The sequence below is a fragment of the Achromobacter veterisilvae genome (assembly GCF_900496975.1).
In the GTDB taxonomy this organism is placed as follows: Bacteria; Pseudomonadota; Gammaproteobacteria; order Burkholderiales; family Burkholderiaceae_B; genus Achromobacter; species Achromobacter veterisilvae.
The window spans coordinates 1-43,318 of record NZ_UFQC01000048.1 but is presented as its reverse complement, the minus strand read 5'-3'; the positions used below and the strand labels follow the sequence as shown (position 1 = coordinate 43,318).

Sequence of the window (43,318 nt, the reverse complement as noted above, 5' to 3'; positions counted from 1 at the left end):
CGGGCGGCCTGGCCGCCGCCGTGGCGGCCTGCGGCCCCGCGGCCGGCCCGGCCAGCCGCAGCAGGTCGGGCCGCAAGGTCGTGACCACGAATAGAATACCCAGGCAGACCGTGACGGCCTGAGCGAATATCAGCCAATATCGGCGCATGTTTCTGATAGGACGAGCAATGAGTAAAGTGGACTCCCGCGTCCTGGCCAACTGGCTGGACGACACCCTGCAAGCGGCGCGCTTCAAGGACTACTGCCCCAATGGGCTGCAGGTGGAAGGCCGATCCGAAATCGGACACATTATCGCCGGAGTTACCGCCAGCGAAGCCTTGTTGCGCGTGGCGGTCGAACGCGGCGCGGATGCGGTGCTGGTGCACCACGGCTGGATGTGGCGCAACGAAGACCGCCGCGTCATCGGCACGCGCCGCGCGCGCATGGCCCTGGCCCTGAAGAACGACCTGAACCTGTACGCCTACCACCTGCCCCTGGACGCGCACCCCACGCTGGGCAACAACGCGCAACTGGCCCGCGTGCTGGGCCTGGCTCCGGCGCTGCGCGATGACGGTTCGCCGCAGACCTGTGGGCCGGACAATCTGGTATGGCTGGGCGACGCCCCCGGACTGCAAACGCTGGGCCAACTGGGCGAACGCGTCGCCCAGCGCCTGGGGCGGCAGCCGCTGGTCGTGGGCGATCCCGGCCAGCCGCTGGCGCGGGTCGCCTGGTGCACCGGCGGCGCCCAGGGCATGCTGGCCGATGCCGCGGACGCGGGCGCCAGCGCCTACATCACGGGCGAAGTGTCCGAATCCACGGTGCACCTGGCGCGCGAGACCGGCGTGGGCTTCATCGCCGCGGGCCACCACGCCACCGAACGCTACGGCGTAGAGGCGCTGGGGCAGGCGGTGGCCGAGCGCTTCGGCATCAAGGTCGAATTCGTCGACATCGACAATCCGGCATAACAGGCATCGCGCGCCACCCGTCATCCGCCCCCCGCAAGGGGGCGTTTGCATTTCATGGCGCCAACGGCGGCCCCGCGCGCCGGCAGGCTCTGAATCGGCCGAACTTGGCTACGGGAAAACCAGGGGGCGCGATCAAAGCGGCGCCTACGCGTCGCATCTGGTCAATCGCGGTTCTCTCTCCGTCAATTCTGGCCGGCGCCCGCAGCCCTAGCATTCCATGCAGCCGCCCACCGCCGGACCTTTCCCGGCCGGGCCTCCTACACGCGGAGCCACTGCATGCTGACCCTTTACGACCACCCGCGCTCCGGCAACTGCTACAAGGTCCGCCTCTTTCTTGCGCTCATCGGCCGGGACTACCAAAGCACGTTCGTCGACGTGCTGGCCCGCAAGAACCAGACCGCGGAGTTCGAGCGCGTCAGCGCCTTCCAGCAGATCCCCGCGCTGACCGATGGCGACACCGCCATCTGGGACAGCCACGCCATCCTGCTGCACCTGGCGCACCATTACGCCCCCCAGTGGCTGGCCCCGCCGCCCCGCATGGGCGCCATGCACGCCTGGATATCGGTGTCCGCCAACGAGATCGCCAACAGCCTGCAGCCGCTGCGGCTGACGCATGTGGTGAGCAACGCCGAAGCGGCGCACCACCTGGGCGTGAGCGAGGCCCTGCTCGACGTGCCCGGCATGCAGGCCCGCACGGACCGCGTGCTGCAACGCATGGACAAGCGCCTTGCGGAAAACGAATGGCTGGCCGGCGGCGATGCGCCGACCGTGGCCGACATCGCCTGCTACGGCTACCTGGCGCTGGCCGAGGAAGCCGCCATCGACATCGCCGCCTATCCCGCCATTGCAGCGTGGCGCGAGCGCATACGGCAGTTGCCGGGATACGTGCCGCCAGGCCCCTGAGCCCCGCACGCAACGACAAACCATTACTACAAGACAAGAGGGAACGACATGGACGCCATACAGGCCGCGCAGCCCATTGCCCAATCACACAAGAAACCGAACCTGTTCCGGGTCGCCGTCGCGACGGTCATCGGCACCGCCGTGGAAGCCTTCGACTTCCTCGCCTACGGCACCGCCGCCGCCCTGGTGTTCAACAAGATCTTCTTCCCGCAGTTCGATCCGGTCACCGGCACGCTGGCGGCCTTCGGCGCGTTCGCCAGCGGCATGCTGGCGCGGCCCATCGGCGGCATTCTGTTCGGCCACTTCGGCGACCGCATTGGCCGCAAGTCCATGCTGACGCTGAGCCTGCTGCTGATGGGCATATGCACCGTGCTCATCGGGCTGCTGCCGACCTATGAACAGATCGGCATCTCGGCGGCGGTGCTGCTTGTGGTGCTGCGCATCGGCCAGGGCCTGTCGTTCGGCGGCGAGATGGGCGGCGCCATGCTGATGGCGGTCGAGCACGCGCCGCCGAAATGGAAGGCGTTCTTCGGCAGCCTGCCGCTGGTGGGCGCGCCCTTGGGCATCCTGCTGTCGGTGGGCTCCTTCGCGTTGGTGACGCGGCTGCCGGAAGAGGACTTCCTGTCCTGGGGCTGGCGCCTGCCGTTCCTGGCCAGCGCCGTGCTCATCGTCGTCGGCCTGTTCATCCGCCACGGTATCGACGAGTCGCCGGAGTTCGAGCGGGTCAAGCGCGAGAAGGCGCAGGCCAGCCAGCCGTTGGACGACAAGATGCCCCTGGGCGAACTGCTGCGCGCGCATGGCAAATCGCTGTTGCTGTGCATAGGCTGCAAGATCGCCGAGGTCACCCTGATCTATACCTTCCTGGTGTTCTCGGTGTCCTACGCCGTGTCCAAGCTGGGTTTCAGCCGCGCCGACGCGCTGCATGCCTTGCTCTACGGCGCGGGCGTGCTGATGTTCACCATTCCGCTGTTCGGCATGCTGGCCGACCGCATCGGCGCGCGCCGCGTCTGTGGCTGGGGCGGCATGTTCCTCGGGCTCATGGCCATCCCGATCTTTCTCGCGGTGGGCAGCGGCTCGCTGATGGCATACAGCCTTGCCGTCTTCGTCGCCATGGCCTTCAACTACGCGATCATGATCGCGCCCCAATCCAGCCTCTACAGCGCCCAGTTCCCCGCCGAGTTGCGCTATTCCGGGCTGTCCATCGGGGTCCAGTTCTCGGCGGCCATCGGCGGCGGCCTGGCGCCCCTGATCTCGGCGACGCTGGTCCAGAAGTTCGACAGCATTCTTCCCGTCGGTGTCTATCTGGCGTTCCTCGGCATCGTCGCCGGCACCTCGGCGTTTCTCATGAAGCCCACGTTGCAGGACTTGCGCCGCGGCTGACGCGCGAAGCCATCCACGCACAGGCGGCGCGGACCTACGCGCCGCCGCTGCCGCTTCTGGCCGTCTTGCGGTACAAGGCGGGAGACATGCCGAAGCGTTCATGGAAGCGGCGGATGAAATGGCTCGCATGCTGGAATCCGCAAGAGGCGGCGATCTCCTTGATCTCGACGTGCGAGCGGCGCGGATCCTCCAGCGCTTCTCGGGCCAGTTGCAGGCGGCGTTCGCGCACATAGCTGGTGTATTGCAGTGCGCGCGTCTTGAACAGCCGGTGCACCCAGCGCGTGGTGACGCGCAGCACGTCCGCCACCGCCTGCACCGACAGTTCAGGATCGGTGATGTGGGCATCGATGTAGCTGGCCAGCACCTGCCAGTTGTCGGCGGGCGCGCGCGCATCGCCCGGGATCTTCTCCAGCGCCTGGCTGGTGTAGATCGAGGCCAGCAGCGCAAGCAGCGCCTGCTCGGCAAACAGCGACGAGGTGGGATTGGATTCCGCCTTGTCGAAGAACACATGATGCAGGCAGCGATGGGCGGTTTGCACCATCGGCAAGCCGGCCACCCCGCGCTGCGCGGTGAACTGGGACATCGCCAGGCTGTGCGCGCCAAGCAGGCGCGAAAGCGGCCCCTTCACCACCACGATGCGCGAATCGGTGTACATCCGGATCTCGGACGGCAGCGCGGTCGTGCGGAAGATGACGTCCCCCGGCTCCAGCGGCAGCGTGGCCTCATTCTGGACGATGACGCCGTGCCCCGCGATCACGAAGCTCGCCAGAAACTCCGCGTGCTCCAGATCGGCCGCGTGATCCGCCCGGTGATGCACGCTGATCGGCGTGGACTCCAGGCTCACCACCAGCCCGCCCGCGCGCAGGCGACAGGCCTGCAATTGCAGTCTGGGCCGTTCCGTCAACGCCCTGAATTCCCCCGGCAGGACCAGCTTGTCCAGCTCGCGCTCGTAGCCGGCGATCTCCTGTGCGTAGAAGGGACGGAACCGGGGTGCGAAATTGAGATCCGCCTCGGAACAGGCGGGCCGGGCGGGTTGATTCACTGTCTGGCTGGCGCGTGGCATGCTCGGAACACTCTGTCGGATCGGCCGTCGGCGGCCGGGAGGCGCCTGCGTTCCTGTCGCAATGAGTCAACCCGCGTTCGTGATCGGTCAATTGCAGGCAGCTTCGGTCGGCGTGTAATTGAGCCATTATCCCCAAGGAGACCCCATGCTGGAAAAACAAGCCCATGCCGACGCCTTCTTTGCACGCTCCGCGAACAAGCTCGACTTCGGGAACTGGGGCGAGAAGGAAAAGGTGGCCTTGAGTTGCCGCATTCTCGCCAGCGAAGGCCATTCGGAAACCCTGGCGGGCCAGATCACCGTGCGCAAGGAAGACGGCACGTTCCTGACGACCCCCATGGCCCAGGCCTTCGACGAAATCGTCCCGGCCTCGGTCATCCGCATCAACGAGGACATGGAAGTGCTCGACGGCCCGGGCACGCCCAACCCCGCCGTGCGCTTCCACTTCTGGGTCTACCGCCAGCGCCCCGACGTGCAGTGCATCATCCACACGCACCCGCCCCACGTTTCGACGCTGTCCATGACGGGCCGGCCGCTGGTCGTCGCGCACATGGATGCGACGCCGTTCCATAACGACTGTGCCCATCTGAAGGAATGGCCCGGCCTGCCCATCGCCGACCAGGAAGGCGAGATCATTTCGGCGGCGCTGGGCGACAAACGCTGCATCCTGCTGGCCAACCATGGTTTCCTGGCCGCCGGATCCTGCGTCGAGGAAGCGCTGTACCTGTCGGTGCTGATCGAGCGCGCGGCGCGCAATCAGTTGCAGGCGGCGGCCGCATATGGCGAGGTGAAGCCGGTCAATGACGCGCTGGCAGCCGAGTCGCACGACTTCCTGTTGAAGCCCAGTATCGTGCGCGCGAGCTTCGCCATGTTTGCGCGCCGCGTCGAACGCCAAATGGCCGCGGAATAGGGCTAGCGGGGGAAAACCGGCCGCGGATCGTTCAGCGGGGGCCGGCATGCGCCGGCGGGAACGTCCGCCAGCCGCGGCCCGGACCCGCTCTTGCGCGGCTCCCGGGCCTGCGGCAGTGTCGGATCAGGGCTTCTTGAGCAGATCGCGGATTTCGCGCAGCAGGGCCACGTCCTCGGGCGTCGCGGCGGGGGCGGCCGGCGCCTCCTCGGCCTTGGTGCGGGCCTTGTAGATGGCCTTGACCATCCAGAAGATCACGAAGGCCAGCAGCACGAAGTTGATGATGATCGTGACGAAATTGCCCCAGGCGAACACGTTGGCGCCCGCCTTGGTGAGGTCGGCGTAGGTCATGGGGCCGCTATAGCCGTCCGGCATCGACAGAATCAGGAACTTGTTTGAAAAATCGACCGAACCGCCAAGCACGAAATTGACCAGCGGCATGACGATGTCTTTCACCAGCGAATCGACGATCCTGCCGAAAGCCGCGCCGATGATGACACCGACCGCGAGGTCCACCGCGTTGCCTTTTACAGCGAAATCTCGAAATTCTTTGACGAAACCAGTCGCTTTGCTCATAAAAGCACTCCCTTCGTGATACGCCCGCCAGTGGGCTGGCGCTATAATACGCGGTTGCTATGTTGTTACATATTCCCGCGAAGCCGATGCCGCAGAAGTGATGCTACTCGTAGAGCGGGCGCATCAACAAGGATAGGAAGATGAGTCAGGATACGCTGGTGCATGATGATGACGGTGCGGTTGATCCAAACCTGCCGCCCGATCCTTCGCGACGTTTCTGGGTAACCACCGCCTGTGCTGTGGGTGGCGTAGCAGGTGTCGCAACGGCAATACCGTTAGTGAGCACGTTTTCCCCCTCTGAAAAGGCCCGCGCGGCCGGGGCACCCGTGGAAGTGGATATCGGCGACATTCCCGTCGGCGCCATGAAAACGGTCGAATGGCGCGGCAAACCGGTATGGATCATCCACCGGTCGCCCGAACAGCTCGCCGGCCTCAAGACCCAGGACGCCCTGCTGGCCGATCCTGACTCCAAGCGGCCCGGCTTCACTCCCGCTTATGCCGAAAACGAAGGCCGCTCGCGCAAGCCCGAGATCTTCGTCTGCGTCGGCATCTGTACCCATCTGGGCTGCTCGCCCACCGCGCACTTCGAAACCGGTGGCGGTGGCGGCATGGGCGCCAGTTGGCAAGGCGGATTCCTCTGCCCCTGCCACGGCTCCACGTTCGACCTGGCCGGCCGGGTCTACAAGAACAAGCCCGCTCCCGACAACCTCGAAGTTCCGCCGTACCAATATCTCAGCGATACCCGCATCATCGTGGGCGTCGATGAAGACAACAAGGCCTGACGCTCGCGTCGCGCTTTTTCCCGAAATTACGTAAGTAAATCCGCATTACGCCACGTGAGAGAAGGAGCCGTTACATGGCTGGCGAGAAAACCGTCGAGACGACAGGCCTGTTGGGCTGGCTGGACCGGCGCTTTCCGGTGACCTCCACCTGGAAAGCCCATTTGTCCGAGTACTACGCACCGAAGAACTTCAACTTCTGGTATTTCTTTGGTTCACTGGCCCTGCTGGTGCTGGTGTTGCAAATCGTGACCGGCATTTTCCTGGTCATGCATTACAAGCCGGATGCCGAACGCGCGTTCCAATCCGTCGAATACATCATGCGCGAAGTCCCCTGGGGCTGGCTGGTGCGCTACATGCACTCCACCGGCGCGTCGATGTTCTTCGTCGTCGTGTACCTGCACATGCTGCGCGGGCTGCTTTACGGTTCCTACCGCAAGCCGCGCGAACTCGTGTGGATCTTCGGCGTCGCGATTTTCCTCTGTCTGATGGCCGAAGCTTTCTTCGGCTACCTGCTGCCCTGGGGCCAGATGTCGTATTGGGGCGCCCAGGTGATCGTGAACCTGTTCGCGGCCATTCCGTTCATCGGCCCTGAACTGTCGATCTGGATCCGCGGCGACTACGTCGTGTCGGACGCCACGCTGAACCGCTTCTTCGCCTTCCACGTCATCGCCATCCCGCTGGTGCTGGTGGGCCTGGTCGCGGCCCACCTGGTCGCGCTGCACGAAGTCGGCTCGAACAACCCGGACGGCATCGAAATCAAACAGGGCCCGAAGGACAAGTACGGACGTCCCAAGGACGGCATCCCGTTCCACCCGTTCTACTCGGTGCATGACCTGATGGGCGTGGCGGGCTTCCTGCTGGTGTTCGCCTTCATCGTGTTCTTCGCGCCGGAAATGGGCGGCTACTTCCTCGAGTTCAACAACTTCATCCCCGCCGACTCGCTGAAGACGCCTCCGCACATCGCCCCGGTCTGGTACTTCACGCCGTTCTACTCGATGCTTCGCGCCACCACCGACGAATTCACGTGGGTGCTGGCGGGCGCGTCCGTGCTGGGCGCCATCGCGCTGCTCGTCAAGAGCAACCTGAAGGGCATCATGCGCGTCGCCATCCCCGGCATCCTGATCGTCGTGGCCGTGCTGCTGCGCGCCATCGACGCCAAGTTCTGGGGCGTGGTCGCCATGGGCGGCACCGTAGTCATCCTATTCTTCCTGCCGTGGCTGGACCATTCCCCGGTCAAGTCGATCCGCTACCGCCCCACGTGGCACAAGTGGATCTACGGCATCTTCATGGTCAACTTCCTGGTGCTCGGCTACATCGGTACGCAGCCGCCCAGTCCGCCGTTGAACATCACGTCGCAAATCGGCACGCTGCTGTACCTGGCATTTTTCTTCCTGATGCCGGTCTGGAGCCGCCTGGGCACCTTCAAGAAAGTGCCCGAGCGCGTTACGTTCCACGCCCACTGAGCCCACCAGATAACGGATTAACCATGATCAAGAAGCTGATTGGTGCCGTGGCCTTGATGCTCGCGTGCACCTCCACTTTCGCCGCTGAAGGCGGATTCCCGCTGGACAAGGCCCCGTACCGCGTGAACGACATGTCGTCGCTGCAGAACGGAGCCAAGCTGTTCGTCAACTACTGCCTGAACTGTCACAGCGCGTCCTCGATGCGCTACAACAAGCTCAAGGACATCGGGCTGACCGACCAGCAAATCAAGGAAAGCCTGCTGTTCACCGGCGAAAAGGTCGGCGACATGATGCACGTCGCCATGACCCCGAAGGACGCCAAGCAGTGGTTTGGCACGACGCCCCCGGACCTGTCCGTGATCGCCCGCGCCAAGTCCGTGAACGCCGGCCCCTCGGGTTCCGACTACATCTACACCTACCTGCGCACCTTCTACCGCGACACGTCGCGCGCCACGGGCTGGAACAACCTGGTCTTCCCGGCCGTGGGCATGCCCCACGCCCTCTGGGAACGCCAGGGTCCGCGCGAGCTCACGACCGTCGCCATGCACGAGGTGGAAGGCAAGGAAGGCGCGCCCAAAACCTGGGAACGCGTCACCACGGTGTACGATGCACAAGGTTTTTCCACGGTCAAGGCCGAACCGGTAGCCAACTACCACGGCCATGCCACCTTCGATGCCAAATTCAAGGCCGGCAACCCGGCCCAAGTCGCAACATACGACAACGACATCGCCGATCTGACCGCGTTCATGTCCTGGATGGCCGAACCCGTCCAGACGTTCCGCGTCCGTCTCGGTGTCGGCGTCATGTTGTTCCTGCTGTTGTTCTTCCTGGTTACTTGGCGCCTGAATGCCTCGTACTGGAAACACGTGCGCTAACCGCAACGCCCCGCCAGGTTTTCCGCCGTCCCCGGCTGCAAATGGGGACGGAATCGGCGGATAGGGCCGTACGCCTATCCAGCCTGGCAATTGGGGCCAGCGCCTGCTAGATTAAGGCGCTGGCCTTTCGTTTTTCATAAAGGACTTACCGCCATGATGGTGCTCTATTCCGGAACCACGTGTCCGTTTTCGCAACGCTGCCGTTTCGTGTTGTTCGAAAAAGGCATGGATTTCGAGATCCGCGACATCGACCTGTACAACAAGCCCGAAGACATCTCGGTGATGAACCCGTACGGTCAAGTGCCCATTCTGGTCGAACGCGACCTGGTCCTGTACGAGTCGAACATCATCAACGAGTACATCGACGAGCGCTTCCCGCACCCGCAGCTCATGCCCGCCGACCCGGTCATGCGCGCCCGCACCCGCCTGTTCCTCTACAACTTCGAGAAGGAACTGTTCGTCCACGTCTCGACGCTGGAAGACCGCAGCGCCAAGCCCGACGAAAAGAAGCTGGCCAACGCGCGCCAGAACATCCGCGACCGCCTGGCCCAGTTGGCCCCCATGCTGCTGAAGAACAAGTACATGCTGGGCGAGGAATTCTCCATGCTGGACGTGGCCGTGGCCCCGCTGCTGTGGCGCCTGGACCACTACGGCATCGAACTGCCCAAGAACGCGGCTCCGCTGCAAAAGTACGCCGAACGCATCTTCTCGCGTCCGGCCTATATCGAAGCGCTGACGCCTTCGGAAAAAGTGATGCGTCGTTGAGGCTGGCTGCGTGATGGGTGAAACTTCGACCAAACCGTATCTGATCCGCGCGCTGCATGAATGGTGCACCGACAACGGCTACACGCCGTACATCACCGTGCAGGTCGACGAGCACACCATGGTGCCCGTCGCCCACGTGCGTGACGGACAGATCACACTGAACGTCGGCACGCTGGCCACCAACCGCCTGGTGCTGGGCAATGAGTTCATCGAATTCCAGGCCCGCTTCAGCGGCGTGACCGAGAACGTCTACGTTCCCGTGGGGGCCGTCAGCGCCATCTACGCGCGCGAAACCGGCGCGGGCATGGGCTTCGAAGTGCAGCCCTACGAACCGCCGGCCGCCGGCGCCCAGGGCACGGCCGCGACCGCCGCGCCTGAAGGCTCCGATGCCGCCACCGCCCCCGACGACGACGGCGGAGACGACGACGAACCCAAGCGTCCGCGCCTGACCATCGTCAAATAGCGCCTGCCTGCGGCCAGTCCAACGCGGCAACCGCATTTTTTCATTACAATGCGGTCCCTGCGCGTGCCCCCGGCACGCAACGCCGGTGTAGCTCAGTTGGTAGAGCAGCTCACTTGTAATGAGAAGGTCGAGGGTTCGATTCCTTTCACCGGCACCAATAGAATCAACGAGTTAGGCCGTTTCCTTCGGGGGCGGCCTTTTTCGTTTGTGTAGTTTCGGTGTAATCGTGTCGGAGATACGGCCTTCCAGCTTGCTCATTGCGGCCTGGATGTGATCCCCGTCCTGGTGGGCATAGCGGGCCACCATGGCCAGGGTTTTGTGACCGCTCACACGCTGCACGGTGGGCAGATCGACGCCTGCCTGCACAAGGTGGGACACGGCGGTGTGCCGGAGGGTATGCCGGACCACTTGCGCGACGTTCAGGCCAGCCCGCGCCACGGCGAGCCTGAAGGCCTTTTCAATAGCCACCGTGTGGCCTGATTTGGAGCCTCTAGAGGACGGAAAGAGCCAGTGGGTATCCGCGGGTACCGACTCCTTCAGATAAACGTCCAGAAAAGCCGCCAATGCCGCTGTGATTGGTTGCTCCCGCGCTCCGGCCTTTGCCTTGGGAAGATAGATCATGCGGCGCGCCAGGTCGATATCCTGCTTGCGGATGCTCAGCACCTCACCCTTGCGCATCGACGTGCTAACCGCGATCAGCACGAAGGGATAGAGTTGCGGGTTGTCGGATCCCTTGGCTGCATCCAAGAACTTCTGCACCTGGGCCGTGGTCAAGTAGACGATTCGGCCGCTATCGTCCGTCAGCTTCTCAATCTTGGGCTTGGCAGTGGTGATCCATCCCTTCTCAAGCGCGATGGTGTATAGGTGACTGAGCGTCGCCAGCTCGCGGTTTATCGTGCCGGGGGATGTGGTACGGCCTGTCTCCCGCGGCTTCCGGTCCTTGCTGCGCTGGTCGCCACCAGCCTGTACAACCTGATTGAGGCGATGCACCTTGTAGCGCCCGATATCTTCCTTGGTGATCTTGGATAGGGGGCGCTCCCCAAAAAAAGGGCTCAAGTGCTGGGTCAATACTTGCTCTTTAGCGCGAATGTCTTTGCCGCCTGAGGCCTTCAGCGTCTCGATGTACTTCTCTGCGGCACTGCGGAACGAAAGGGCCACTTTGCGGCCCTTGGGCAGCGTCAGGCGGTCATGGCGGGCATCCGTGCGCACCTTCTCGATGAACTGCTCTGCCTGCGTCCTGGTGACGCCTTCCGATTCCTTGCCCAGCACGCGGTGGACCCGCTGGCCGTCGACCATGACATTGACGCTGTAAACGCCATCGCCAGATACCAGGCGCTCAAACACAATGCCATGCTCCTGCACCGTCCGGCCGGGCGCCAGATCCCGCAGCTTGCGCCGATCGAGCTTGGCGAAAGTCTTAGCCATTCTTCTTGGCGGCCTCCAGCTCGGCCTTTAGCTTCTGCAGGTTTTCAACGATCTCCTGGAACTTGGCAATGCGGCGCTCCACATTGGCAACCGTGGGAGGGTGGTCGAGGAAAAGGGAAACAACCATATCCGAATCAATGTCTTCCTCAATGGCCTTATTGAGAAGAACCCAGTTCTCTTCTACGAAATCGCTTTGCTGGCCGTTCTGCTTGGCGGTGTGTGTAGCCAACCCGGCAGCCGCCAACACCTTGTTGATAAGCGCTATCAACCGTTGCTCATCGAACGTGAGAAGACTGGGGTAGGTCGCGTTCAGCAACGCCAAGCGGTCACCGGGCCGCACATGCCACAGCAATGGGGCTTGATCCTCGACCGAATACCCGGGGGCGAGTTCCACATGCTTGAAAGCATCTTCAACTGCCCATTCAATGAAGTTCGCCATTGATCGGCGTTGCACACGGGACGCTAGATCTAGCAGGTACTTAGTTTTCGGGTCGAAGCGCACAGCCACCAGCTCGGATCGCGCTGATCCCTTGCTTCCTTTTTTCCGTTCTGTCGCCATGGGCTCTCCTGGTCGTTGCCGAATAGTAACGCAGATTCAATTTCCTTTGTCGTTATTGCTTGATTAACGATTACGCAGCATGTAGACTTTAATCGTTGTCTATTGATTAACGATTCGGAGACCTCATGGTTACCACCCCTGAAATCACAGTGTTGCCCGACGGACGCATGGATCGAGCCAATGCGGCGCGCTATCTCGGCCGCACCGCCGGCACGCTCGCCTCTTGGGCGACGCATGGAAAAGGCCCCAAGTTCATCAAACGAGGGCGTGTCTGGTATCGCAAGGAAGAGTTGGACCGCTGGCTCGCAGAGGGCGAAGTGTCCAGTACGGCGCAAGGCCGGTTGCTCACGGAAGGAGCTTGATATGACGCACGAAAAACTAAGCCCCGCAAGCGTTGCAGCGCTTAACGGGGCCGAGAACAGTGCTTGCTTGGCGGCAGGGCACGAACGAAATCATACAACGGGTTGCGCGGCTGGTCTAGCCGCGGGCCGGGCCTGGTTCGCCCAGATCCGCAAAACGATGGGCGACTACCGCGACACTGAACGCAGTGCCTTCGTCCGTGGCCTGGGGGCGGAAGATTCCGACGCCGCCTTGGCTTCCCTGGAGTTCGACCAAGGCTTTGCTAGGGCCGTGGCCGAGGCTTTCTCGGGGGCGCGTCATGGCTAAGCAAATGATCGACTCCCAAGCGCTGGTAGCCCTACAGGTGGGCATCGGGCGGGCTCTCATCCTCTCGAAGCTGTGCCAATGCTCCCGCGACGATCTGGAGGATAGCGAACAGGACGAGCTTTCCTGGATGCTCATTGACGTCTTGAGCAAGGTGGACACCGACCTCAGCGCCGTACTCTCTACTGACATGGTTCCGGTACAGAAGGTGCGTCATGGCTGAGATCCAATCCACGAACCTGGCCGGTCCCACCAACCTCGAGCGGCGCGCCGCACAACTCGCCAGTCTGACGCTGATGCTCTACGGTCGCGGGCGTGAAGCGTTCAACGACCTTTTCGAACATGACCGCGACAATATTCTCTGGCTGGTGAATGACCTGGCCGTCGAAGTCCGGGACATTGTGAATGGTGACTCCCAATGAAGGCCCAGCAACTGAACGGCCTTCAGGCCCAGCTCAAGCCCTGCCCGTACTGCGGCGGCAAAGGCCAGCTCAAGCCCATGCCCGGCGCGCCGATGTGGTTCCGTGTGCGCTGCGAAGCGTACGACTGCGGCGGCACCACGTGGGCGCTGATGGGCGCGCCGGACGCTGCGGCGGCTTGGAATCGGAGGGCCAATGGCTAAACGCGATCATCGCAAGGGCGCGCTGCAGTTCCGGTTCGTGGCCATCCCCGTGCCGGTGCTGGAAAGCGCCGAGTACCGGGCACTACCGGATTCTGCGCGCTCCTTGCTGATCGACCTACTCATGCAATTCAGCGGCAAGAACAACGGGCGTCTGTGCACGTCGTTTGTGGCTATGCAGCGCTATGGCTGGACGAGTAAGTCCAAGCTGGAGCGAGCCAAGGCGGCGTTGCTACAGACCCCGTTCATTCTCATCACGCGTAGGGGCCGACCGCCCAACACTTCGGAATGGGTGGGCGTCACGTGGTTCCAATTGGACTACGACAGGTCCATGGATTTGGTGCCGCGGGACTGGCCGCTTAATAACTTCCAGACCATAGAGTCCGGTTCCATCGACCCGAACCAGGGCCGGGAAAAACAGTTTCATCACCCCCGAATCAGGGGCGATAGAACTGCGCTCCCTGGGGCAATCACCCCCGAATCAGGGGCGATTGCATGACGGATAGAACGCTTATCACCCCCGAATCAGGGGCGATTGTCATAGAGGGCTGCTCAATTTTTAATCACCCCCGAATCAGGGGAAGGTATAGAAGTAGCCATCTGTGCCGCCTATCCCCGGCTCTCTACGCGCTCACCTGGCTACCTATCCGTGACCACTCAGAAGGCCCGGTGCTGGATGTGACTGCGTACGACTATGCCCGCAGTCACCGGGGCGCTTATATCCGCTGGGTGCCACCCGAGGTAAAGCAGCTAAGAGGCAAGGCGCGTCAGGCCCCTGAAAAACGCTCAACCATATCCGCCCGGCGGAGTGCGAAACAAGGATATAGCACCGCCCGGCGGAGTACACACCCATCGGAAATGGGGTTTGTCACTCCGCCCGGCGGAGCTATTAGGGAGAAATCTGCACAATTCCGTACTCCGCCCGGCGGATACAACCTAGGTAATACCACCTCCAAGGGGGTGTCATGAGGGAATCACGAGTCTATCTGCTGGTCGCTTTCGTCTACATGGCGCCGCACACATCCCCAAACGTCGCGTTGGGGATTGCTCTGCCGTTCTTGCTGGTCGGCTTCGTCCTATGGATGCGGGGCAAGTGATGGAACGCCATGAAACGCCACGAACGGAGACGGCAGGCTCAAACGCCATTTCTGGCGTTAGCTCTGCATGGTCGAGAAAACCGGATTTCCGGTTATCTCACCACCACTCGGCACAAGCAGCCCTGCCTGCGGTGCGGTCGAGAAAGACGGGAATCCGTATAACCAGCAACGCTCCTGCAACGTTGCATACCGGTGCCGTCACGGTGAAGTCACGCAACATCACGCAAAGCCGCTCGGTGCGCATTCCGGCGATCCATCGGGGGCGGCCAGCACCAGCCATGCCAAGGCCCACTGACGGCTCCATGAGGGCTCAGGGAACGCCTCTGACCGGGGGGGGTGGTCAGCAAAAAAATCGGCATCTCGACCACGACCGGCCGCTCAACTGGCTTTTCATAAACGTCCAGAAAAAAAGCGAGGGGTTCGCACAAAAAGCCCGGCAGAAACCCGCGCATAACCCACTGGGTTTCCATGGTGGCTCCCATGGTTGACCGGACGCGCAACGCCTTTGATCGGCTGATCGTAGACCCGGACAAGCTGCAGCACCGGGAGAAGCTGCACGCTGTCTCCCAGCTCGTCGCTCAACTGTTGGAAGGCCATCCCGACATGCGCACGTGTCAGTGGCTCGGGCGCAAGTTGCAGGACTGGATGATCCGTGGCGGCAGGATTGAACAGCACCTCGGCTTGGCTCCCCCGCCAGGCTCTCACGCGACGGTACGCAACATCGCCACCAAGAGGCGCAGGGACGATGCGTTGCTGCGCTTCGCCAATACGGTAGGCAATGACCGAGTTGCGCGGCTCGTTTTGCGCGGCGATATTCCATGCCCGCCAAAAGCTGCCGAAGCCCTGCTAGCACTGCAGAATTTCGGCCGAGTGCCCACCTCTCACGACGCTATCAGTCGGGCACGTCGCGCCTCTCGCATCTCATAGTCGAGGACACGCGAATTTCTACCATGCCTTCACATTCACTACACAGAGGGACATGATGACTACCGATCACAAAGGCCGCTTGGCCGCACGCTTTATCAAGGCAATGGCCATCTCGAAGGGCATGGGGTCCGTTGCCAAGGGCTACATCGAAAGCACCAATTGGCTTGACCAGGCCCAGCTCAAGGCGGCGGTTGAAGCGATGACGACCGGCAACAGCAGCTCGTTGGCGCGAGACGTGGGCGCAGACTTTATCGCGTTGGTGCGTCCTGAGACGATTCTGGGACGGCTCGCGAACATTCGCCGGGTTCCCTTCCTGACTCGATTGATGCGCCAGACCGCGGGCCCGAAGGGGCACTGGGTGGCCGAGGGGAATCCCAAGCCCGTCGCCGCTTCGACGTTTGCGAAGGATGAAGGCCTGCCGCCGCGTAAGGTCGTAGCGTTGTCCGCTATGACCGATGAACTGGCTCAAGCCTCGAACGCTGAGGACATCATTTCCCGTGACCTGGCCGCCGCCACGGTCGAGGCAATGGACTTGGCCTTTATCGACCCTGCAAACGCTGGCGAACCCGACGAGCGGCCAGCCAGCGTCATCTATGGGGCTGATTCGATCCCGGCAACCAGCGATCCCGCTGCAGACCTGAAGAAAGCCACTGCGGCCCTCGTCGCTAACGGCGGCAACCTCCGCACGGCGTCCTGGATCTTGCACCCGGATATGGCCGTGGCCTTGAACATGCGTGGAGGCGCTTTTGAGACCGTAGGGGCGCTTGGCGGCACGATTGCTGGCCTACCTGCCATCACCAGCAGCGCGGTTCCCCTGGGTTCGTCTGGCAGCCCCATCGCGCTCGTCGACGCCAACGGTATCCAGGTCGGCGGCAACACGGATGCCTCGCTGCGCACCTCTACCGAAGCGTCGATCCTGATGGAGACAGACCCCGAAAGCGGCGCTAGCCAACTGATCTCCCTCTGGCAGACGGACAGCCTCGCGATGATGGCTGAGATCTATGTGAACTGGCGTGTTGGCCGTCCGGGCAGCACCGTGTACATCGACGGGGCGGACTACTGATGAACTTCGCCGAACTTTGCTCACCCGAAGTGAGCGAGCGCATTTCTAAGCGCGTGAAGGAAATATCCGAGGGCGGTGCGAACCAGCCTAACGCCTTTTCCATTGCGCTTGCCGTTGAACTGGTGAAGGCGGTGGATAAGGAACTCGCCAGCCGAGATGAGCGCCTGCGCAAACAGGCATCCCGCATCGCCAAATTGGAACGCCAACTAGGAGTGACTCATGACTGAAGGCAATCAGGCAACGAAGCTACCCGCCGATCATCTCAAAGCTGAACTGCGCAAGATCGGCCGGAATGTTGAACGGGCAAACTTCGCGATGGACGGCTGGGACGGCGACGAGCTGATGGTCCTGGTGGCCTGGCCGGACGGTTTTTCCGCTCGCATCAGCATGGGGCCGGTTGCGAGCGCAATGATTGAACGGAGGGTGTCGCAATGCACGACCTTGCACTGAACGAAATCGAAGGCGAAGCAGGAATTCCTGCTCTGGTGTCGCTCTTAAACCCTTTGCGCTCCGATCAGAAAGACCTCTCGTACGCGCCCTTCTTGCCAGGTGAAACACTCGGCCGGTACATTGAACGAACCGGGGTACGGGTGGCCTCCCGCCGCACGAATGTTTGGCACAACGGTCGCCGCGTGCCGTCAGAGCTTTGGGAGCGCCTGATTCCCAGGCATGGCGATCATGTCCTCTTGGTCCCGAAGATGGAGGGTGGTGGGGGCGGTGGAAAGGTCCTGCGCACCGTGGCCATAATCGCTGTGATTGCTGTTTCTATCATGGCTCCCTACATGGCCCCCGCATCTTGGGGAATGATTGGTGCGGAGGGTGCCGTTACGATGGGCGGTGCCTTGTTGTCCGGCGCAGTCATGATCGGTGGTGGTTTGATTGTTTCCCCCTTGATCCCGGAGATTTCCCATTGAGCCTAGCCAACATCGTCATCAGACATGACCGTGCGCTAATTAGCGTCGATACCCTTGCCGGGTTTATGGAGGAGGCGGGGCAGTTGATGAGCGAGAACGAGCGCACTGGCCGACACACCGGCAAGTTGTGGCTGTTTCCGCACATAAATATGGCCATGACGCAGCGGGGAGATGGTTTGCTTACCGGCACGGCCAGGGCGATGCTGGAGAGTTCATTCCCCTCCAGCTTTGATGATGCAGTCCGCATGATGCCCAGTGTGCTCGATCAGGCGTTTGCTCACACTTTGGCGTTCCGCAATGAAAAGTTTGGGATTGATTCGTTTCCCGGTGCCGAGGTCGTTTTGGTCGGCTGGTCGCTCTGCAACCTGAGCTTTCAGGCCATGCGGTGGCGTCGCTACCCTACCGACTCCGGCTTTACCCAGAGCCGCGTGGACAAGATGCTATTACTGCCCGAGATTGACCGCCTTGAACCGGTCGACCTCCCGGACACTGCCGAGAAGATGGAAGCGGTGGCGCGCCGCCAAGTGGAATGGGCGCGCCGCGAGCATCCGTCGCTAGCTTGTGGTGGTCGCCTGCTGCTGGCCGAACTGACGCGGGATGCTGTGACGGTGCGCACCATTGCCGACCTGGAGGCGGAATGTCCATGATTGAGAAGAAAATCCTGGCCATGGTCGCCCAACTGCGCGCCGATGGCGGCCAGCCTACCGAAGAGAACATCGTGAAACTCGCCGTCGCGGCCTTTGACGAGCTGATGGCCGAAGAGCTGGCTAGGAGCCTGCAACAGATCGAGGGGAAGCCTGAATCCGTCAAGTCTGCCTATACGGCCGACTTCCAACAAGCCTACGAAGATGCGCGCTCCAAGTGGCTGCCGGGCATCATCGCCGCGGCGCGCAGTTTGGCGGCCAATTCGCCGAGTTCCATCGAGGTCGGGGCGCGCATCGCCACCGGCCCAACTATTCACTGAGGGGGGATGCCATGGCTACGGCAGGAAGCATAACGATCGATTTGCTCATGCGCACGGGCAGCTTCGAAACGGACGCCAAGCGGGCAGAGAAGCGCATGAAGGAGATGGACGCCACCATCAAGAAGTGGGGCGTGGGCATCGGCGCTGCTGTGGGCGCCAGTACGGCGGCATTCACTGCTATGGTGGTGAAGGCCGCCGAGACTGGCGCGGAGCTGCAGCGCATGGCCGCACTGTCCGCCTCGTCTACGACCGCCTTTCAGGAATGGGCCTACGGTGCGAAGTCGGTGGGCATCGAGCAGGACAAGCTGGCCGACATCCTGAAGGACACCCAGGACAAGCTGGGTGAGTTCCTGCAAACTGGCGGCGGCCCGTTAAAGGACTTCTTCGAGAATATCGCGCCGAAGGTCGGAGCGACTGCCGAAGAGTTCCGCAAGCTGTCAGGCCCCCAGGCTCTGGAGCTTTACTTCCAGTCTCTGGAAAAGGCCAAGCTCAATCAGGCTGAGATGACGTTTTACATGGAGGCGTTGGCGTCGGACAGTTCCAAGCTGGCACCGCTGCTACGCAACAACGGCACAGGTCTGAAAGCCATGGCGGACCAAGCCCACAGCCTGGGCATTATTCTGAAAGAGGATGCGGTCGCCAACGCGGCGGCGTTCAACAAGACCCTTGAATCCATGGGCCAGGTTGCGAAAGGTGCATTCTTTGAACTTTCGTCTGGGGCTATTTCGGCTCTGAACTCCTACACGGACCACGTGCTGAAGGCCAAGACGGCGACGGATAGCTGGCTGAGCGCCATGAAGGCGGCGGCCTATTACGAGGTATTCGGCGACAAAGACCCGACCAAGGAGCTGGCCAATGCCATCAAGATGGCAACTGAAGCCGAACAGACCCTGGTGAACTTCCGCAGCGGCATGGGCAGCATCCTTTCAGATAGCCAGCGCGAAGTGGCTGAGGCTCCCATAAAGGACCAGATTAAAGCCGCGAACGAGTACCTGGCCCTGATCCAGCGCATGTCAGCGCACTCTGCTGCTACGCCGATGCTCCCCGCAATTGAGGTTGCCGCCGGCAATGGAAAAGGGAAGCCGAAAGACACCAAAACCCGGACGGACGAAGGCCAGAAGCTTATCGACCAGATGAACGAGCGCATCGCCCTATTCGGCAAGGAAACCGAGTACGAGAAGTTGCTTGCCCAAATCAGCATGGGTTCCATGCAATTCCGCACCCAAGCCCAACAGGAAGAGGCGCTTGGGTCCGCTCAAACCCTGGACTTTCTGGAGAAGGAAGCAGCGGCCTACAAGGAGAACCAGGAGCACTTAGAGGCCCTGGCAAAGGTCAGCCAGGACACCAGCGAGCAGATGAGCGAGTTTGCAGTACAGGCCGCCCGCAACATTCAAACGTCGCTGGGCGATGGCCTGTATGACCTGCTGACGGGCAACTTCGACAATATCGGCGCGCGTTTTGGTGAAATGGTCTTGCGCATGGCGTCTGATGCAGCAGCGGCTAACTTGGCGGGTGCGCTGTTTGGAGACTACGGCAAGACCGGTCAGATTGGGGGCCTGCTGGGCGGCCTCGCTGCTAGCGTGCTTGGCAGCACCATTTCTGCGTCCTGCTCGTACGTCAGCGCTGGCCCGGCCATGGGAAGCTGGGAAGGCCTGTCCCACTTCGCCGCCGGCGGCTATACCGGTGCGGGCGGCAAATACGACCCTGCTGGAATCGTCCACGCCGGGGAGTACGTTATCCCTGCCGACGCTACCAAACGCCTTGGCGTGGGCTTTCTGGACCGCCTGAAAGGATATGCAGATGGCGGCTATGTCGGGGCGTCAGGTATGCCCGCTTCGGCTGGAGGCTCGACCCGGGTGGAGATCATCAACAACGGAACACCGCAGCAGGTCACAGGCGTGCGGCAGAGCATGGACTTGCGAGGCGAGATCATCAGTATCTTCGTGGATGACATGCGGAAGAATGGCCGCTCTGCCCGAGCCGTGCAAGGTGTGGTTGGCCGCTGAGGGTTGTAGCTTCTACAACAGAGGGTTGTAAGGGTTACAACCCCTCTACCTCAGGGGGCGCGGAAGCATCAATCGCCCCTCGCCGACCAAGACCGGCCTCTCAGATTCCCTGGCATAAACCCGTAGAAAAAAGCTGGTGACCCTGTGCAATTCCTGTGTAATCCGGCGTGCAAAACTACACAGAAACCGGCATCAATCCCAATTCCGGGAATCTCCGGAATCGGCCGGAAAGCCTCGCCGTCACAGTGTTTCCCATAAAAATACATCAATCGAAATATCCAGGGAGGCTCACTTGTAATGAGAAGGTCGAGGGTTCGATTCCTTTCACCGGCACCAATTCGAAGCAGACGTCCGAAAACCCGCATCAGCCCAGGCGATGCGGGTTTTTTTCATCGTTATACAGCCGCGGCAGCCGGGATGGATGAGAGATACTCGGCCTCGACGTGGCCCTCCGTCTGATTTGCCGCTTCCCGGTAACAAGGCCTGATTCCTCCACTGTAACGTTCGCCTACAATCGTACCCACTCTTGGCTCGAAGGGCTCGACGGCATGAATGCAAATCATCTTCCGGGAGCACAGCAAAAGCGTTTCTGGCAAAAGAAATGGCCTAGGGAGGTCTTGTTCAACGGCCCTCCCATCATCGTTGCCGGTTCGGCGGCAGTGAAAAGCTGGCGGGACCCTCTCTTTGATCAATGGATGTTCGGACTTGCCGCCACCGCGTGCATTTGGCTAATCGTTGCGACCATGGTCCGCGTTGCAACCGCTCGCTCCGAGGATCAGAAGGATGGCCCCGACGTCATCCATGAGGGGCTCTACGCGGCGGTTTCCACGGTGCATACCATGCTTTCCGAATGGTGCAATAAGCGCGGATGCGGAAGTGACATCCGTGCCACCTTCCACCGAGTCGTCCCTCCCATCCACGAACCGCGAGAGATCGAGCAGATCATTAACTACGCCGGCTCCAATGGTGAGGGTGTCGGCCGGACGTTCCCGATCCATACCGGCATAACGGGAAGAGCCATCCGAAACAAGAAGCCCCTGGTCATGTCCAGCCAAAACGGAACGGAAGAAGAACTGCGCACCGAGTTGGTTCAGGAATGGGGATACACCGAAGCGGAAGCTCGCAAGCTTGGCCCCGGACGCTATTCTGCAATGGCCGTGCCCGTGCTGGACCGCTCTAGACAGCACCCGATCGGCGTGATCTACTTGGATTCAAGTGACCGCGCTCTCTTTGAACGCGACGATGTTGTGGAAATTGTTGGTGCTGGCACCAAGGCCATTAGCGACTTTGTCACGAAGAGGTATTGATATGAACACTGTCACCAAGAAGCCGTCTGAGACTTTCGTCAAAGAGTACAAGCTCATTTCGAAGCCGGGTGCAGTGATCAAAGTCCGCGAACTGACGCTTACGGAATTCGGGATGCGCGCAATCACGAGTGGCAGCGCAGGCATCAGGCAAGGCGCGCTTGAAGAAGCCGGCCCACCGTCGCCATTTAAGAAGATGGCCCCGGCTTGAGCCCGCAAGAAGTCCGCGGATTTTTTTTACGCTCAATGGAATGAAAATGGCCGGCTCCCACAGCCGGCCTTTTCTCGTCCGCGTATCGCTCAATCCGGCTTGATCCCGGCCGCCTTGATGATTGCCACGTTGCGCTCCAGTTCGGTTTCCACCTTGCGGCGGAAGGCCGCGGGATCCGAGTAGGTGGCGTCGAATCCCAGTTGCTCGAGCTTGGCACGCGTGTCCGGTTCGGCCATCACTGCTTCGATCTCCTTGGACAGGCGGGCCACGACGGGCGCGGGAGTGCCCTTGGGCACCACCACGCCGAACCAGGTCTCGAAGTCGTAGCCCGCCACGCCGCTTTCCGCGACGGTGGGCACGTCGGGCACCAGGTTCGAGCGCGCGCCGCCCGTCAGGGCCACGGCGCGGGCCTTGCCTGCCTTGATCTGCGGCAGGCCGGCGACCAGCGTGTCGATGGACAGCGGGATCTGGTTGCCCAGCAGGTCCGCCATGGCGGGCGCGCTGCCGCGGTAGGGCACGTGCAGCAGCTTGGCGCCGGTGCGCTGGGCCAGCGACTCGCCGGCGATGTGGGGCGTGGAGCCGTTGCCGAAAGAACCGAAGCTCAGCGGCTGCGCGGCGGATTTGCTGGCGATGTCGGCGACCGAGCCGATGCCGGTCTGCGGATTCGTCAGGATCACGAAGGGCGTGCTGCCGGCGATCGCCACGTACTCGTAGCTCTTGATCGGGTCGTAGTTCAGGTTCGGATACAGCAGCGGATTCAGCGTGAAGGTCGGCGCGCCGGTGATCATGAAGGTATAGCCGTCCGGCGCGGCGCGCGCGACGGCCGCCGCGCCGATGCCGGTGTTGGCGCCGGGCTTGTTCTCGACCACGACGGTCTGCCCCATCCGCGCGCCCAGCTTGGCGGCGAACAGCCGGCCGATCACGTCGGTGGAGCCGCCGGGCGGAAACGGAACGACCATGGTGATGGACTTGCTCGGATAGTCCTGGGCCGGCGCCAGCGCCGGCGCGGCGGCCAGGATGCACAGGATCGCGGCTTTGGCGATGTGCTTGCTCATGCGGAATTCCCCTTGTGTTGGTCTGTGGCGGTCAGTTGGGCAGGGCCGGCGCGCGGCGCCAGCATTGCGTAGCTTGTTCGAAGGCGTGGGCCAGTTGCAGAAGCGCATGCTCCCGCCGGTAACGGCCCACGATCTGGATGCCGACGGGCAGGCCCTCGGCGGTGAAGCCGCAAGGCACGGAAATGGCGGGGTGCCCCGTCAGGGACAGGTAATAGCCCGAGCGCATCCAATCGATGTAGTTGTGCATGGGCGTGTCGCCGATGCGGCTCACGGTCTCCTGTTCCACCGGGAACGGCAGCACTTGGCTGACCGGGCCGATCATGAATTCGTAGGTCTGCATAAAGGCATGCATGCGCGCGAACAATGCCGCACGGTCCCGTTCGGCCTGCACGACGGCCGTCGCCGGTTGCCGCAGCCCCAGCTCGATGTTCCAGATCACCGTGTCCTTCAGTTGGTGCCGATGCTCGCGCAGCACAGCCTCGTAGCCCACCGCGAAGGTCTGGCCGCGCAGGGCCTGGAACGCGGCGTCCGCGCCGGTGAAATCGGGGCAGGCAGGCTCCACGTGCGCACCCAGGTCCGCGAACACCGGCAGGCATTGTTCCAGGGCGTGCACCACGGCGGGCTCGGTGGGCAGGCCGCCCCAGGTGGGCGCGCAAGCGATACGCGCCCCGTGGAAATCGCGTTCAAGGCCGTTCAGGAATCGGGTGGGATCCTGTTCGATGGCAAGCGGATCGCGCGCGTCGGATCCGGCTGTGGCGGCCAGCAGCAGCGCCACGTCGGCCACCGTGCGCGCCATCGGGCCGGCGACGGTCAGCATGTTGTAGGGGCTGGCGCTCGGCCATTGCGGCACGCGGCCGGGCGAGGGCCGCAGGCCCACCACGTTGCAGAACGACGCCGGGTTGCGCAGCGACCCGCCCATGTCCGTGCCGTCGGCCAGGGGCGCCATGCCGGTGGCCAGCGCGGCGGCCGCGCCCCCGCTGCTGCCTCCCGCGGTCAGACGCAGGTCATAGGGATTGCGGGTGGCGCCGAATACTGTGTTGAAGGTCTGCGAGCCGGCGCCGAACTCGGGCAGGTTGGTCTTGCCCAGCGTGATGGCCCCGGCCGCGCGCTCGCGGCTGACGATCAGGCTGTCGCGCTCCGGCACGAAATCGCGGTACAGGGACGAACCGTAGGTGGTACGCATGCCGGCCGTCAGGAACGAGTCCTTGTGGACGATGGGCAGCCCGTGCAGCAGGTCCAGAGGATGCCCGCCAGCCTGGCGCTCGTCGGCTCGGGCCGCGGCAGCCAGCGCGCCCTCGGCGTCCAGCGTCACCACCGCGTTCACGTGGGGGTTCCAGGCGTCGATGCGCGCCAGATGCGCCAACACCACCTCGCGGGCGCTCAGGTGTCCCGCGGCGATTTCCGCACGCATTGCGGTTGCGGTCATCTCGCACACGGTTGATTCGATAGTCATGTTCTGCTCAAGATGTATTGCCATACAATACAAAGTATTGAATAATTGACTTTATAGTGGGTATTCCGCTACCGGACAATTCGGGGAAACTAGCGCCCACGGCATTCCGGCCACCTTGACCGCACTCCAGAAAACGCCATGACGACGCGCTCCTCACCCGCTTCCGAAGCCGCCTCGCCGCCCGCCGCCGACGCGGACGATCCGCTCTTCGTCGCATCGCTGGAGAAAGGCGTGCGGGTGCTGGAGGCGTTTCGCGACGCCGGCGACTCGCTGGGCCTGACCGACATCGCCACGCTCACCGGCCTGGGCAAGAGCGCGGCCCAGCGCTTCGTGCACACCTGGGAGCGGCTGGGCTACCTGGTCAAGGACGCGCTCTCGCGCCGCTACCGGCTGGGCCCGCGCGTCGTGGAGCTGGGCTATTTCTTCCTGCGCAGCGACCGCCTCGTTTCCATGGCCGCGCCGCATCTGGTCGCGCTGCGCGACCGTTGCGGGCTGGCGGTGCACATGAGCGTGCTGGCGGGCGGCGACATGATCTACCTGCTGCGCCTGCCAAGCCGGCAAATGACGCTGGCGGAAATGCTGCCGGGCCGCCGCATGCCAGCCTGGTGCAATAGCGCGGGGCGCATGCTGCTTGCGCAGTTGGACGACGCGGCGCTGCGGCTGGCGCTCGAACGCTCGCCGCCCCGCGCCTTTACGTCGCGCACCGTCGTGGAAACGGACGCGTTGCTCGCGCTGATCGGGCAGGCCCGCGAGGACGGCTATGCCTTGACCGAAGACCAGGTGCTGCAGAACCAGATCGGCGCGGCCGTGCTGCTGTGCGACGCCCGCGATCTGCCGCTGGCGGCCATCAGCATCAGCGCGCCGCGCCACGACTACCCGGTCGAGCGCCTGTTGCGCGACATCGTGCCTCAGCTCTTTCGCACGGCGCAGGCCATCCAGCACGCCTGAAGCGCCGGCCGCGGACCCGTTTTGCATTCCTTCTATTTTTTGTGCATAATTCGGCCCCTCTACCTGTTCCCCGATAGCTCAGTCGGTAGAGCGACGGACTGTTAATCCGCAGGTCGCTGGTTCGAGCCCAGCTCGGGGAGCCAAAGAATGCAGTACTGAAAGGCCCGCAATCCGTTGCGGGCCTTTTGCATTTCGGAAACGGCCTGGGCGCCCGTTTGCCTTGCCCGCCCGCGCAGTACGATGATGCGCATTCCCCCACCACGATTCCGCCCGCCCCATGCGTTCCGCGCGATCCCTGCCCGCCCTGGTTTCCCTGCGCGCCTTCGAAGCAGCCGCGCGGCGCCTGAGCTTTTCCCAGGCCGCGCAGGAGCTGTTCGTGACGCAAAGCGCCGTCAGCCACCATATCCAGCGCCTGGAAACGGAGCTGGGCGTGGCGCTGTTCGAACGCCGTACCCGCGCCGTGGCCCTGACCGCCGCGGGCCAGGCCTACTACGGACGCGTGCACGCCGCATTCGAGTTGCTGCGCCAGGGCACCGACGAGATCCGCGCGCCCGCGGCGGCGCGCGGCAAGCTGCGGGTCGGGCTGCTGGCCTCGTTCGCCACGCGCTGGCTGGCGCCGCGCCTGGCGGGGTTCGCCGCGGCCCATCCGGACATCGACCTGCAACTGCTGCCGGACATCGCGCTGGCGGACGTCGCGGGCGGCGAGGTCGACGTCGCGATACGGTATGGACGCGGCGCCTGGCCCGGCGTGCGGGCGCGGCTGCTCATGACGGAGCGCCTGTCCGTCGTCTGCGCCCCCGCGCTCATCGCGGGCAGGAAGCGCCCGCGCAGTCCCGAAGACCTGCTGCGCTATCCCCTGCTGGCTTCCCACGCCCGGCATCCGTTCGAATGGGACGCCTGGGCGCAACGCTACGGCCTGGACCTGGGCCGCGCGCGGCCCGTGCGCCTGCACGACTACAACATCGTGGTGGAAGCCGCCTTGGCGGGGCAGGGGCTGGCGATGGGGCGGCACCGCCTGATCGGGGCCCAGTTGGCCAGCGGCGCGCTGGTCGAGGCCCTGCCGGGCGCCACGCTGGAAGCCCCCCGCATAGGCTGGTGGTTCGTGACCCCGCGCGGCGCGCTCGGCGACGCCGCGCAGCGGTTCCATTCCTGGCTGGAGCAGGCGGCCGCGGCGCCGGACGAAACGCATTAGTTTTACTCATGTGTACAGCGCAAGAATTGATTGGTCACGGCGCACCGCGGCCGATAGCATGGGGACTACCCCTTCGATCCCGATTCAGGAGTCCCTCATGACCCGCTCGATCTCCGGCCGCGTGGCTGAACTTGGCCTGGCCCTGGAAGCCGCCGCCGCCCCCGCCGCCAATTACGTTTCCTGCGTGCAGGAAGGCAACCTGCTCTACATCTCCGGCCAGATCTCCCGCAAAGACGGCAAGGCCGCCTTCCTGGGGCGGCTGGGCGACCAGGTTTCCGACGCCGACGGCGTGGAGGCGGCGCGCCTGTCCGCGCTGGGCGTCCTGTCGCAGATCGCCGCCGCCACCGGTGATCGCCTGGACCGCGTGGCGCGCGTCGTGCGCCTGGGCGTGTTCGTGGCCAGCACGCCGGACTTCAACCGCCAGAGCGCCATCGCCAACGGCGCCTCCGACTTGATGGTGGAGGTGTTCGGCGACGCCGGCCGCCACGCGCGCAGCGCCGTCGGCGTCGCGTCCCTGCCGCAGGGCGTGGCCGTGGAAGTCGAGGCCGTCGTCGCGCTCGCGCAGGCCTGAACCCGCCCATTCCGGAGCCGCCATGTCCGCCCCCTTGACCCCTGCCGCCATCGAGGCGCTGCGCGCCCTGACCCCGGGCGCCCGAACCACCGTCCATTTCAACCATGCGGGCGCGTCGCTGCCCTCGGCCGCCACGCTGCAAGCGATCCATGCGCATCTGCAGCGCGAAGCCACGCGGGGGCCGATGGAGGCGGGCGTGGCTTCGCGGGAACAGACGGAACAGGCCCGCCTGCTGGCGGCCCGGCTGCTCAACGCGGATCCCGGCGAAATCGCGCTGACCGGCGGCAATTCGCCCGGCTGGGGCGCGGCCTTCGCCGCGCTGCCTCCCTGGCGGTCCGGCGACCGCATCCTGGTCGGCCGCCACGAATGGGGCGGCAACCTGGCGGCCCTGCGGCTCGCGGCCCAGCGCGCCGGCGCCACGCTGGAAACCATTCCTTCGGATGAAAGCGGCTGCGTGGACGCGCAGGCGCTGGAAGCCATGCTGGACGAACGGGTGCGCCTGATCGCGCTGACCTGGCTGCCCGCCAACGGCGGCCTGATCAATCCCGCCGCCGCCGTCGGCCAAGTGGCGCGGCGGCACGGCATCGCGTACTTCGTGGATGGGGCGCAAGCCGTCGGCCAGTTGCCGGTGGACGTGGCGCAGATCGGCTGCGACGTGCTGAGCGGAGCCGGGCGCAAGGCCTTGCGCGGCCCGCGCGGCACCGGCCTGCTGTATGTGCGGCGCGGCTTTCTCGACACGCTGACCCCGGCGCTCGTGGACACGCACTCGGCGCCGCTGGGCGCGGACGGCCGGCCCGTGCTGCGCCAGGACGCCGCGCGCCTGGAGTCCGCGGAGAATTCGCTCGCGCTGCGCTGCGGCCTGGCCAACGCCTTGCAGGAAGCCCTGGACATCGGCCTGGAAGCCATCCGCGCGCGCATCGACACCGTCGCCCAGGCCCTGCGCGCCGAACTGGCCGCCATCCCCGGGATCGCGGTGCTGGACCAGGGCCGCGAGCGTTCCGGCCTGGTGGCCTTCAACCTGGAGGGCCGCGACGCCGTGTCGGTACAGCGCGCCATGGCCGCGCAGGGCGTGACCATCGGCAGCAACGGCGTGCCCTACACGCCGCTGGACATGCAGGCCCGCGGCCTGGCGCAGATCGCGCGGGCGTCGGTCAGCTACCTGACGAGCGACGCGGAAATCGACCGGCTGCTGGAAGGGCTGCGCGGCCTGGCGCGCAGTTAGCCCGCAGCCTCGGCGCGGCGCGAAAAGGGCGACCACTTCGTGAAGACGAGCAGGTTGCCCAGCATCACCAGGCCCAGGCCCAGCAGCGCGGACGGCGTCCACTGGTAGCCTTCGGCGTACGTGGACACGCTCAGCGCCACGACCGGGAACAGCACCGTGCAATACGCGGCGCGCGCCGGCCCCATGCGTCCGACCAGCGTCAGGTAGGCGGTGAAACCGATCACCGAACCGGGAATGGCCAGGTAGAGCAGGGCGCCCATATAGGTGGCCGACCCATCGAACTCGAAGGGCAGGCCCGCCGCCAGGCAGCCCGCCAACAGGATGGCCGCGCCATAGAGCATGCTGTAGGCGTTGCCGGTCAAGGGCCGGATGCCCGCCCGCTGCTGCAGCGAAGACAGCATGTTCCCGGTGGAAAAGCAGAAGGTCCCCAGCAGCGCGAAGCCCAGGCCCAGCAGCGTTTCATGGCTGGCCTCCTGGCTGGCCAGTTCCGGCCAGAACAGCAGCACCAGGCCCGAAAAACCGAAGACGCCGGCCACCATCACGCGGGACGCGATGCGCGTGCCGAACCACAGGCGGGCGTTCAGCGCGTTCCACAAGGTGGCCGCCGAGAACACCACCGACACCAGGCCGCTGGGTATCCACTGCGTCGCGGTGTAGAAGCACAGGAAGTTCAGGCAGAACAGGCACAGCCCCTGGCCGACGCACAGCCAATGCCCGCGCCGGTCCAGCCGTTGCAGCTTGCGGGCCAGCAGCAGCGCCGCGAACAGGATCAGGCCCGCCAGCGCGAAGCGGTAGAAGATCGACACCGGAATGGCGACCACGCCCAGTTGGAGCTTGATGGCGATCCAGGTGGTGCCCCAGATGACGACGGTAAGGAAGTACAGGAAAAGGTTCACGTTGCGGCTTGTGGCGAGGCGGAAACAGGGACATGGGGCCGGCGGCTCGACGGCCGCCGGGAACACCAGTGTGCGCCTGCCGGCTTGCGTCGGATTGCCGTTTCTTGCGGTTTTTGCCCTCGCGCGCGCGCCACGCGCGCAAGATCGCAGTAGCATTTCAATCCTATGGCTCTCGTTGCTTCGGCCCCGGCCGATTTCTCCGTCTTCCGCACGCTGTCGCGCTCCACCGCGACGTTGCAGCGCGCCGCTCCGCTGGGCGAAGGCCTCGCGATCTCGCAATGGTCGCGCAGCGCCCGCGAAACCCTGGGCTACGAAACGCCGGGCCACCATACGCTGTCGCTTTACCTGCATGGCGGCGACAAATCCTTCCGCGTGGGCAACCACACGCTGCACGGCGGCGCCGGCAAGTTCTGCGTCCTGCCGGCCGAACACCATTCGCGCTGGAGCATGAACGACACGGTGCATTTCCTGCATCTGTACATCGCACCGGAACGCCTGGCCCGCGAGGCCGTCATGCGGCTGGACTGCGAGCCCCGCGCGCTGGAACTGCGCGACCGCACCTACATCCACGACGATTCGCTGATCGACGTCTGCCGGCAACTGATGGGCACCGACTGGGCGCAGCCCGCCGACCGTCTGGCGGCCAGCAGCGCGGCCGAAACGGTGCTGCACCACCTGCTAAACCAGGGCGTCGCGCGCAAGGCCAACGCGCCGGCCAAGGGCGGGCTTGCGCCCGGCGTGCGCCGACGCGTCATGGACTACGTGGACGCGCACCTGGCCGAGCCGCTCACGCTGGACCGGCTTGCGGGCGTGGCCGCGCTGTCCACCTATCACTTCGCCCGCATGTTCCACGCCTCTTTCGGCGAACCGCCGCACGCCTGGGTCCGGGCCAGGCGCCTGGCGCGCGCCCGCGGCCTGCTGGCGGCCGGCAAAGGCGACCTGGCCGGGATCGCCCAGGCCAGCGGCTTCGGCAACGCCTCCCATCTGGCGCGCGTCTTTCGCGACGCGGTTGGCGTCACGCCCGGGCAGTACCGCAGCGCTTGCGGCAAACACTAGGCGCGGGCCCGGCCAGGCCCCGTCCGGCCCCGTTTCCCGAGCCGCCCGGTCTACAATGGCGCACCGCCCCTAGGGCCTGTCCACGCCCCTGCCCGACGCGATGCCGTCCCCGCCCCCTCGCGACTTCGGCCCCTCGGCCGAATCCGCCAGCCCGAGCCGCCTGCGCGCCCATTGGCTGGCGGAACTCGTCCGCCTGCGCGAAGCGCATTGGGGGCCGCTGGAAGACGCGGACGCCGTGCGGCGCACGCGCCAACTGGATGCCGACCTGCCCGCGCGCATCCTGGCCCGCGCGGCACTGCTGGCGCAACGCGAACAGCTCGCCCCGCTGGTCGACGCCTGGCGCCGCAGCGCGCTGGGCATCCTGGCCGCGCTGCTGGTGCTGGCCGCGATCTCCGGCGCGGCCGCCGCCCTGGGCGCCCTGGGCGACGGATCGCGGCCGGTCAACGTGCTGTGGGCGCTGGGCGCCTTGCTGGGCCTGCATGCGCTGACGTTCCTGCTGTGGCTGGCCAGCTTCCTGCTCAAGGCCTCGGCCGCGACGGGGCTGGGGCGCCTCTGGCTCTGGGCCACGCGCAAGCTCGCCCGCGGGCCCGACGGCGCGCTCGTTCCCCAGGCATTCCTGAACCTGCTGGCCCGCGCGGGCGCCCTGCGCTGGCTGTTCGGCGGCATCAGCCACCTGCTGTGGCTGACGGCCCTGTGCGCCGCGCTGGCCGCCCTGCTGGCCGTGCTGTCCACCGCCAGCTACCGCTTCATCTGGGCCACCACCTTGCTGGCGCCCGACACCTTCGTCGCGTTCACGCAGGCCATCGGCTGGCTGCCGGCCCACCTGGGCTTCCCCATGCCGGACGCCGCCATGGTCCGCGCCAGCGACGGCACGCAGGCCCTGTCCGCGGACGCGCAGGTGCAGTGGTCGGTCTGGCTGATCGGCGTGCTGGTCGTCTACGGCGTCCTGCCCCGCCTGCTGGCCGGCGCCCTGTGCGCGGCCGGCACGCTGCGCGCGCTGCGCCGCCTGCGCGTCGATCCCGCGCTGCCCGGCTTCTCGTCCTTGCGCGACCGGCTGGAGCCGCCCGCCCTGTCCACCGGCATAGACCGCCCCGTCGATCCCCTGCACGAGCCGCGCGTGCGCACGGCATCCGCGGCGGCCCTGGACGGGCGGCCCGTGGTGCTGGGGCTGGAACTGCCCGCGGACCTGGCATGGCCGCCCCCGGACGTGCCCACGGCGGTGCAGCAGGCCGGCAACCTGGACACCCGCGAAGAACGCAACCGCGTGCTGGACGCGCTGGCGCGCACCGCCGCCACACGCCTGCTGATCGCCTGCGATGCCCGCCAGACGCCCGACCGGGGCACGCTCTCCCTGATCGCGGAGCTTGCGGCCCACGCGGCGCAGACCCGCGTCTGGCTCATCCCGCCCGGCGGCGATGCCGCGACCCGCGCTCCCCTCTGGCGCGAACGCCTGCTCGCGCTGGGGCTGTCCGCCGACGCCATCGTGCAGGCCCCCGCCGCCCCGTTCGCGTGGCTGGAGTCCGGCCATGCCTGAAGACCTCATCAAGATCGCGCTGGTCGGCCACACCAACACCGGCAAGACCTCGCTCCTGCGCACGCTGACCCGCGACACCGGCTTCGGCGAAGTCGCCGACAGCCCCGGCACCACGCGCCACGTCGAAGGCGCGCGCCTGCGGCTCGAGGGGCGGGCGGTGCTGGAGTGGTTCGACACGCCGGGCATGGAAGACAGCATTTCCCTGCTGGAGTACCTGGAGCGCCTGGACCGCCCGGGCGAACGCCTGGACGGACCCGCGCGGATCCGCCGCTTCCTGGAAACGCCCGAGGCGCACGGCCGCTACGAACAGGAAGCCCGGGTGCTGGCCAAGATGCTGGACTGCGACGCCGCCCTGTACGTCATCGACGCGCGCGACCCGGTGCTGGGCAAGCATCGCGACGAACTCGCCATCCTGGCCGCTTGCGGCCGCCCCCTGCTGCCGGTGCTGAACTTCGTGAACGCGCCCGCGCACCGGGCGGACGAATGGCGCGGCGCCATGGCCCGCCTGGGCCTGCATGCGGTGGTGGAATTCGATACCGTCGCGCCGCCGCTGGACGGCGAGCAGCAGCTCTACGCCAAGCTCGGCGTGCTGCTGGACCGCCATGCCGCCGCGCTGGCGCGGCTGTCCGGCAGCCTGGCCGCGCAGCGCGGCGCCCGCCGCGGCGCCGCCTATGAAATGCTGGCGGACCTGCTGATCGACGCGGCCGCGCTGCACGTGTCCAGCGCCAGCGACGAAGCCGCGCTCACGGCCGCCTCGAACCGGCTGCGGGAACAGGTGCGGCAGCGCGAACAGGCCTGCGTCGACGCCCTGCTGGCGCTCTACAACTTCCGCCGATCCGATTTCGCCGACGATGCGCTGCCGCTGCAAGGCGAACGCTGGGGCATGGACCTGTTCCATCCCCAGGCCTTGAAGGACATGGGCGTGCAGGTCGGCATGGGCGCGGCCGCCGGCGCGATGGCGGGCGCCGCGGTGGACCTGTTCAGCGCCGGCCTGAGCCTCGGCACCGGCATGCTGATCGGGGCCGCCGCCGGCGGCCTCTGGCAAGGCGTCGAGAAGCTGGGCAAGCGCATGGCCGGCAAGCTGCGCGGCTGGCGCGAGATCAGCGTCGACGACGCCGTGCTGCGCCTGCTGGCGCTGCGCCAGCGGCAACTGATCGAAGCCCTGGAACGCCGCGGCCACGCCGCTCGCGAACCGCTGAAACTGGATCGCCCGGATGACGAGGCCTGGCGCAACGGCCCCTTGCCCGAAGCCCTGAAGGAAGCGCGCAGCCGGCCCGAATGGTCGGCCCTCGGCGAACGCTACGAAGACAGCGACCGCCGCAAGCGCGTCGTGGGCGAATTGGCGAAAACCCTTGCCGACGCCCCGCTGCCCGCCGCTTGACCCGCTGTGCCCGCGGGCGCTGCGGCACGCACCATTCAAGGCCGCCCGCAAGCGCGTACTAACCCCAATCCAAACCGATTGACGCTTAAACGAATGCGTCTATAAGATTCGTTTTGCATCGGCGCGGGCCCGTCCCCGTCATGACAAGCACAAGGGGTTGGGTCGATCGTGAAGTCGAAGTCCTACGCAGTGATTCCCGGCAGCGCCATTATCGGCCCGCGCGCGCTTGGCGCCGCGTCCCGCTCGACCCCAATCCGCCTTTCGTCGTAAGCAGCAACGCCATGCCCCCGCCCTGGATGGGGCTGGGGCCCTGTCACTTCTGTCGCGCTACCCGCGCACTACACGGAGCATGAGGGCTATGCGTACTTTTCCCCACCTGAAGCAAGCGGCGCTGGCAGCGGCCGTCGCGGCTTCGCTGGCGTTCAGCGCCGGCGCGGCCGCCAAGACCTTCCATTGGTCGTACCAGGGCGATGCCACGTCCATGGACCCGATGGCCCTGAACGAAACGTTCACGCTGGGCTTCCAGGGCAACATCTACGAAACCCTGGCCGGCTACGACGGCAACCTGAAACTGACTCCTCTGCTCGCGGAAAGCTGGGAAAACCCCGAGCCCACCAAATGGGTGTTCAAGCTGCGCAAGGGCGTGAAGTTCCATGACGGCTCGCCGTTCACGGCGGACGACGTCATCTTCTCCTGGAAGCGCAGCCTGACCCCGGGCTCCGACATGAAGGGCTATGGCGCCAAGGCGTCCGACATCAAGAAGGTGGACGACTACACCATCGAGGTCACCACCCCCACGCCCAACCCCATCCTGCCGCGCGAATGGGTGTTCCTGTACATCATGAGCAAGTCGTGGTCCGAAAAGAACAAGACCACCGAGGCCACCAACGTCAAGGGCGACAACCAGGGCAACTACGCCAACCTCAACGCCAACGGCACCGGCCCGTTCATGCTGGTCTCGCGCCAGCCCGACGTAAAGACGGTGCTCAAGCGCTATGACGGCTATTGGGACAAGAACATCAAGACCAACGTGGACGAGGTCATCTTCCAGCCGATCACGCAGGAAGCCACCCGCGTCGCGGCGCTGATCTCCGGCGAAATGGACCTGGTGCAGCCCGTGCCCGTGCAGGACTGGAAGCGCCTGGAAGACGCCAAGGGCGTGAAGCCCCTGACCGCGCCCGAAGCCCGCGCCATCTTCATCGGCATGGACCAGGACCGCGACGAGCTGCTGTTCTCGGACGTGAAGGGCAAGAACCCCTTCAAGGATCCCAAGGTGCGCGAAGCCGTCGTGCTGGCCGTGGACACCAAGGCCATCAACGAGAAGATCATGCGCGGCGCGGCCAAGCCGCTGGGCTCGCTCATCGCCACCGCGATCAACGGCTATGACGATTCCTTCGGCGCGCCGTACAAGCCGGATCCCGAACGCGCCAAGAAGCTGCTGGCCGAAGCGGGCTATCCAAAGGGCTTCACGGTCACCATGGACTGCCCGAACGACCGCTACGTCAACGACGAAAAGGTCTGCCAGGCGGTCGCGGGCATGCTGGCGCGCGTGGGCATCAAGATCAACCTGCTGGCGCAGACCAAGTCGAAGTACTTCGGCAAGATCCTGCTGCAGGCCGGCAACCAGACCAGCATGTACATGCTGGGCTGGACGCCCAGCTCGACCGACGCGCACAACACGCTGCTGAACCTCACGTCCTGCCGCAACGCCAAGACGGCCGCCGGGCAGTTCAACCTGGGCGGCTATTGCAACAAGAAGGTCGATGAACTCACCGACAAAATCGGCGTGGAAACCGACCAGACCAAGCGCAACGCCATGATCAAGGAAGCCTTCGGCATCGTGCGCAGCGACTTCGGCTACCTGCCGCTGCACCAGCAGCCCATGTCCTGGGGCGTGAAGGACAACATCAAGGTCATCCAGCGCGCCGACGACGTGCTCGACCTGCGCGACGTCGTGCTGCCGTAATCCCCTGACGATGTCAGCCCCGGGCGGCGCGAGCCGTCCGGGCGCGCCCGGCCCAGCCCCGCTTCCGGCCTCCGCCGGAAACGCGGCCCGGCGTTATCTGCAAACGAGGGCACCCGATAATGCTTTCCTTTATTGCGCAACGGCTTATCCAGTCGGTGCTGGTGATGTTGACGGTGGCGCTGATCGCGTTCTCCATGTTCCGCTATGTAGGCGACCCGATAGCCAGCATGGTCGGCCAGGACACCACGCCTGAACAACGCGCGCAGTTGCGCGGCGAACTCGGCCTGGACGATCCCTTCGTCGTGCAGTTCGCACGCTTCGTCTCCAACGCGGCGCAGGGCGACTTCGGTATTTCGTACCGCCAGCGCCGCCCCGTCAGCGAACTGCTCGAAGAACGCATGCCCGCCACGCTGGAGCTGTCCTTCGTTTCCGCCGTCATGGCGCTGGCGCTCGGCATACCGATGGGCATCTACACCGCGCTCAAGCGGCACGGCGTGCTGTCCAAGGCGTTCATGGCGATCTCGCTGGCCGGGATCTCGCTGCCCACGTTCCTGATCGGCATCCTGCTGATCCTGGTGTTCGGCGTGCAACTGCGATGGCTGCCCAGCTTCGGGCGCGGCGACGTGGTCAGCCTGGGTTGGTGGACCACCGGCTTCCTGACCAAATCGGGCTGGCTGGCGCTGATCATGCCCGCCATTACGCTGGCCCTGTTCCAGATGACGCTGATCATGCGCCTGGTGCGCGCCGAAATGCTGGAGGTGCTGCGCGCCGATTTCATCAAATTCGCGCGCGCCCGCGGCCTGCCGGAACGGCTGATCAATTTCCGCCACGCGCTGAAGAACACGATGGTTCCCGTGATCACGATCACCGGGCTGCAGCTCGGCTCCATCATCGCGTTCGCCATCATCACGGAAACCGTGTTCCAGTGGCCCGGCATGGGGTTGCTGTTCATCCAGGCCATCAGCATGGTGGACATCCCCGTGATGGCGGCCTATCTGGTGCTGATCGCCTTCATGTTCGTGGTCATCAATCTGGTCGTCGACCTGCTGTATTTCGCCGTGGACCCGCGTCTGCGCGTGCAGAGCAAATAAGGAACCAACATGATTGCTCGCATCGCTCCAATGTTTGCCCGCGCCGCCGACAGCGACCTCTGGCACAGCTTCAAGCGTTCGCCCGGCGCCATCATCGCCGCGATCGTCACGCTGGCCATCCTGCTGGGCGCGCTGTTCGCGCCCGTGGTCGCGCCGCACAATCCGTTTGACCTGGCCTCCCTGAGCATCATGGACGCCAACACGCCCCCCGCCTGGGAAGAAGGCGGCAGCCCCGACTTCCTGCTGGGCACCGACGATCAGGGCCGCGACATCCTGTCGGCCGTGCTGTACGGGTCGCGCGTGTCCCTGCTGGTGGGCTTCGCCTCGGTGCTGTTCTCGATGGTGCTGGGCGTGACCCTGGGCCTCATCAGCGGCTACGCCGGCGGCCGCGTCGACAGCTTCATCATGCGCGTCGCGGACGTGCAGCTATCGTTTCCGGCCATCCTCGTGGCGCTGCTGATCGACGGCGTGGCGCGCGGCCTGCTGCCGCGCGACATGCACGACCAGCTCGCGCTGTACGTCCTGATCTTCGCCATCGGCATCTCCGGATGGGTGCAGTACGCGCGCACCGTGCGCGGCTCTACGCTGGTCGAACGCAACAAGGAATACGTGCAGGCGGCCCGCCTCATCGGCATCGGCCCCATCACCATCCTGCGCCGGCACATCCTGCCCAACGTGATGGGGCCGGTGCTGGTCATCGCCACCATCCACCTGGCGATCGCCATCATCACCGAGGCCACGCTCTCGTTCCTGGGCGTCGGCGTCCCGCCCACCGCGCCGTCGCTGGGCACGCTGATCCGCATCGGCAACAGCTATCTGTTCTCGGGCATGTGGTGGATCTCCATCTTCCCCGGCATCGCGCTGGTGGCGCTGGTGCTGTCGGTCAACCTGCTGGGCGACTGGCTGCGCGACGCGCTCAACCCCAAGCTGCGCTGAGGACGCCATGGCCCTGTTGAACATCGAAGACATCCGCATCGAATTCCCCAGCCGCCGCGGCACGCTGGTGGCGGTGGACGGCGTATCGCTGTCCCTGGAGAAAGGCGAGATCCTGGGCGTGGTGGGCGAGTCCGGCGCGGGCAAGTCCACCATCGGCAACGCGGTGATCGGCCTGCTGGAAGCGCCCGGGCGCCTGGCCGGCGGCGCGGTGCTGCTGAACGGCGAACGCATCGACACGCTGAGCCCAGCCCAGAAGCGCAAGGTCCGCGGCCGCCGGATCGGCATGATTTTCCAGGATCCGCTGACCTCGCTGGACCCGCTGCAGACCGTGGAAAGCCAGTTGGTCGAGACCATGCAGGTGCACCTGAACCTGTCGCACGACGAAGCCAAGAAGCGCGCGATCCAGTTGCTGGTGCAGGTCGGCATCGACAAACCGGAGCTGCGCGTCAAGCAGTACCCGCACCAGTTCTCCGGCGGCATGCGGCAGCGCGTGGTGATCGCGCTGGCGCTGTGCTGCGAACCCGAAGTCATCATCGCCGACGAACCCACCACGGCGCTGGACGTGTCGATCCAGGCGCAGATCCTGGAACTGCTGAAAAAGCTGTGCCGCGAAGAACAGGTGGGCATGATCATCATCACGCACGACATGGGCGTGATCGCGGACGTGACGGACCGCGTGGCGGTGCTGTACCACGGCAAGCTGGTCGAACAGGGCCCTACCGCGAAAATCCTGGGCGACCCCGACCATCCGTACACGCGCAGCCTGATCTCGGCCGTGCCGCGCCCCGACATCAAGCTCAAGCGCTTCCCGCTCGTCACCTACATCGAGGACGTGAAGACGCCCGCTCAGCCGCTGGACCTCGCCACCCACTGGCTGGGACAGCGGCGCGACTTCGGCGCGCGCACCGGCGGCCCGCTGGTGCAGGTCCACGACCTGAGCATGCGCTTCGTGCTGAAAAGCGCGCTGCTCAAGCGCAACCAGCGCACGCTGGACGCGGTCAAGCGCGTCAACTTCTCGATCGGCGAAGGCGAGGTCTTCGGCCTGGTTGGCGAGTCGGGCTCCGGCAAGTCCACCGTGGCGCGGCTGATCTCGGGCTTGTACACGCCCAGCGAAGGCTCGGTCGATTTCGGCGGCGTCGATCTCACCGCGCTCAAGGGCGAAAAGCAGTTGAACCCGTTCCGGCGGCAGATCCAGATGATCTTCCAGGACCCGTTCTCTTCGCTCAACCCGCGCATGCGCGTGCTGGACATCGTGGCCGAGCCCATCCGCTTCCACAAGCTCGCCGCCAGCGAGGCCGAAGCGCGCCGCATCGTGGCGGACCTGCTGGACGTGGTCGGCCTGGGCGACCGCGCCGCCGAGCGCTTCCCGCACGAGTTCTCGGGCGGGCAGCGCCAGCGCATCTGCATCGCGCGCGCCCTGGCCACGCGCCCCCGCTTCCTGATCTGCGACGAGCCCACGTCGGCGCTCGACGTTTCCATCCAGGCGCAGATCCTGAACCTGCTGAAGGACCTGCAAGAAGAGCTCGGCCTGACCATGCTGTTCATCAGCCACGACCTGCCCGTGATCCGCCAGATGTGCGATCGCGTGGGCGTGATGCGCTACGGCGAATTGCTGGAAGTCGCCGAAACGGAAGACCTCTTCGAACGCCCGCAGCATCCCTACAGCCAACACCTGCTTGGCCTGATGCCCCGCCTGCAATCCATGTCCCGCGAAGGACTGGACGTGGTGGAGGGCTAGGGCCAGGCGCCATCCGGAGCAAGACATGACGGCGACACCGCAGACCCTCTTCATCGGCGGCCAGGTTTTCGACGGCAAGGGCGGCCTGCTGCCCAACCACGGCGTGCTGGTCGAAGGCCAGCGCGTGGCGCGCGTGGCGCCGGCCGGCGAGTTCTCCGGCTACGCCGGCGCCACGGTGCGCACCGCGGGCATGACCCTGATGCCCAGCCTGGCCGATTGCCACGTCCACCTGGTCTATACCGGCGGCGCCGATCCCAACGCGCACCTGAGCAAGCAGGGCCCCGCGCAGATCACGCTGACGGCGCTGGAAAACGCCCAGGCCAGCCTGCGCGGCGGCGTCACCGCGGTGCGCGACTGCGGCGGCAAGGACTACCTGGAATTCGGCGTGCGCGACGCCATCGCGCGCGGCGTGTTTCCCGGCCCCACGATCCGGGCGTCGGGCCGCATCATCTGCATGACGGGCGGCCACGGCAACCGCATCGGCCGCATCGCCGACGGCTGTGAAGACGTCGTCAAGGCCGTGCGCGAGCAGGTCCATGCCGGCTGCGACCTGGTGAAAATCATGGCCACCGGCGGCGTCATGACGCCGGGGGTCAATCCGATGGACGCGCACTACAGTTTCGACGAAATGAAGGCGGGCGTGCACGAGGCCAAGCGCTTCCGCAAGAGCACCGCCAGCCACGCCCAGGGCACGCAGGGCATCCTGAACGCGGTGCGCGCGGGCATCGACTCGATCGAGCACGGCATCTTCATGGACGACGACTGCCTGCGCGAAATGCTCGACGCGCAGACCTACCTGGTCCCCACCATCGCCGCGGTGCGCAACATCATCGCCAATGCCGACAACGGCATCCCCGCCTACGCGGTCGAAAAGGCGCGCGCGGTGGAGCAACGCCACCGCGAATCGTTCCAGATGTACTACAAGGCGGGCGGCCGCATCGCCATGGGCACCGACGCCGGCACGCCGTTCAACCTGCACGGCGAAAACGCCATGGAGCTGGCCTACATGGTGGAGTTCGGCATGACGCCCGTGGACGCGCTGATCGCGGGCACGTCGCGCGGGCACGACCTGATGGGCATGGACCGCCATGGCGTGATCGCCGACGGCAACGCGGCCGACCTGCTGCTGGTGCAGGGCGATCCCACCGAAGACATCCTGAAAGCCGCCGACAAGCGCTTCCACGTGGCGGTGCTGCGCAATGGGGAACTGGCGGCCGGCGCCCTGCCGTTCTGACCCGGAAGGCCCCGGCCATGAAAAAAGGCCGCCGCGCCCTGGGGCTGCGGCGGCCTTTGCTACGGCTGCGACCTGCGTTTAGCGGGCGCCGCCCATGACGCCGCTCATGACCATCATCATGAACTGTTCGACCGGCATCTTCTTGCCGTTGAAGTCCACCTCGCCGTCGGCGTAGTTCAGGTAGGTGACGATGTTGCCGTCCTCGACCTTGGCCATGCCCATCGCCGTGGCCATGGTGCCCACCATTTCGGCCTGGCCCTTGGCGGTCTGCGCGGCCTGTTCCGCCGGCACGCCGCGCATCTGCGGCTCGATGGCCATCAGGTCGCCCAGGTTGCCCTTGGACAGCACCAGCTTGGCGTTCAGCTTGCGTATGACTTCCATCGCCGTCTCGGCGAACTCGCCGTCCATCGAAGCCGGCTTGGTCAGGTCCAGGTCCAGGTTGAAGGTCGAGGTGCCGTTGGCGGTGCGCACTTCCAGCGGCGACACGGACAGCGTCGGGTTGCCGGCCAGCAACAGTTCGACGTTGGTCTTCAGCACCTGCTTCTCTTCATCCGTGAACTGGGGAGCCTGCTCTTCGCCCTTGCTCTGCAACATGCGGCGCGAAGCGGCTTCGTAGACGTCGTTCAAGGCCTTGAACGCCTTCGCGTCCAGGCGCTTCACGTCGACGGCCAGCTTCAGGCCGGCCACGTCCTTTTCCTGGACGTTGATCATGCCGAAGTCGACGGCCATCTTGGCGCCCATGGTCGCGTCGGCTTCCGTCATGTCGACGGCGATGACGGTGTCCTTCAATTGGACGGGCGGCTTCTCCCTGGAGGTGATCGTCCAGTTCTTGAGGCCCAGCTTCTGGCTGCCCACGTACATCTCGTTCTTGGCGGGCGCCATGTCGCTGGTCAGGGTCAGGCCCTGCATGGCCATGCTCACGATGTCGCTTTCGTCGGACGCCGGACCCTTCATCACCAGGCTGTCGGCCAATAGCGCGACCGTGCCGCGCCGGCTGTCGGTGGCGTAGGTGACGTCGCCCTTCATGCCCGAGAACACCAGGCTGGTGTCGTCCTTGGCGAATTCCACGGGCGCCATGTCGAACGTGCCCGAAGCGTTCTTCGCGTAGCTGACGCTATACGCGCCAGACAGGGGAGCGGCGCCCTTGGTCGCGGCGAACCACTCCTTCACGGCGGGCGTCTCTTCCAGTTGGAAGCGGCTGGCCACCATGGCGGGCGCGAAGGAACCCGACTTCAGGTTCGACAGCGGGAAGGGGCCGTGGTCCAGGTATTCGACGAACTGGATGTCGTGTTCCTGGGCCGGCTTGCCTTCGGCGGCCGGCGTGGTGAACTTCACGCGGTAGCGCTCGGTGGACGAAAACACGCCGCGCTCGAACGACATCAGTTCGACCACGGGCGTCACGCCCCACTTCTCGCCGAACTTCTGGAGCTCGGCATTCGCCTGATCGATCGATTGCTTGACGAAGGCCTCGGCCTTCTGGCCCGTGTACCAGGCCGTGCCGGTCCAGACCGCGCCCAGCGCGACGACGACGCCTACTACTGCCGATTTCTTCATAGCGATCCTTTATTCTTCAAATGGATGAAAGCGGACGGATTATAGGGAGTGGGGCCTAGGGAAAACGCTTATTTGGTGCATAGGCACTGCAATTTGTTACTTAGTGATACTCACTGGTGGGTCCCCGGCGGTGCTGCAACGCGACATCGGCTACAATCCGGCTGTGTGCTTTGCCAATCTGCACACGTCCGCTAGGCCCTTCGCTGCCAAGCTTCGCCCATCAGGGCGCTTCCCATTTCTCCTTGTTCGTCCGCCTGGATTGGAGTCTCTCAACTTGAGCGACGGGCTGCCGTTGGAGTTGTCTTGACTACCTCTTCCCCTTTCGCCGACCTCGGGCTGGCTGATTCCCTGTTGCGCGCCATTGCCGATACCGGCTACACCGCGCCCACCCCCATCCAGGCCCAGGCCATTCCCCAGGTCCTGAAAGGCGGCGACCTGCTCGCCGCCGCGCAGACCGGCACTGGCAAGACCGCGGGCTTCACGCTGCCCATCCTGCACCTGCTGATGCAGAAAAAGCCCGAGCTGAGAAAGCCCGGCCGCCCCCGCTGCCTGATCCTGACCCCGACGCGCGAACTGACCGCGCAGGTCGCGGAATCGGTGCAGACCTACGGCAAATACACCTCGCTGACGTCCATGGTGATGTTCGGCGGCGTCAATATCAACCCCCAGATCTCCGCGCTGAGAAAGCCGCTGGACATCCTGGTCGCCACCCCGGGCCGCCTGCTGGACCACTGCGGCCAGAAAACGGTCGACCTGTCCGGCGTCGAGATCCTGGTGCTGGACGAAGCCGACCGCATGCTGGACATGGGCTTCATCCGCGACATCCGCAAGATCCTCGCGCTGCTGCCCAAGCAACGCCAGAACCTGCTGTTCTCGGCCACGTTCTCCGACGAGATCCGCACCCTGGCGCGCGGCGTGCTGAACAACCCGGGCGAAGTCTCGGTCACCCCGCGCAACACCGCCACCGAGCTGGTCACCCAGACGGTGCATATGGTCGACCAGCATCACAAGCGCGATCTCATCAGCCACATCATCCGCGAAAGCGGCTGGCACCAGGTGCTGGTGTTCACCCGCACCAAGCACGGCGCCAACCGCCTGGCCGAAAAACTGGTGAAGGACGGCCTGACCGCCGCCGCCATCCACGGCAACAAGAGCCAATCGGCCCGCACCCGAGCATTGGCCGGTTTCAAGGACAGCACCGTGACGGTGCTGGTCGCGACCGACATCGCCGCCCGCGGCCTGGACATCGACCAGTTGCCCCAGGTGGTGAACTTTGAGCTGCCCAACGTGCCGGAAGACTACGTGCACCGCATCGGCCGCACGGGCCGCGCCGGCGCCACCGGTGCCGCGGTCTCGCTGGTCGACAGCAGCGAAATCAAGCTGCTCAAGGACATCGAGCGCCTGATCAAGAAGACCATCGAGCGCAAGCCCGTGGAAGGCTGGACGCCGCCCGCGACCAGCGCCGCGGCGTTCGAACGCCAGGAACGCGAGGAAGACGGCCGCAGCCCGCGCGGCGGCGGCAACCGCAACGGCCGCGGCGGCAACGCCAATGCCGGCCGTTCGCGCCCGGCTGAAGGACGTCCGGCGCAAGGCCAGCCCCGCGCGGCCGCCGGCGGCCGCG

General features: G+C 65.1%; 45 protein-coding genes, 3 tRNA genes and 1 pseudogene. 40 read left to right on the top strand and 9 right to left on the bottom strand.

Annotated elements, in window-relative coordinates; translation table 11 throughout:
• Window positions 1–148, bottom strand: a pseudogene (locus AVE30378_RS32925) (2-alkenal reductase); the annotation flags it as partial.
• Window positions 149–167: 19 nt separating this feature from the next.
• Between AVE30378_RS32925 and AVE30378_RS28600 the strand changes: the two are divergent.
• From AVE30378_RS28600 to AVE30378_RS28590, 3 genes are all read left to right on the top strand, one after another.
• Window positions 168–944 carry a Nif3-like dinuclear metal center hexameric protein gene (locus tag AVE30378_RS28600; protein WP_129246020.1) on the top strand — a complete coding sequence of 259 codons (777 nt, stop codon included), beginning with the start codon at window positions 168–170 and terminating at the stop codon, window positions 942–944.
• 276 nt (window positions 945–1,220) lie between these two features.
• The gene (locus AVE30378_RS28595; RefSeq protein ID WP_129246018.1) at window positions 1,221–1,847 is read left to right on the top strand and encodes a glutathione S-transferase family protein; all 627 of its coding nucleotides are present in this window, start codon (window positions 1,221–1,223) and stop codon (window positions 1,845–1,847) included.
• 48 nt (window positions 1,848–1,895) lie between these two features.
• Entirely contained in the window at window positions 1,896–3,227 is a 1,332-nt protein-coding gene (locus AVE30378_RS28590) for an MFS transporter (RefSeq protein ID WP_129246016.1), read from the top strand.
• Window positions 3,228–3,261: 34 nt separating this feature from the next.
• On the opposite strand, the gene AVE30378_RS28585 is transcribed toward AVE30378_RS28590, so the two are convergent.
• Window positions 3,262–4,290: a helix-turn-helix transcriptional regulator gene (locus tag AVE30378_RS28585; RefSeq protein ID WP_129246014.1), complete on the bottom strand. Its 1,029-nt coding sequence runs from the start codon at window positions 4,288–4,290 to the stop codon at window positions 3,262–3,264.
• Window positions 4,291–4,435: 145 nt separating this feature from the next.
• On the opposite strand from AVE30378_RS28585, the gene AVE30378_RS28580 reads away from it, so the two are divergent.
• The gene (locus AVE30378_RS28580; RefSeq protein WP_129246012.1) at window positions 4,436–5,197 is read left to right on the top strand and encodes an aldolase; all 762 of its coding nucleotides are present in this window, start codon (window positions 4,436–4,438) and stop codon (window positions 5,195–5,197) included.
• Between the two features lie 123 nt (window positions 5,198–5,320).
• Here AVE30378_RS28580 and mscL read toward each other — a convergent pair whose 3' ends face one another.
• Complete coding sequence (gene mscL / locus AVE30378_RS28575) at window positions 5,321–5,770, bottom strand: large conductance mechanosensitive channel protein MscL (RefSeq protein ID WP_129246010.1); 450 nt, start codon at window positions 5,768–5,770, stop codon at window positions 5,321–5,323.
• A 140-nt stretch (window positions 5,771–5,910) separates the two neighbouring features.
• Here mscL and petA point away from each other — a divergent pair, with 140 nt between their 5' ends.
• The 6 genes from petA to AVE30378_RS28545 all read left to right on the top strand — a co-directional run bounded on the left by petA (window position 5,911) and on the right by AVE30378_RS28545 (window position 10,275).
• Window positions 5,911–6,552: a ubiquinol-cytochrome c reductase iron-sulfur subunit gene (gene petA, locus AVE30378_RS28570; protein WP_129246008.1), complete on the top strand. Its 642-nt coding sequence runs from the start codon at window positions 5,911–5,913 to the stop codon at window positions 6,550–6,552.
• Window positions 6,553–6,626: 74 nt separating this feature from the next.
• Entirely contained in the window at window positions 6,627–8,015 is a 1,389-nt protein-coding gene (locus AVE30378_RS28565) for a cytochrome b (protein WP_129246006.1), read from the top strand.
• A gap of 23 nt (window positions 8,016–8,038) precedes the next feature.
• On the top strand, window positions 8,039–8,890 hold the full coding sequence (locus AVE30378_RS28560) for a cytochrome c1 (RefSeq protein ID WP_129246004.1): 852 nt from the start codon (window positions 8,039–8,041) through the stop codon (window positions 8,888–8,890).
• A 153-nt stretch (window positions 8,891–9,043) separates the two neighbouring features.
• On the top strand, window positions 9,044–9,655 hold the full coding sequence (locus AVE30378_RS28555) for a glutathione S-transferase N-terminal domain-containing protein (RefSeq protein ID WP_006388039.1): 612 nt from the start codon (window positions 9,044–9,046) through the stop codon (window positions 9,653–9,655).
• A 13-nt stretch (window positions 9,656–9,668) separates the two neighbouring features.
• A complete protein-coding gene (locus AVE30378_RS28550) occupies window positions 9,669–10,118 on the top strand; it encodes a ClpXP protease specificity-enhancing factor (protein ID WP_129246002.1) in 450 nt (149 codons plus the stop codon).
• A gap of 81 nt (window positions 10,119–10,199) precedes the next feature.
• Window positions 10,200–10,275: transfer RNA gene (locus AVE30378_RS28545), tRNA-Thr, on the top strand.
• A 14-nt stretch (window positions 10,276–10,289) separates the two neighbouring features.
• On the opposite strand, the gene AVE30378_RS28540 is transcribed toward AVE30378_RS28545, so the two are convergent.
• Both AVE30378_RS28540 and AVE30378_RS28535 read right to left on the bottom strand, forming a co-directional pair.
• Window positions 10,290–11,543 carry a tyrosine-type recombinase/integrase gene (locus AVE30378_RS28540; protein ID WP_129246000.1) on the bottom strand — a complete coding sequence of 418 codons (1,254 nt, stop codon included), beginning with the start codon at window positions 11,541–11,543 and terminating at the stop codon, window positions 10,290–10,292.
• On the bottom strand, window positions 11,536–12,102 hold the full coding sequence (locus AVE30378_RS28535) for a hypothetical protein (RefSeq protein WP_129245998.1): 567 nt from the start codon (window positions 12,100–12,102) through the stop codon (window positions 11,536–11,538). Before AVE30378_RS28535 ends, AVE30378_RS28540 begins: the two co-directional genes overlap by 8 nt.
• Before the next feature lie 125 nt (window positions 12,103–12,227).
• Here AVE30378_RS28535 and AVE30378_RS28530 point away from each other — a divergent pair, with 125 nt between their 5' ends.
• From AVE30378_RS28530 to AVE30378_RS28465, 16 genes are all read left to right on the top strand, one after another.
• Window positions 12,228–12,464: a helix-turn-helix transcriptional regulator gene (locus AVE30378_RS28530; protein ID WP_129245996.1), complete on the top strand. Its 237-nt coding sequence runs from the start codon at window positions 12,228–12,230 to the stop codon at window positions 12,462–12,464.
• Window positions 12,465–12,772: 308 nt separating this feature from the next.
• Entirely contained in the window at window positions 12,773–12,988 is a 216-nt protein-coding gene (locus AVE30378_RS28525) for a hypothetical protein (RefSeq protein WP_129245994.1), read from the top strand.
• Complete coding sequence (locus AVE30378_RS28520) at window positions 12,981–13,187, top strand: hypothetical protein (protein ID WP_129245992.1); 207 nt, start codon at window positions 12,981–12,983, stop codon at window positions 13,185–13,187. Before AVE30378_RS28525 ends, AVE30378_RS28520 begins: the two co-directional genes overlap by 8 nt.
• Window positions 13,184–13,387 (top strand): Lar family restriction alleviation protein, encoded by a 204-nt coding sequence (locus AVE30378_RS28515; RefSeq protein ID WP_129245991.1) that lies wholly within the window; start codon window positions 13,184–13,186, stop codon window positions 13,385–13,387. Before AVE30378_RS28520 ends, AVE30378_RS28515 begins: the two co-directional genes overlap by 4 nt.
• Window positions 13,380–13,883: a hypothetical protein gene (locus tag AVE30378_RS33170; protein ID WP_425265801.1), complete on the top strand. Its 504-nt coding sequence runs from the start codon at window positions 13,380–13,382 to the stop codon at window positions 13,881–13,883. The genes AVE30378_RS28515 and AVE30378_RS33170 overlap by 8 nt, the downstream gene beginning before the upstream one ends.
• A 1,078-nt stretch (window positions 13,884–14,961) precedes the next feature.
• Window positions 14,962–15,408 carry a hypothetical protein gene (locus AVE30378_RS28510; protein WP_129245990.1) on the top strand — a complete coding sequence of 149 codons (447 nt, stop codon included), beginning with the start codon at window positions 14,962–14,964 and terminating at the stop codon, window positions 15,406–15,408.
• A 52-nt stretch (window positions 15,409–15,460) separates the two neighbouring features.
• Window positions 15,461–16,471 carry a phage major capsid protein gene (locus AVE30378_RS28505; RefSeq protein ID WP_129245989.1) on the top strand — a complete coding sequence of 337 codons (1,011 nt, stop codon included), beginning with the start codon at window positions 15,461–15,463 and terminating at the stop codon, window positions 16,469–16,471.
• Entirely contained in the window at window positions 16,471–16,698 is a 228-nt protein-coding gene (locus AVE30378_RS28500; RefSeq protein WP_129245987.1) for a hypothetical protein, read from the top strand. Before AVE30378_RS28505 ends, AVE30378_RS28500 begins: the two co-directional genes overlap by 1 nt.
• Window positions 16,691–16,921, top strand: coding sequence for a hypothetical protein (locus AVE30378_RS28495; protein WP_129245986.1), 231 nt, complete (start codon window positions 16,691–16,693; stop codon window positions 16,919–16,921). The genes AVE30378_RS28500 and AVE30378_RS28495 overlap by 8 nt, the downstream gene beginning before the upstream one ends.
• Window positions 16,903–17,385 carry a hypothetical protein gene (locus tag AVE30378_RS28490; protein ID WP_129245984.1) on the top strand — a complete coding sequence of 161 codons (483 nt, stop codon included), beginning with the start codon at window positions 16,903–16,905 and terminating at the stop codon, window positions 17,383–17,385. The genes AVE30378_RS28495 and AVE30378_RS28490 overlap by 19 nt, the downstream gene beginning before the upstream one ends.
• Window positions 17,382–18,032, top strand: a complete 651-nt coding sequence (locus AVE30378_RS28485) for a hypothetical protein (RefSeq protein WP_129245982.1) — start codon at window positions 17,382–17,384, stop codon at window positions 18,030–18,032. The genes AVE30378_RS28490 and AVE30378_RS28485 overlap by 4 nt, the downstream gene beginning before the upstream one ends.
• Window positions 18,029–18,349, top strand: coding sequence for a hypothetical protein (locus AVE30378_RS28480; protein ID WP_129245980.1), 321 nt, complete (start codon window positions 18,029–18,031; stop codon window positions 18,347–18,349). The genes AVE30378_RS28485 and AVE30378_RS28480 overlap by 4 nt, the downstream gene beginning before the upstream one ends.
• Window positions 18,350–18,396: 47 nt before the next feature.
• Window positions 18,397–20,355, top strand: coding sequence for a phage tail tape measure protein (locus AVE30378_RS28475; RefSeq protein WP_165360337.1), 1,959 nt, complete (start codon window positions 18,397–18,399; stop codon window positions 20,353–20,355).
• A gap of 236 nt (window positions 20,356–20,591) precedes the next feature.
• A tRNA-Thr gene (locus AVE30378_RS32665) sits at window positions 20,592–20,691 on the top strand.
• 212 nt (window positions 20,692–20,903) lie between these two features.
• The gene (locus AVE30378_RS28470; protein ID WP_244235174.1) at window positions 20,904–21,662 is read left to right on the top strand and encodes a GAF domain-containing protein; all 759 of its coding nucleotides are present in this window, start codon (window positions 20,904–20,906) and stop codon (window positions 21,660–21,662) included.
• Between the two features lies 1 nt (window position 21,663).
• Complete coding sequence (locus AVE30378_RS28465; protein WP_075873375.1) at window positions 21,664–21,870, top strand: sulfatase; 207 nt, start codon at window positions 21,664–21,666, stop codon at window positions 21,868–21,870.
• Window positions 21,871–21,959: 89 nt separating this feature from the next.
• Here the strand turns inward: AVE30378_RS28465 and AVE30378_RS28460 are convergent, their stop codons facing one another.
• A complete protein-coding gene (locus AVE30378_RS28460; RefSeq protein ID WP_129245976.1) occupies window positions 21,960–22,925 on the bottom strand; it encodes a Bug family tripartite tricarboxylate transporter substrate binding protein in 966 nt (321 codons plus the stop codon).
• Window positions 22,926–22,956: 31 nt separating this feature from the next.
• Complete coding sequence (locus tag AVE30378_RS28455; protein WP_129245974.1) at window positions 22,957–24,378, bottom strand: amidase; 1,422 nt, start codon at window positions 24,376–24,378, stop codon at window positions 22,957–22,959.
• Between the two features lie 138 nt (window positions 24,379–24,516).
• Between AVE30378_RS28455 and AVE30378_RS28450 the strand changes: the two genes are divergently transcribed.
• The 5 genes from AVE30378_RS28450 to AVE30378_RS28430 all read left to right on the top strand — a co-directional run bounded on the left by AVE30378_RS28450 (window position 24,517) and on the right by AVE30378_RS28430 (window position 28,311).
• Entirely contained in the window at window positions 24,517–25,326 is an 810-nt protein-coding gene (locus tag AVE30378_RS28450) for an IclR family transcriptional regulator (RefSeq protein WP_129245972.1), read from the top strand.
• Between the two features lie 67 nt (window positions 25,327–25,393).
• A tRNA-Asn gene (locus tag AVE30378_RS28445) sits at window positions 25,394–25,469 on the top strand.
• Between the two features lie 134 nt (window positions 25,470–25,603).
• The gene (gcvA, locus tag AVE30378_RS28440) at window positions 25,604–26,518 is read left to right on the top strand and encodes a transcriptional regulator GcvA (RefSeq protein ID WP_129245970.1); all 915 of its coding nucleotides are present in this window, start codon (window positions 25,604–25,606) and stop codon (window positions 26,516–26,518) included.
• A gap of 97 nt (window positions 26,519–26,615) precedes the next feature.
• The gene (locus tag AVE30378_RS28435; RefSeq protein WP_129245968.1) at window positions 26,616–27,089 is read left to right on the top strand and encodes a RidA family protein; all 474 of its coding nucleotides are present in this window, start codon (window positions 26,616–26,618) and stop codon (window positions 27,087–27,089) included.
• Between the two features lie 22 nt (window positions 27,090–27,111).
• Window positions 27,112–28,311: an aminotransferase class V-fold PLP-dependent enzyme gene (locus tag AVE30378_RS28430; protein WP_129245966.1), complete on the top strand. Its 1,200-nt coding sequence runs from the start codon at window positions 27,112–27,114 to the stop codon at window positions 28,309–28,311.
• On the opposite strand, the gene AVE30378_RS28425 is transcribed toward AVE30378_RS28430, so the two are convergent.
• A complete protein-coding gene (locus AVE30378_RS28425) occupies window positions 28,308–29,207 on the bottom strand; it encodes a DMT family transporter (protein ID WP_129245965.1) in 900 nt (299 codons plus the stop codon). The two genes, AVE30378_RS28430 and AVE30378_RS28425, sit on opposite strands and share 4 nt — an antisense overlap.
• Before the next feature lie 165 nt (window positions 29,208–29,372).
• Here AVE30378_RS28425 and AVE30378_RS28420 point away from each other — a divergent pair, with 165 nt between their 5' ends.
• From AVE30378_RS28420 to AVE30378_RS28385, 8 genes are all read left to right on the top strand, one after another.
• Window positions 29,373–30,263, top strand: coding sequence for an AraC family transcriptional regulator (locus AVE30378_RS28420; RefSeq protein ID WP_129245963.1), 891 nt, complete (start codon window positions 29,373–29,375; stop codon window positions 30,261–30,263).
• Window positions 30,264–30,363: 100 nt separating this feature from the next.
• Window positions 30,364–31,797 carry a DUF2868 domain-containing protein gene (locus AVE30378_RS28415; RefSeq protein WP_129245961.1) on the top strand — a complete coding sequence of 478 codons (1,434 nt, stop codon included), beginning with the start codon at window positions 30,364–30,366 and terminating at the stop codon, window positions 31,795–31,797.
• Complete coding sequence (locus AVE30378_RS28410; RefSeq protein ID WP_129245959.1) at window positions 31,790–33,178, top strand: GTPase/DUF3482 domain-containing protein; 1,389 nt, start codon at window positions 31,790–31,792, stop codon at window positions 33,176–33,178. Before AVE30378_RS28415 ends, AVE30378_RS28410 begins: the two co-directional genes overlap by 8 nt.
• Before the next feature lie 358 nt (window positions 33,179–33,536).
• Entirely contained in the window at window positions 33,537–35,144 is a 1,608-nt protein-coding gene (locus tag AVE30378_RS28405; RefSeq protein WP_129245957.1) for an ABC transporter substrate-binding protein, read from the top strand.
• Between the two features lie 119 nt (window positions 35,145–35,263).
• A complete protein-coding gene (locus AVE30378_RS28400; protein ID WP_129245955.1) occupies window positions 35,264–36,235 on the top strand; it encodes an ABC transporter permease in 972 nt (323 codons plus the stop codon).
• A 9-nt stretch (window positions 36,236–36,244) separates the two neighbouring features.
• Window positions 36,245–37,171, top strand: coding sequence for an ABC transporter permease (locus tag AVE30378_RS28395; RefSeq protein WP_129245953.1), 927 nt, complete (start codon window positions 36,245–36,247; stop codon window positions 37,169–37,171).
• Between the two features lie 7 nt (window positions 37,172–37,178).
• On the top strand, window positions 37,179–38,909 hold the full coding sequence (locus AVE30378_RS28390) for a dipeptide ABC transporter ATP-binding protein (protein ID WP_129245951.1): 1,731 nt from the start codon (window positions 37,179–37,181) through the stop codon (window positions 38,907–38,909).
• Window positions 38,910–38,934: 25 nt separating this feature from the next.
• Window positions 38,935–40,143 (top strand): metal-dependent hydrolase family protein, encoded by a 1,209-nt coding sequence (locus AVE30378_RS28385; RefSeq protein ID WP_129245949.1) that lies wholly within the window; start codon window positions 38,935–38,937, stop codon window positions 40,141–40,143.
• Between the two features lie 78 nt (window positions 40,144–40,221).
• On the opposite strand, the gene AVE30378_RS28380 is transcribed toward AVE30378_RS28385, so the two are convergent.
• Window positions 40,222–41,697 (bottom strand): YdgA family protein, encoded by a 1,476-nt coding sequence (locus tag AVE30378_RS28380; protein WP_129245947.1) that lies wholly within the window; start codon window positions 41,695–41,697, stop codon window positions 40,222–40,224.
• Between the two features lie 303 nt (window positions 41,698–42,000).
• Between AVE30378_RS28380 and AVE30378_RS28375 the strand changes: the two genes are divergently transcribed.
• Window positions 42,001–43,318 (top strand): DEAD/DEAH box helicase (locus AVE30378_RS28375; protein ID WP_244235173.1); only part of this gene is annotated, 1,318 nt, incomplete at its 3' end.

What these genes read in the sequence shown, in the direction of transcription:
- AVE30378_RS28600 (WP_129246020.1), top strand. Translation starts at nt 168, where the DNA reads ATGAGTAAAGTGGACTCCCGCGTCCTGGCCAACTGGCTGGACGACACC.
- AVE30378_RS28595 (WP_129246018.1), top strand. Translation starts at nt 1,221, where the DNA reads ATGCTGACCCTTTACGACCACCCGCGCTCCGGCAACTGCTACAAGGTC.
- AVE30378_RS28590 (WP_129246016.1), top strand. Translation starts at nt 1,896, where the DNA reads ATGGACGCCATACAGGCCGCGCAGCCCATTGCCCAATCACACAAGAAA.
- AVE30378_RS28585 (WP_129246014.1), bottom strand. Translation starts at nt 4,290, where the DNA reads ATGCCACGCGCCAGCCAGACAGTGAATCAACCCGCCCGGCCCGCCTGT.
- AVE30378_RS28580 (WP_129246012.1), top strand. Translation starts at nt 4,436, where the DNA reads ATGCTGGAAAAACAAGCCCATGCCGACGCCTTCTTTGCACGCTCCGCG.
- mscL (WP_129246010.1), bottom strand. Translation starts at nt 5,770, where the DNA reads ATGAGCAAAGCGACTGGTTTCGTCAAAGAATTTCGAGATTTCGCTGTA.
- petA (WP_129246008.1), top strand. Translation starts at nt 5,911, where the DNA reads ATGAGTCAGGATACGCTGGTGCATGATGATGACGGTGCGGTTGATCCA.
- AVE30378_RS28565 (WP_129246006.1), top strand. Translation starts at nt 6,627, where the DNA reads ATGGCTGGCGAGAAAACCGTCGAGACGACAGGCCTGTTGGGCTGGCTG.
- AVE30378_RS28560 (WP_129246004.1), top strand. Translation starts at nt 8,039, where the DNA reads ATGATCAAGAAGCTGATTGGTGCCGTGGCCTTGATGCTCGCGTGCACC.
- AVE30378_RS28555 (WP_006388039.1), top strand. Translation starts at nt 9,044, where the DNA reads ATGATGGTGCTCTATTCCGGAACCACGTGTCCGTTTTCGCAACGCTGC.
- AVE30378_RS28550 (WP_129246002.1), top strand. Translation starts at nt 9,669, where the DNA reads ATGGGTGAAACTTCGACCAAACCGTATCTGATCCGCGCGCTGCATGAA.
- AVE30378_RS28540 (WP_129246000.1), bottom strand. Translation starts at nt 11,543, where the DNA reads ATGGCTAAGACTTTCGCCAAGCTCGATCGGCGCAAGCTGCGGGATCTG.
- AVE30378_RS28535 (WP_129245998.1), bottom strand. Translation starts at nt 12,102, where the DNA reads ATGGCGACAGAACGGAAAAAAGGAAGCAAGGGATCAGCGCGATCCGAG.
- AVE30378_RS28530 (WP_129245996.1), top strand. Translation starts at nt 12,228, where the DNA reads ATGGTTACCACCCCTGAAATCACAGTGTTGCCCGACGGACGCATGGAT.
- AVE30378_RS28525 (WP_129245994.1), top strand. Translation starts at nt 12,773, where the DNA reads ATGATCGACTCCCAAGCGCTGGTAGCCCTACAGGTGGGCATCGGGCGG.
- AVE30378_RS28520 (WP_129245992.1), top strand. Translation starts at nt 12,981, where the DNA reads ATGGCTGAGATCCAATCCACGAACCTGGCCGGTCCCACCAACCTCGAG.
- AVE30378_RS28515 (WP_129245991.1), top strand. Translation starts at nt 13,184, where the DNA reads ATGAAGGCCCAGCAACTGAACGGCCTTCAGGCCCAGCTCAAGCCCTGC.
- AVE30378_RS33170 (WP_425265801.1), top strand. Translation starts at nt 13,380, where the DNA reads ATGGCTAAACGCGATCATCGCAAGGGCGCGCTGCAGTTCCGGTTCGTG.
- AVE30378_RS28510 (WP_129245990.1), top strand. Translation starts at nt 14,962, where the DNA reads ATGGTTGACCGGACGCGCAACGCCTTTGATCGGCTGATCGTAGACCCG.
- AVE30378_RS28505 (WP_129245989.1), top strand. Translation starts at nt 15,461, where the DNA reads ATGATGACTACCGATCACAAAGGCCGCTTGGCCGCACGCTTTATCAAG.
- AVE30378_RS28500 (WP_129245987.1), top strand. Translation starts at nt 16,471, where the DNA reads ATGAACTTCGCCGAACTTTGCTCACCCGAAGTGAGCGAGCGCATTTCT.
- AVE30378_RS28495 (WP_129245986.1), top strand. Translation starts at nt 16,691, where the DNA reads ATGACTGAAGGCAATCAGGCAACGAAGCTACCCGCCGATCATCTCAAA.
- AVE30378_RS28490 (WP_129245984.1), top strand. Translation starts at nt 16,903, where the DNA reads ATGCACGACCTTGCACTGAACGAAATCGAAGGCGAAGCAGGAATTCCT.
- AVE30378_RS28480 (WP_129245980.1), top strand. Translation starts at nt 18,029, where the DNA reads ATGATTGAGAAGAAAATCCTGGCCATGGTCGCCCAACTGCGCGCCGAT.
- AVE30378_RS28475 (WP_165360337.1), top strand. Translation starts at nt 18,397, where the DNA reads ATGCGCACGGGCAGCTTCGAAACGGACGCCAAGCGGGCAGAGAAGCGC.
- AVE30378_RS28470 (WP_244235174.1), top strand. Translation starts at nt 20,904, where the DNA reads ATGAATGCAAATCATCTTCCGGGAGCACAGCAAAAGCGTTTCTGGCAA.
- AVE30378_RS28465 (WP_075873375.1), top strand. Translation starts at nt 21,664, where the DNA reads ATGAACACTGTCACCAAGAAGCCGTCTGAGACTTTCGTCAAAGAGTAC.
- AVE30378_RS28460 (WP_129245976.1), bottom strand. Translation starts at nt 22,925, where the DNA reads ATGAGCAAGCACATCGCCAAAGCCGCGATCCTGTGCATCCTGGCCGCC.
- AVE30378_RS28455 (WP_129245974.1), bottom strand. Translation starts at nt 24,378, where the DNA reads ATGACTATCGAATCAACCGTGTGCGAGATGACCGCAACCGCAATGCGT.
- AVE30378_RS28450 (WP_129245972.1), top strand. Translation starts at nt 24,517, where the DNA reads ATGACGACGCGCTCCTCACCCGCTTCCGAAGCCGCCTCGCCGCCCGCC.
- gcvA (WP_129245970.1), top strand. Translation starts at nt 25,604, where the DNA reads ATGCGTTCCGCGCGATCCCTGCCCGCCCTGGTTTCCCTGCGCGCCTTC.
- AVE30378_RS28435 (WP_129245968.1), top strand. Translation starts at nt 26,616, where the DNA reads ATGACCCGCTCGATCTCCGGCCGCGTGGCTGAACTTGGCCTGGCCCTG.
- AVE30378_RS28430 (WP_129245966.1), top strand. Translation starts at nt 27,112, where the DNA reads ATGTCCGCCCCCTTGACCCCTGCCGCCATCGAGGCGCTGCGCGCCCTG.
- AVE30378_RS28420 (WP_129245963.1), top strand. Translation starts at nt 29,373, where the DNA reads ATGGCTCTCGTTGCTTCGGCCCCGGCCGATTTCTCCGTCTTCCGCACG.
- AVE30378_RS28415 (WP_129245961.1), top strand. Translation starts at nt 30,364, where the DNA reads ATGCCGTCCCCGCCCCCTCGCGACTTCGGCCCCTCGGCCGAATCCGCC.
- AVE30378_RS28410 (WP_129245959.1), top strand. Translation starts at nt 31,790, where the DNA reads ATGCCTGAAGACCTCATCAAGATCGCGCTGGTCGGCCACACCAACACC.
- AVE30378_RS28405 (WP_129245957.1), top strand. Translation starts at nt 33,537, where the DNA reads ATGCGTACTTTTCCCCACCTGAAGCAAGCGGCGCTGGCAGCGGCCGTC.
- AVE30378_RS28400 (WP_129245955.1), top strand. Translation starts at nt 35,264, where the DNA reads ATGCTTTCCTTTATTGCGCAACGGCTTATCCAGTCGGTGCTGGTGATG.
- AVE30378_RS28395 (WP_129245953.1), top strand. Translation starts at nt 36,245, where the DNA reads ATGATTGCTCGCATCGCTCCAATGTTTGCCCGCGCCGCCGACAGCGAC.
- AVE30378_RS28390 (WP_129245951.1), top strand. Translation starts at nt 37,179, where the DNA reads ATGGCCCTGTTGAACATCGAAGACATCCGCATCGAATTCCCCAGCCGC.
- AVE30378_RS28385 (WP_129245949.1), top strand. Translation starts at nt 38,935, where the DNA reads ATGACGGCGACACCGCAGACCCTCTTCATCGGCGGCCAGGTTTTCGAC.
- AVE30378_RS28380 (WP_129245947.1), bottom strand. Translation starts at nt 41,697, where the DNA reads ATGAAGAAATCGGCAGTAGTAGGCGTCGTCGTCGCGCTGGGCGCGGTC.